This window comes from Flavobacterium sp. LM5 (genome assembly GCF_002017945.1).
GTDB lineage: Bacteria > Bacteroidota > Bacteroidia > Flavobacteriales > Flavobacteriaceae > Flavobacterium > Flavobacterium succinicans.
In genome coordinates, this window is sequence record NZ_MUFX01000003.1 from 230,687 (window position 1) to 288,357 (window position 57,671).

Below are 57,671 nucleotides of genomic sequence, written 5' to 3' on the forward strand. Positions count from 1 at the left end.
AGACTGCGTTTAAAAGACACCGATTTATTAAATCTGTTGATAAACAAAACGGTAACCATAGCTATTGAAAAAGGCATCATCCGCTCTAAGTCTATTATTGTTGATGCCACACATACTTTATCAAGATCCAATCCATTTTCAGCAATCGAAGTATTGAGAGAACGTTCAAAACTGCTTCGAAAAACAGTATACACCTTTGATGACCAATTCAAAGAACGTATGCCTCAAAAAAATACCGACAATGATTTAGGAAAGGAACTGGCTTATTGCAAAGAGTTAGAAAAACGTATAGAAAATGAGCCGTCTATAAGTTCAATACCAGCTGTGAAAGAAAAATTAAACCTGTTAAAAGAAACGGTAGAAGATACTCAAGAAAATTTAACCCTATCAAAAGATACCGACGCAAAAATAGGTCATAAGTCTGCCGAGAGTTCCTTCTTTGGCTATAAGACTCATTTGGCTATGACCGAAGAGCGCATCATTACTGCAGCTGTAGTTACATCTGGAGAAAAAGGTGATGGACCAGAATTGCCTAAACTTTTAGAAATTAGTCAAGAAAACGGAATTGATGTAGACACCATTATTGGCGATGCGGCTTATTCTGGAAAAGAAAACCTTAAAATCACAAGTGAACAAAATATTAAAGTAGTAGCAAGACTAAATCCATCGATAACACAAGGATTTAGAAAAGATGAAGATAAATTTGATTACAATAAAGATGCCGATAGGTTTGTTTGCCCAGCAGGACATTTGGCAATACGAAAAGCACGTCAAGGAACCAAAGATGTTGGAAAAAACCAAACAGACACTTATTATTTTGATGTCGAAAAATGCAAGTCTTGCCCTTTAAAAGAAGGTTGTTATAAAGATGGAGCCAAAACAAAAACGTATTCGGTATCTATAAAATCAAAATTACATCAAGACCAAATAGATTTTCAAGAAACAGAATATTACAAGGAAAAAGCAAAACATCGATACAAGATAGAGGCTAAAAATAGTGAGTTAAAAAATGTACACGGTTATGACAGAGCACTATCGTACGGTATAGACAATATGCAAATGCAGGGTGCAATGGCTATTTTTACAGTCAATTTAAAAAGAATACTGAAATTAATGTAGCAAATCAGGTCTACTTCCAGATTCATCTAAAATGAACTTAGATAAATCGAAATGTAGCCACAATAAAATCTCAAATAAAATTAATCAAAAAGAGAAAACGCTTATAAAAGGAAGGTAAAATTCCAATTATAAGCGTTTTTTTATTGTCTAAAAACAATGCCTATCAAATTCGACGAGGTTTTTCAGTGGCCTCCCATTGCTTGACGAGATTTTTTTAAAAATATAATGTTGTGCTTAAATGATCAACATGGCATCTCCGTAAGAATAGAATTTATATTCTTCTTTGATGGCTTCTTCGTAGGCACGTTTCATTAAATCGTGACCACAAAACGCAGAAATCATCATTAATAATGTTGATTTTGGCGTATGAAAATTGGTAATCATACAAGTGGCAATACTAAAATCGTGTGGAGGAAAAATGAATTTATTTGTCCAGCCGTCAAAAGGGTTTAAGGTACTTTGTGAAGATACAGCACTTTCTACAGCACGCATAGAGGTGGTACCAACGGCGCAAATACGTTTTTTCTTTTCTTTTCCTTCGTTTACAATATCACAGGCTTCTTGGGTGATTTTTAATTCTTCGGAATCCATTTTGTGTTTGGATAAATCTTCTACCTCCACCGGATTGAAGGTTCCTAAACCAACGTGTAGGGTTACCTCAGCGAATTTTACGCCTTTAATTTCTAAACGCTTTAATAGGTGTTTAGAGAAGTGCAGTCCTGCGGTTGGCGCAGCAACAGCCCCTTCTTCTTTGGCATAAATAGTTTGGTAACGTTCCGCATCGTCTTCATTTACCTCTCTATTGATATATTTTGGGATTGGTGTTTCACCAAGTTCGGTTAATTTATTTCTGAACTCTTCATAAGAACCATCATATAAAAAACGTAGTGTTCTACCGCGAGAGGTTGTATTATCAATTACCTCGGCAACTAACGAATCATCATCGCCAAAATACAATTTGTTTCCGATACGAATTTTACGAGCCGGATCAACCAAAACGTCCCATAAACGTTGTTCTGCGTTTAACTCTCTTAACAAAAAAACTTCGATACGAGCTCCAGTTTTTTCCTTGTTGCCGTACAAACGAGCTGGAAAAACCTTGGTATTGTTCAAAATCATGACATCGCCATCATCAAAATAATCAATAACATCCTTGAACATTTTGTGCTCAATGGTTTGTTTTTTTCTATCGATTACCATTAAACGAGATTCGTCTCTGTTTTCTGCAGGATATTCGGCTAGAAGTTCTTTGGGTAAGTTGAAGTTAAAGTGGGATAATTTCATTTGAAAAAATTAGAAGTTAGAAATTCTAAGTTAGAAGCTATTTCACTTTCAACTTAAAACAGTTGCAAATATACGATTCCCAAATAGGGGTTGTCAAGTGTTTTGCGGTTTATTTTGCTTTTCAGCGCAAATTCAAGTACTTAGCACTATGCAATTTCGCTCACAGAGACCCCTAATTGTTTCCAATCGTTCCAAAAATCAGGATATGATTTAGAAACTACCTCAGCATCGTTGATAACAATAGGAACTAACAAAGCCAAAGGAGCAAAAGCCATAGCCATGCGATGGTCGTTGTAGGTATCGATCGCTACATTTTCGGCAATAGTCACCGAGGGATCTAACGTTAAGCTATCATCGGTTACCGAAATGACTGCATCTAACTTGGTCAGCTCGGCTTTGAGAGCTTCTAGCCTATCGGTTTCCTTGATTTTTAGGGTATGTAAACCCGTCAAATGACAGCCAATGCCTAAACCAAAGCAAGTTACTACAATAGTTTGGGCAATATCGGGAGAGGTATTCAAATCGCAAATTAAGGATTGCAGGTTATAGCTTGCTTCTTTACGAAGTATCATACTATCGCCTTCAAAAACGGTAGTCACTCCTAATTCTTTATAGATTTCGACCAATGCCGCATCGCCTTGCAAACTATTTTGTTTATAACTAGACAATCGAATTTCGGTACCTATTTCTGACAAGGCCACCACACTAAAAAAGTATGAAGCGGAACTCCAATCGGATTCGACGGTTAGCGTTTGTGGTTTTGAGTTTATGGCTAATGGTTTGACCGTGATAGAATTTTCTTTGAATTTAGTTTCTACACCAATTTCGTTGAGCAATGCCAAAGTCATTTTGATATAAGGCACTGACGTAATCTCGCCAACCAAGGTCAACTCAAGCCCGTTTTCTAATTGTGGTGCCACTAGCAAAAGAGCTGAAATGTATTGACTACTCACATTGGCTGGAATACTCACTTTTGATTTCGTGATTTTTTGTCCTTTAATGCGGATTGGCGGATACCCCTCTTCTTTCTCGTAAGTAATCTCCGCGCCTAACTGTTGCAAGGCTTCAACTAAAACTTTGATCGGACGCTCGGTCATCCGTTGCGATCCTGTTAATACGACTTCATGTCCTGGACTTACGGCAAAATAAGCCGTTAGAAAACGCATTGCCGTTCCTGCATGATGAATATCGATGATTTGAGCATCCGAGCTTGCCTTTTTTGTGCTTTGCAACGCCTTTAGCATTACTTCGGAATCGTCAGAATTCGAAGTGTTTTTTAAAGAAATACTTGGATATAATGCTTGTAAAAGCAATAATCGATTGGTTTCGCTTTTCGAACCTGTAATTAATATATTCGCTTTCAAGTCGCTTATTGCCGACTGTAATAATAAATTCATAGTTGTACTAATGAGAGTTGAGCGCATGCTATAGTAGAAGCTTTACACTCAACTAATTTTGGGTCGCAATTTAAGATTACTCCCTCACAATTCATAACGCATTAACCTTAATTTATTGTAATTTCTCGTTGTTTTTGTGACGATCTTTATCTCGAACGGATTTTAAATCCATTTTTTTATCAAAAGCCGCTTGTAAATCGATACCCGTTTGGTTAGCCAAACACAATACTACAAAAACTACGTCGGCCAATTCTTCACCTAAATCTTTGTTCTTGTCACTTTCTTTTTCAGATTGTTCACCATAGCGGCGCGCAATGATTCTAGCTACTTCACCTACTTCTTCGGTGAGTTGTGCCATATTGGTCAATTCGTTAAAATAACGAACACCGTGTTCTTGAATCCAATTGTCTACGTCGAGTTGTGCGTTTTTCAAGTTCATATCGAATTATTTTTTTTTGTCAAAGATAGATAAAGTACTCAAGAGTTATGATGGCATCGAGAATAACACCGAATCATTAGGCCTTTTTCAAGACAATTTTCTCGCTTAATTTATCTACTGATTTTTGAAAAAACTCTTTTAACATTTCATAATATTCTGAAGCAACAATAACCTTATTGATTTGATTAGTGACCGCCACTTGCAGTTTATTCCCCTCTAATTTAGCATTATAAGAAAAACTAGCAATTTCATCTTGTGCCGCCATTTTTATAGGAATAGGTAAAAGCTCTACAGAATATCCTTCTGGAATATCAATGCTAATGATAAATTTTTCTTGTTTTGTAGGACCAAAATAAATAGGCATTTTTCGGTCTTGAGATTTAAATGGATTATTCAAACTCTTCAGGAACAATACAGGATTCAGATACATTTTATCTCCAATCACATCAAAAGGGTGTTCTAATTCAAAAGCAAAAGATTCTATTAAAGGCTTTGAAAAATCGGTTTTCAAATTGGTAATATTATACTCCTTTACACTTAAGCCTTTAACCTTATTCTCTAATTTTTCTATTTGATCTTCTGAAGTCAAATCTGCATTATTTTCTCGAAAAGCCAAAGCTTCAAAATCTGTTTTTTGATTTTTGTACATTCCAGTTACTCTTCCATTCGCTTCAATTTTAACGCTTAAACCGACGATACTTTTGGATATTGGACGGTCCATTAGATTAATTTCGGTTGATGTTCCATCGGATTGAATCATTCTTCCGGTCCAATTGATCAAAGACAACGGAAGAATATTTGGGGCCGTAAATTTATGAGCGGCGTCTAACAAAAAGTCTTTGCCATCCACCAGCGCACCAACAATCACATAATTAAAACCACTACGACCTGGAAACGCAGGCACACCATGATCCAATGTACTTACCAATACGGGTTTGGCCTGAATTCCAACTAAGTTAAGCATATTGATCAGAATAAAATTTATCTCGGCTACATTGCCCGTGGAGGTTTGATAGGCTTTCTCTACACCTTGATCTACATACACTCCAAAAGTTTTATCCCAATTCATTTTTTCTTGAACATGCTTAAAAAGGGCTTCCATTTTTTCCGTTTGTGTGGTTTTACCTTCGATTATACTTCGGGTAGCACTGGCAAAATATCTCCCTTTAAGCAATTCGTCTCCAAAATCCTTTTCTTTAAAAATAGTCTTTGCCACACCTTCCCAAGTAACACTATAGTCCTTATCTGGCTGATCGGTGTAGCGTATCCTTTCTAATTCTTGTTGAATTTTTGAAGTGTAATTATCTGTGTTATCTACAAAATCTTCTTCATACAAGGCTGGCAAATCATGAGCTGTATAATTGGTATTGATTTGCTTGTAACTCAAATGAGCGGTTTGCTTTACCTCATTTTCATAGGAAGTGGATCCAAAACTAATTTCACTGCTATTTTTCACTTCATTATATCCCGATAATAAGGTTTTATAAATATATACCTCGGGGATTTGTGTGGTATATTGAAAATTATTAACCGGAATATCATATTGCAAAATCATATCAGGAAACTTAAAGATATTTTCTGATTTGTGCACATATTTGAACTCGATCACAGAACCTACTTTTACATTAGGCAGGGTAATGCTTGTCTTTTTCCAATATCGGTTCACTTTTTCTACAAAATTACCTTCACTAGTAAGTTTTGTCTTAGTGATTTTATCTTGTTCTAAATTGTAAGTGACCGCATCCGAAAATTTGATCACGTCGGGTGTCAATTCTTCGTACCCGATGTAATAAGGCACTGCAAAAGTGGCCCATTTTAGTCCTTCTTTTTTATAGATTTTGATTCTATATTTTATTTCATGATTCGCAATAAATCCAGTTTTGACAGTATAGGTAAAAAAAGTCCTGGCTTTTTTATACAAAACCGCCGCTACCGCAGACGAGTCTTTGGGATGCTTTTTCTCTTGAAGTTCAGCCTCAGTCACCTTTCCCAATTGAAAATCTTGAGCGCTAGAGCTCATTGTCCAACAAAAAAGGAATAGAAATAAAAGTATGTTTTTCATTATTAAGCTTTTTTCAAAACAATTTTTTCATTTTGTTTTTCTATCATTTTTTGATAATAACCTTTGACCATTTCATAGTAATCAGCGGCAATAATTGAACTATTAATTTGCTGTTGTACCAAAATTTGGATCGATTTATCGTTTACTTGGGTCAAAAATTTAAATCCTCCCAAATTATCCTCCATTGCTAATGCAATTGATGCCGGAATAGACTCCACAGTATATCCCTCAGGTATTGCAATATTGATAGTATACTTATCCAAAAATGGATAGCTATAATCTATAGGGTACTCACGAATCTCTTGTTTAAAAGGATTCTCCTTCTGGGTGAAAAACAATAAAGGATTGAGATACATTTTATCTTGAATGACTTCGCATAAATTAGACCCAGAAAACGAAAAAACTTCGGTAACTGGTGCTTGCAAATCCTTTTCATTACTGCGTTTGTACTCTTGCACTTCGATTTTTCCATGCTCATTTTCAAATTTTTCCAAATAAGTATCTTGATTTTCTCCAGAAACTAGTGAACGAAACAACATCCCATTATGATTGGTTAACTGCCTTTGAAACTTACCTTCTATCTTACCAGACGAATCTACTGAACAGTTCATAGCAACCACATCCATAGAAGCTATTTTTGGTGTTAAATCAACTTCTGAAGAAGTACCATCTTTTCGAATTAATCGGCCAAACCAATTCAGATCGCGTACCGGCAAAATATTAGGCAACGAATTAGCATCAGTGGCATCTAACAATAATGGTCCACTTGGAAGATCTACTTCTGTAATAACATAATTGAAAGCGGTGCGAGAAGGAAACAAAGCAATACCATTATCCCGAGTACTTACCAAAACAGGATTGGCTTCTAAACCTGCATAACGCAACATAGCAGTTAACATCAAGTTAATATCTCCAACATTACCTGTTTTATTTTTGAAGGCCGTTCTTACTCCTTGCTCACAATAGTATCCTAGGAATCCATTCCATTTTACATTATTCTTCACATAAGTAAAAATTGCAGCAATCTTTTCTTCTGGAGAATTCAATGGTGCAATCAAGGCTTTGATTTCATCTTCAAAATAGCCAGTTTTATTTAACTCAGGACCAAAATCTTCGTAATCATAAATCGTTTTTACTACCGAATTCCAATTGGTCGCATAGGATTTGATGGGCTCATTGGGGAATTGAATGGTGGATAATTCTTGAACTAAGCTACTTGTGTAATTCTCAATATTATTTACAAAACTCTCGTTCTTCATTGCCGGAAGATGCTCTGTTGTATAGGTCGTTGTGGTTTCCATATACGTATAAGTATCATTAGAAAAATTCGTTCTTGTTGTACTAAAACCAGTACCCTGAGAACGTTCCTTTGATGTTATAGTTATAGATTTACTGTTTTTGACTGCACTTATTTTGGGTATAACAAACCCTTTTGTTGTGGTATTATAAGTATAATACTCCGGAACCAAAGTCTTATACTCACAATAATTAACTGGAATTGTGGTTTGAAAATCCCAATCTCTAGGATGCACTTTATTTGGTGTTCTTATTGAGTATTCATATTCAATCACTGAGCCCTCCTTCACATTAGGCATTGTGATTTTTTTTCTATTCCAGTACTTATTAATTTTTTCAACAAAAATACCGTCGCTTTTTAACTTCGTTTTCTCAATTTTCCCATTGACCAAATTATAAGTTACCGCATCAGAAAAATCGAGTGCCTCTTTAGGCGATGAATCTATTGAGTAGTTAATAGTTTTGTTAGCCCAATCATACCCTTCTTTTTTATAAATCTTAATTCTAACATTCACAACAGTTTGAATCATAAAACCATTTTCTTGGGAATATTCAAATGAAGTCCTTCCTTTTTTAAACAATATGGCCGCTACCGCTGCGGTATCTTTAGGATGTTGCTTTTCTTGAAGTTCATCTATTGAAACTTTTCCTAGCTCAAAATCTTGTGCTATACCATCAAAATGAAGCATCAAAAAAAAGAAAGCAATAACAATTTTAGTTATTTTCATACATTAAAGGGTTTTGGTTAAAATAATTTTAGCATTATCATTTTGACTCACTTGCTCAAGAAACAAGCGGTATTCATCGTATTCTTTATTAGAATATTTTCCAGTATTTACAGTAAAAATCCTTTTATACAATAGCGTATTGTTTTCTTTTTTCTCGCAGGTAAAGGAATAGGTTCCAAACTTGGTTTTGCGTTCAAAGGCTGGAGGCAGAAACTCAAGTGCAAAACCATTTGGTAATTGAATGGTAATTTCGTCTTCGTCTACAAAACCTCGGGCAATTTCAAAAGGAGCCTTGCGATTCCGAATACGCTTCACCCCTCCGCTGTATTGATTATAAGCATTTAGTACGACCATCATTTTATTACCGACAAAAGCCCCATACTTTTGAGCCGCTAGTTTTGCTTTTTCGGTAAAAAGAATATCTTTTTTATTATTTTCAAAAGTTATTTTTTCAAGCTTTAAGTTGTTGATGTTACTCCAATATTCCTTGTAATGTTTTTCTTTTTCGTCAGGCTGCATGTGTTCAATCCTTTCTTTTTGCCCATATTGAGTACCTCTAGAAGCAATTTGAATCTCTCCCAAAAAATCACCATTTGCATCAATTATAAAATGACCTAAACTACGTTGTGAATTTTCGATTGGTTCGTAAATTTTAGTATGAATAATTTCGCCCCCTTCTGGTTTTATGATCAAAACATCTCTATCATCAGTGAAATTGGCCTGAAAACCAAAAGGATCGGTTTGACTGGTGCACTCCAACCATGTATATCTCCCCTCATTAGGGATAGCCAAAATAATGTGATTCCCTTGTTGCGAGACAAAATCTTTTGTAATATCCCTTTTGGTTCTATCTCCAAATACTTTGGTATAATATGAAGTAACTCCAACTGCCGACAAAAGGGCTTGCGTATAATTAGTTAAGGCTTTGCAATCACCATAACCCAAACGGTCGACATCTGAGGCCAACATAGGTTTCCATCCGCCAATACCTTCTTGAATGCTAATGTATCGCACTTTTTGTTGCACAAAATCATATACAAGCTGGGCTTTTTTTAGCGGATCCTTTTCGTTACCCACTATATTTCTGATTTTTTGTTTGGTTTCTTCAGATATTTCAGTTGTTCCTGCTAAAATTTTATCTGCCCACCATTTGCCAAATTCTTCCCATGTTTTCGCACTTCCATCTACACCTTCTAGGTGAAACAATTCGAGTCCCATCATTACATTAGGCACAATTTCTTCAAATGCGGGACTTAGATCTTCATATTTTAAGGGTATCAGCTGGGTAGCTTCATATTGCAATTGGGTTGGCGAGTCCGTTATTTTTACAATATTTTTATGGGGAAAATTGCGCTCTTTTTTCTTAAAACCTAAGTTTTCAGGATAATTCACATGTAATACACTTTTTTCAACCCCCACTTGATATTCCGATAACGGATACCATCTAGGAATAAAAGCAGTGGTAGCGGTCTCTGTTTCAGTTTCAAAAATTAAAGTAAATGGATAACTAATGGGGGTATAATCCAAATATAAAACCCGACTATCTGAATATAATGTACCCCCATCTACTGCGCTATGATCTTTAAAATCTTTTCTTTTGATTTTCTTTATTTCGTTGCCTAAGGCATCCACTACAATTGCTTGGATATTTGAAATAGAGTTAGTAGCATCATAGTGCTGGTAAGCGTCAATAGCACTCATCCCTGCCTGATTAAAAACTGTGATAACACGTTTGATTTTGACAGTCATTTTGCGCTGCGACGCAATGCTAATATCTAATTGCTCTAATCGAATTACAGCATTGGCATTCGCTTTTAAACTATCAGCAATGGAGGCAACTGTAAATTTTACTTCTTGTGCTACTAAGCTTTGTAACAAAAAACAAAATAAAAACAAGGCAACAAACTTAAATTTCATAAAATATATTGGGTTAAATAAAACCAAAAAGCATAAAAAAAAACTCCAGCCGCAATGCGTTGAAGTATCTTAATTTGTTTTTTTAGATTTTATTTGTGGTTCCCCAAATATATTCTAATTCTGACAATAAAAAAATAAATCACTCCCTATTTTTCGAGTCTATTTGAATAGTTACCGGGCCATCATTTAGCAAAAGTACTTTCATATCCGCACCAAAAATACCGGTGGATACTTTTTTTCCTAATTTGCTCTCTAAGGCTTTCACGAAACGCTCATACATAGGAATAGCGATATCAGGTTTTGCGGCTTTGATATACGAAGGGCGATTCCCTTTTTTGGTAGCTGCGTGAAGCGTAAACTGACTAACCACAAGCACATCTCCCCCAACATCTTGAATAGAAAGGTTCATTACCTCATTTTCATCACCAAAAATGCGAAGTTGGGTAATTTTGGATACCAACCAATCCATATCTTCTTGGGTATCGGCGTCTTCGATTCCAACTAAAACCAACAATCCTTTTTGGATTTCGGCTATTATCTTGTCCTCAACAGTTACTGAGGCATGTGCTACTCTTTGGATTACGACTCTCATAAGCCCCCTAACCCCAAAGGGAGAATTATAACGTAAATAAATAAAATCAATCATATCAAAAAAGAATTAAAAAGCATATACAACAACAATTTAAACACACTTTTAGAGTTCCCCCTTCGGGACAATGTCATTAAGTTAAGGGTTAAATGACAAAATGATTGCTGATTTTTGATTAACGATTCTTGATTATTGATGTTTAAGATGCTGAAAATCATATGATTTTTACTCACTTGCTCCAAAAATCTAAAATCAAGAATCGTTAATCTTCAATCTAAAATCTCTTAACTTAATGACATTGCCTTCGGGGGTTAGGGGGCTTTACTCCCTCGTTTTATCACTTGCTTTTCGCTCCTCATCATAGGTATCAGTGCGGTAGTGCTCATCATCACCTTCAAGGATTTTAAGATAACTATTGTAACGCGACCAAGCAATTTCATCCTTATCTAAAGCGGCTTTTATGGCACAATGTGGTTCTTCTTTATGCAAACAATTGTTGAACTTGCATTGTTCTTTCAATCTAAAAAATTCAGGAAAATAATCGCTAATTTCTTGAGGCTCCATATCGACAATTCCAAATCCTTTGATACCTGGTGTATCAATAATACTAGCATCAAAAGACAAGTCATACATCTCTGCAAAAGTGGTGGTATGCTGTCCTTGTTTGCTTTGCTCGGAGATATTCTTGGTTTTCAAATCCAAACTGGGCTCCAAAGCATTAACCAAAGTCGATTTCCCTACACCCGAATGCCCCGAGAACATACTCGTTTTACCAATCATTAATGCTTTCAAATCTTCAACTCCCTTGCCTTCAGCTGCTGAAACACGCAAACATTGATACCCAATTTCCTGATATACATGTTGCATGTACAACTGTTCGTCTAAAGTGACTTCATCTAAAGTATCAATTTTATTAAAAACCAAAATAGTCTCAATACCATAGGCTTCGGCAGTAACCAAAAATCTATCGATAAAACTAAACGTAGTTGGAGGATTATTGATGGTAATCAACAGAAAAACACGGTCAATATTGGCCGCAATAATATGCATTTGATGCGACAAATTCACCGATTTTCGAACAATGTAATTCTTACGGTCGTGAATGTGATGAATCGTACCCGTAACTGTGTCCGAAGTCTCCTCCAATTCATAATCTACTACATCGCCCACTGCAATGGGATTGGTGCTTTTAATTCCTTTCATTCGGAACTTCCCCTTCATCCTGCACTCAATAAAATCGCCTTGCTCGGATTTCACGGTGTACCAACTACCTGTAGATTTATAAACTGTTCCTGTCATTTTCAGATTTTAGATTTAAATGTTTGCAAAGATAAATGATTTATGATTGAAGAGTAACGATTTTATATTTATGATTTTAGAACCCTAGAAAAAAACAAAAAAATCCCAAAACAAAGGTCTTGGGATTTAATAAAATCTAAAGTCAGAAATCTTTACGAATTCAATACTTTATCTTGTTTGTTGATACTTTCTTGGTGAATCGCTTTGAACATTTTTAAGACAAACTCTTCCGAAAGTCCTTTCTTTTCTCCTTCCAAAATCATTTTACCTAAAATCTCATTCCAACGATTGTTTTGTAAAACCGCCACGTTTGCTTCTTTTTTAACCTGACCAATTTCTACAGCCACTTTCATTCTTTTGCTCAAAAGCTCCAATAAATTAGCGTCTAATACATCGATATTCGCTCTTAATTTACTCATTTTAGTCATAAACTCATCCGAAACATCGATTTGTTTTCTAACTCTCAAGTCTTTGAAAATTTGTTTCAAAGCATCCGGCGTTACTTGTTGCGCAGCATCACTCCAAGCGTTATCAGGGTCTGTGTGTGTCTCGATAATCATTCCGTCATAATTCAAATCCAAAGCTTCTTGCGTCACTTCAAGAATCATATCACGATTTCCAGTAATGTGAGAAGGGTCAATAATCAAAGGCAAATCTGGGAATTTGTTTTGCAATTCAATCGCAATTTGCCATTCTGGGATATTTCTGTATTTTGTTTTTTCGTAAGTAGAAAAACCACGGTGAATCACCCCTAATTTTTCTATTCCAGCCATATGCAAACGCTCAACACCACCCAACCACAAAGCTAAATCTGGGTTCACTGGATTTTTAATCAAAACAATTTTGTCTGTCCCTTTCAAGGTATCTGCAATTTCTTGAACCGCAAACGGATTGGCAGTTGTACGTGCCCCAACCCATAAAACATCAATATCATTTTCTAAAGCCAATTTACAGTGAGCAGCAGTAGCTACTTCAGTTCCCATTAACAAACCTGTTTCTGCTTTGGCTTTTTTCAACCATTTCAATCCTATTTCTCCCACACCTTCAAATCCACCTGGACGCGTTCTTGGTTTCCAAATTCCAGCTCTAAACACACTTACATCAGAATCTTTCAATTCGTGTGCGATTTTCAATACTTGCTCTTCTGTTTCGGCGCTACAAGGTCCTGCTATCACCAATGGATGCGTCAAATTGAACGCTTCCAACCAATTTCTCATTTCTTTCTTGTTTTCCATTTTTTTAGTTTTTAATCTTTAAAATTATTCTATAGTTTCTTGTGTTAATTCTTTTCTTTATTACCTATTTTTTGGTATTCATCCCATTCAAAATGGCTTTAATTTTATTCACACTCTGCATTTCATCATAAATAGCCTCGTATTCTTCACTTTTCAATAAGTCTTTGAATTGTGTCAAATTGGCAATGTATTCCTCCAGACTTTTCACTACGTGCTTCTTGTTTTGCTTAAAAATAGGCGTCCACATCGCAGGCGAACTCTTGGCCAAACGCACGGTACTCTCAAAACCAGAACCCGCCATATCAAAAATATCTTGTTCGTCTTTCTCTTTATTAATGACCGTTTTCCCTAACATAAACGAACTAATGTGCGACAAATGCGATACGTACGCAATGTGTTTATCGTGCGACTTCGGGTCCATATATCGAATGCGCATTCCTAATTCTTTGAACAATTCGATGGCTTTTTCTTGCAGCTTAAAAGTCGTTTTCTCCACCTCACAAATGATATTCGTTTTTCCTTGAAACAATCCTCTTATAGCCGCTGATGGTCCCGAAAATTCCGTTCCTGCAATAGGATGCGTGGCAATATAATTTCTTCTTCTAGGATGATTGGCCACCGCTTCACAAATAGGCATTTTCGTAGAACCCACTTCAAAAACAATGGTGTTTTCGCCAATATGGTCCAAAACTTCGGGCAACACTTGTAACGCCACATCCACAGGAACCGAAACAATAACATAATCCGCATCGGCCAAATCCTGCATCGTAGCTGCTTTCTCCACAACCCCAAGCACCATCGCCTCTTGCAAATGGGCTTCATTTTTGTCCATTCCGTAAATAGTCGCTTCTGGGTGTAAGGCCTTTATATCCAACACCATCGAACCTCCAATCAAACCTATTCCTATTACGTGTATATTCATTATAATTTTTATTATTAGCTAATCCTGCTATCCGCTATATCTATTGTGGCGAACCCCGCCACAATAGGATGCCGCTACTATCAGGGCTAGGTATTATCTGCTAAAAACGACGAATCGCTTCTTCAATTTTTTCTTCTTTTACACACAAAGCAAATCGGATATAGCCTTCGCCATTCGAACCAAAAATAGTTCCTGGTGTAATAAAGATATATTTCTCATACAGTATCTTATCAATAAAATCCTCCGCCGATGTAATCCCTGCTGGAAGCTTCGCCCAAACAAACAATCCAACGCCTTCTTTGTACACCTCACAACCCAATTTCTCGGCTAATTCTTCGGTTAAAATTCTGCGTTTTGCGTAAATCGCATTCATTTCGTCGAACCAAGAAGCATCACTTTGCAAAGCTGCAATAGCCCCTTTTTGAATCCCGTAAAACATTCCGCTGTCCATATTACTTTTTACTTTCAATACCGCATCAATACAAGCCGCATTTCCAGAAACCATTCCTACACGCCATCCCGCCATATTGAATGTTTTGGACAACGAATTCAACTCCAATGCAACTTCTTTTGCCCCTTCCACTTGCAACAAACTCATAGGTTGGTCATTCAAAACAAAACTATACGGATTATCATTGACCAATAAAATGTTGTGTTTTTGTGCAAAAGCGACTAATTTTTCAAACAAAGCCAAATTCCCTCTGGCACCTGTAGGCATATGCGGATACCCAATCCACATCAATTTTACTTTAGACAAATCCATTTTTTCCAAAACCTCAAAATCTGGTTCCCAATTGGTGCTTTCTTTCAAATCATAGTACATTGGCACCGCACCTACTAAGTTAGTCACCGAAGTATACGTTGGATACCCTGGATTTGGAATCAAAACGCCATCACCTTCATTCAAAAACGCTAACGAAATGTGCATAATTCCTTCTTTGGAACCCATCAAAGGCAAAACTTCAGTGGTGCTATTTAGGGTTACTTGGTAATTGCGCTCATAAAAATCAGCCATCGCTTGTCTTAATTCAGGCAAACCTTGATAGCTTTGATACTGATGTGCATTTTCGTCTTGCATTGTAGCAGTCATTGCAGCAATAACAGCAGGAGCAGGTTTTAAATCTGGACTACCTATTCCCATATTGATTACAGGTTTTCCTTCGGCGGCCAATTGGCGTACTTCTCTCAACTTTGAGGAGAAGTAATATTCTTCAACTATCGCTAAACGTTGGGCTGTTGTTATCATTTTTTTAGCTTTATTCTAAATTGGAATTTGTTATTTTCTAGTTTGGAGATTCAAGTAATGGCTTTGTATTGGGATATTCTCCTAAAACCTTAAAATAATCTGCCATAATACTCACCAACGATTTGGCTTTGGCATAGTCTTCATACTTTTCAAAAGTCACATCGACGAAAAAAGAATACTTCCAAGGTGTTTCAATTTTTGGAAGCGACTGTATTTTGGTTAAATTCAATTTACAATCACTCATTACATTGAGCACAGCGGCCAAACTTCCTCGTTTATGATTTAACTCAAACTTGAGCGAAGCCCTGTTTATCTTATCTTCAGACGCGAATGAATTCTCTTTTTTGAGCATTACAAATCGAGTCATGTTATTTTTAATCGTCTGAATCGATGGCGCGATGATTTCCAATTCATACATTTCTGCAGCAGCAACACTAGCAATTGCCGCGATACCTTTGATTTGATTTTGATGAATTCTTCTAGCGGTTTCGGCTGTATCTTTATCCTCAACCAATTTGATATTGGGGTATTTTTTCAAAAAATCCATACATTGCAACAACGCCATAGGATGAGAATGTACTTCTTTGATGTCTTCTATCGATTGCCCGGGCAAAGCCATCAAATTTTGAAAAATATCCAGATAATGCTCCCCAATAATGTGCAAATTATTCTTATCAATCAATGCATAATTTGGGATAATTGGCCCAGCAATAGAATTTTCAATAGCCATTACCGCTTGATCACATTTACCACTCAACAAACTATCTACCAACTCCTCGAAAGATAAACATTCATCAACCTCAATATTTTGATAAAAATAATCTTGAGCCACTTGGTGGTGAAATGACCCTTTAATTCCCTGAATTCCAATTTTTGTTCTCATATAGTCAAAAAAAAATCCTGATTTTCATCAGGATTGTATCGTAGTTTTATTTGTATCTTTTTTACTTTCAAATAACCATAGCACAATCCTTACTTCTCAAAGAAGAAATAAAAAGTGTAGCTAAAATAAAAACGGTTGTTTGACATTTTGTTTATTTGTTTTTCTGAATAAATTCTTGACAAAGATAAAAACTTAATCCAAAGAACTAAAGAAAAATTACCGAAATGATTAACAAAAACGGATTTCTTTGTGAAATTAACTTTCAATTAACAATAACAAAAAAAAAGCCTTGCAAAACACCTGCTTTTTAACGATTATCCTAGTCCCCAAAGAGCTTGTTCATTTAATTTTTCATTTTTGGAACACGAGAAGGAGTATCTTTTCCACTGATTATAGTTTGTGAACTGATGGCAATCGACTTAATAATCTCCGTCATATTATTCATATCTAAAGTCCCCACTTCATCACTTAATTTATGATAATTCGGTTCAATATCCATTTTTGAAGTTGAAATAGTATGCGCTGGAACTCCTAAAGCAGCTAATCTTGCATTGTCTGAACGGTAAAACAATTGTTCTTGAGGGTACGGATCTTGATAAAAATTGAATCCTGAACCTACCAAATTCTTTTGCAAAATAGTTCCAAAATCAGAACGCTCGAATCCTGTAATATAAGCTGAGTTTTTACCCCATTTACTATCGGTTCCAATCATTTCGATATTGAACATTGCCACCACTTCGTCTGCATTGATGGAATTAGAGAAAAAAGCAGAACCATAACCACCCGTTTCTTCTCCTGTGAATGCTACAAAAACAAGTGTTCGTTCGTTGTCATTCTTTTGCTTAAAAAAGTCCGCCAAAGTAATTACAGCTGTGATGCCAGAAGCGTCATCATTCGCACCATTATAAATTTTATCATCTCCTGACTCTTTCAATCCTAAATGGTCGTAATGTCCAGAAAAAATAACATATTCATTAGGCTTTGATTTTCCAGGAATAATTCCAATTACATTATTGGCCTTTTTCCCTTTAATCAAAAAATCTTGACTATAAGATGTCAAATCTTTATAATGAGTCAATCCAATTCGTTTGAATTCTCCTTCGATAAAAGCCGATGCCTTTTCGATTCCTGGAGTAAACATCCCTCTTCCTTCCATAGCATCTGACGCCAATTCTGTTTCTATTCGAGTAACCTCGCTTTGCTGAATCCCATTTTGAGCATTAGCTATGAATCCAAAAAGGACCAACAATCCTAAACTAATTTTTTTCATTTTTATTTGTATGATTTGATTTAATTGATTTCATTTTCTCTTAAAAGCCATTTTTTACCTTCAACGATTCGCGTGACCATCATTGCCGAAATCAAATCGCCATTCGCATTGAGCAAAGTAGCAATGGGGTCGACTAGTGTTCCAATAATCATAGCTGCGGGCAAGGCTTGTTCCATTGGAAAACCATAAATGGTAATAGCTAAGATTTCTCCGATATAACCACCGTTTGGAATCCCTCCTTCCACTACTGATACAATAATTGTTATTCCAATAGCTGTTAGAATAGTGAATGGATCTGTGAAATCCTTACCAAAAATAGCAAAAATTACAGCTATTTTTACAATAGACGACATACTAGAACCGTCTTTATGCAAAGGCGCTCCCAAAGGAATTACCAAGTTTCGAATATAAGCAGGGATTTTCATTTGTTGAGCCCCTTCAAGATTGGCTGGAATTGTGGCAATACTACTGCAAGTTCCTATTGCTGTAAAGGAAGGCGTGATATTGTTTTTCCAAAACACTTTCACTCCTAATAGACCTCCCGAAAAAAAAGCATAGATAGTAAAGAATACTATGAAGTAAAAAGTACACATTCCATAATAAACGGCTAGTGGTTTCGCATAGGCACCAAAAAGCTGTGGTCCAAAAATCCCAACTTGATAAGCAAAATAGGCCCCAAGCCCAACAGGAGCTCCTTTCATAATGATTACCAACAACTGTTTCATCACCTCGTTCGCTGAATGCAAAAATCGAGCAAAATCCTTACCCTTTTCGCCAGCATTCAAAGTAGCAAAACCCATTAAAAAAGAAAAAAAGATCAAAGCTAACATGTTTTTACGAGACAAAATTTCATAAAAATCATTTACTGTAAGCAATTGTGTAATAGGTGAGCCCGTAGTGCTTTCATGAGCTGTAGCTAGAGAAGATTTTGCCAAAAAAACAGCCTGATCAAAAGGAAAAATAAAAATCCCAATAATCATTACTATGGCAGAAATTATTACCGTTACTAAAAACACAACCAAAACAACTCCGAAAAGTTTACCAAGCTTGTCGCTTTTTTGCAAATTAGCAATCGAGGAAGCTATAGTAAAAATTACCAATGGAATTATCGCTGTAAAAAGTAAATTAAGAAAAATATCACCCAACGGTTTTATTACCTCAACGTCTTTACCAAAAAGCAATCCAGCCAAACTACCAAGTACAATCCCACCCAAAAGCAATAGGATACTGCTGTAATTTTCTAAAAAAGAATTTGTTTTGTCTTCGCTCATAACTACAAGTTTGTAGTAAATATAGAAATCTTAGCGCATTGGCAGGACAAAAACTGAGATAAATTGATATTCAGCAAAAACAAAATCCCTCAATATTTTTTCATACTATCCAAAGAAACTTCCATAGCTTGGTTTTTCTGTTTACTTTTGCAACAAAATCATTCTTATGTCTATAGAAGTTACAAATTTATCAAAAAGCTATGGTGCTCAAAAAGCATTAGACTCGATTACTTTTTCTGTAAAAAAAGGAGAAATCGTTGGTTTTCTTGGTCCAAATGGCGCTGGAAAATCTACTTTGATGAAAATATTGACCACTTATCTAGCGGCAGATGAAGGCGTAGCGCTAGTAAATGATAAAAATGTTATTTCAGACACCAAAGAAGTACAAAAGATAATTGGTTATCTACCTGAGCACAATCCGTTGTATTTGGATTTGTATGTTAGAGAATATCTGGCTTTTAATGCCGATGTGTACAAAGTACCCTCCTCTCGTATTCAAGAAGTAATTGAATTAACAGGATTAACTCCCGAAAGTCATAAAAAAATAGGACAACTCTCCAAAGGATATCGTCAGCGTGTGGGATTAGCCAATGCCTTATTGCACAATCCAGAAGTACTCATTCTTGACGAGCCTACTACAGGTTTAGACCCGAATCAATTGGTTGAGATTCGAAATGTGATTAAAAACGTAGGGAAAGACAAAACCGTTTTTCTGTCTACTCATATTATGCAAGAAGTAGAAGCGATTTGTGACCGTGTCATTATTATTGATAAAGGGAAAATTGTAGCTGACAAAAAATTAGAAGTTTTGATTGCCGCCGACAAAGAACAAGTCATAGAAGTAGAATTTGATTTAAAAGTAACCGAAGACCAAATCAACTCCATTCCACATTTAAAATCATTCATCAAAAACAGTGATTATCTATGGGAACTGACCTTTTTGTCGAGTCAAGATATGCGTCCAACCGTATTCGATTTCGCTCACGACAATGGTTTAAAAACCTTGCAACTCAACCAGAAAAACAAAAATCTAGAAGCGGTATTTAGGGAAATTACGAAGTAGAGGTTAGTCCCTAGTGATTAGTAATTAGTGAATAGCAAAAAAACTAAGAACTAAGAACTAACTGCTAAGGACTAGTTACTATTCACTAATTATTCCAAGCTATCTTTTATCGCTTGAATCCAATCGTCAATTGTAGTTTCGTTGGTATTGATTGCGACACTTTTTGCACCGTAGGGTGCATATTTATCTGTTTTGGTAACCGAAAACAAACCTACTACTGGTAATTGAGCGGCACTAGCCAAATGCATCATTCCGCTATCAGCGCCCACAAAAACAGCTGTATTTTTAAAGAATGCTGTGATTTCTCTAATGTCTTTGCTGTAATAGGTTGGCGCAGCAAAATGTATTTGCGACACATTTTCTACAGGCAACACTTCCAAAATATTGTAGTCTGGAAATTCTTTTAAGATTCTTTCATAAAAAACGGCCCACCATTCCACCGAATAACATTTGGCTCCCGTGGCAAAAGTGAAAAGACAAATCGTTTTTTTAGTTGCTGGAACAATGGCATCCAAAAGCGCTTTCCCTTTAGCTACTTCTTCAGGACTTAATTGCAAAAGCAAATTAGGAATTGGTTTGCTCGGCACTTTCATTCCTACCGAAGCAAGAAAATGACGCAAATCATACACAGGATACTTTGCAATATGAGTATAGTCAGAAAATTGGCTAGAAAGGTCAGTTGCTTGTTCCCCAAAACATTTGAATTTTGCATTGACAAGCTGTATAGACAAACGACCTGATGAAGAATTTTTATCAGCATTGATGGCCAAATCGTACTTATTTTTCTTCAGTTTCAACCAGCCATTCATATAGTTTCCTAATTCATCAAAATGCTTTTTAGGCAAACGAATAATCTGATTTACATTTGTGAAATTTTCAAAAACAATAGGACCAAGATTCCCTTTTATAAAAACATCAATAGTTGCATTCGGGAAAAGATTTTGTACTTCTTGTACCAAAGGTGTAATTAGCAACAAGTTTCCTAAACGGTGATTGGGTCTCGAAATCAAGACTCTCTTTACTTGTTGGAGATCCATTGTTCCCTTATTGGTATTCGACGATCTTCCAAGATCTTTTATAAGAACTCTCATTAATTTTCGTCTAATTTTATTAATTTGTATTTTTAAGTTCATAAATACTGCTTTAATCTTTAGCTAAATCGCTTTAAATCAAATAAATATACAACTTTAAATCAACAATGTGTAAGAACAACAAAAAACCCACAGCTTTCCCAATTTCACTTTAGATTTATAACAAAAAAAATACCCGACAAGCCAAAAGCTCATCGAGTACTTCCAATTGAAATAATATAATCCTTTTATTAAAAAATCTGACTTGCGATTTGTCTAATGTTCTCTGATTTTCCCATAGAATAGTAATGCAAAACAGGAACTCCTGCAGTTTTTAATTCTATAGATTGTTGAATCGCCCATTCTATTCCAACTTGACGAATTTCGGCATTGTTTTTACATTTTTCTACCGCAGCAATTAAATCTTCTGGCAAATCGATACGGAAAATTTGTGGCAACACTTGCAAATGTCTTTCTACCGCAATAGGTTTTATCCCTGGAATAATCGGAACTGTAATGCCCATTTCTCTGGCTTTGGCTACAAATTCGAAATATTTAGCATTATCAAAAAACATTTGGGTAACGACATAATCCGCTCCTGCATCTACTTTTTCTTTAAGACGTTTCAAATCGGTTTGCAAAGAAGGGGATTCCAAATGCTTCTCAGGATAACCCGCTACACCAATACAAAAATCGGCTTTATTATCAATGTCCATTACTTCGTGCAAATACTTCCCTTGGTTCAATTGATAAATTTGGCTTACTAAATCGGAAGCATATTTATTACCTCCATTGGTTGGCACAAACGATTGTTCGTCTTTCATCGCATCACCACGCAAAGCCATCACATTGTCAATGCCTAAGTAATGACAATCCACCAACAAATATTCTGTTTCTTCTTTCGTAAAACCTCCGCAAAGTACGTGCGGCACCGTGTCAACATTGTATTTATGTTTGATAGAAGCACAAATACCCAAAGTTCCTGGACGCATTCTTGTCAACTTCTTTTCTAATAGCCCATTCCCTTTATTTACGTAGATAAACTCTTCACGAGAAGTGGTCACATCAATAAATGGTGGTTTGAACTCCATCAACGGATCGATGTTGTCATATAATTCCTGAATGCTTTTGCCTTTTTGTGGCGGAATAATTTCAAAAGAAAACAAGGTTTCTCCTTTGGCGTTTTCTATATGTTGTGTTACCTTCATTTTTCTTAGTTTGAAGTTTAAGGTTTAAGGTTTAAGGTTCTTTCGAACAACTTTAAACTTTAAACTTTAAACAAATTTTCAACTTTAAACTATTACTAATCAGCTATATTCGGATTCAACCATTTCATTGCTACATCGGTCGAAACATTTCTTCGTTTTGCGTAATCAATTACTTGGTCTTCTTTGATTTTACCTAGTCCGAAATACTTGCTCTCTGGATTTCCAAAATAGTAACCAGAAACGGATGAAGCTGGCCACATCGCCATACTTTCAGTTAAGGTTACTCCAATTTCTTCTTCAACGTTCAATAATTTCCAAATAGTCGGTTTCTCTAAATGGTCTGGACATGCTGGATATCCTGGTGCTGGACGGATTCCTTTATACGATTCTTCAATCAAGTCTTCTTTGCTTAACACCTCATCAGCAGCATATCCCCAAAATTCTTTACGCACTTTCTCGTGTAAATATTCGGCAAAAGCTTCTGCAAAACGGTCGGCCAACGCCTTCACCATAATCGAATTATAATCGTCTAATGCGGCTTCAAATTCGGCAGCCCATTCGTCTACTCCAAAACCAGTAGTCACACAAAAAGCTCCCATGTAATCCACTTTTCCACTATCTTTTGGCACAATAAAATCAGACAATGCAATGTTTGGCGCTCCTTTGGTTTTTTGAGCTTGCTGACGCAAAGTCAAGAATGTTTGTAATGGATTTCCGTTTTCATCTCTCAATTCGATATCATCATCATTGATTTGATTCGCAGGGAAAATTCCGTAAACGCCTTTTGCGGTTAACTTTTTCTCCTCCAAAATCACTTTCAACATCGCTTGTGCATCTGCAAAAACCGAAGTGGCTTGTTCACCCACAACTTCATCGGTTAAAATTGCAGGATACTTCCCGAATAACTCCCAAGTTCTGAAAAACGGCGTCCAATCGATATAAGGCACCAAAGTTTCTAAATCGACTTCTACGATTTGTTTGCCAATCACTTTAGGTTGTACTGGAGTAAAATTATCCCAATCCAATTGCAATTTATTTTTTCTGGCTTCCTCGATAGACAAGAAATTTTTATCTCGTGAACGATTCAAGAATGTTTCTCTAAAAGCATCGTATTCTGCACGAATATCGCTAGCATAAATTTTTCGGTTATGGTCCAATAAATTACCCGCTACGGTCACCGCTCTCGAAGCATCGTTTACGTGAATTACCGTTTCTCTGTATTGAGGCGCAATTTTAACCGCAGTATGCGCTCGCGAAGTAGTGGCTCCACCAATCATTACAGGGATTTTCATATTGCGTTTGTCCAGCTCTTTCGCCAAATACACCATTTCATCCAATGACGGCGTAATCAATCCGCTCAATCCAATAATATCTACCTCGTGCTCAATAGCTGCAGCAATAATTTTTTCTGGAGGCACCATCACACCCAAATCGACTATCTCATAATTATTACAAGCCAATACTACAGAAACAATATTTTTTCCAATATCGTGAACATCACCTTTTACAGTGGCCATCAATATTTTTCCGTTTCCAGATTTGTCTCCAACTTGCTTGGCCGCTTCAATGTACGGAAGTAGATAAGCCACTGCTTTTTTCATCACACGTGCCGATTTTACCACTTGTGGCAAAAACATTTTTCCAGAACCAAACAAATCTCCAACGACATTCATCCCCGTCATCAAGTTGATTTCGATTACTTCGATGGGCTTTTCGGCGGCCAAACGTGCCTCTTCTACATCAATTTCTATAAACGCATCCACTCCTTTTACCAAAGAGTGCGTGATTCTTTCCTGTACGGTTCCATTACGCCATTCTTGTATTACCGCTTCATTTGTTTTGGAACCGTCTCCTTTTACATTTTCTGCAAAGTCCAACAAACGCTCTGTAGCATCATCGCGTCTGTCCAGAATCACATCTTCAACGTATTCTAATAAATCTTTTGGAATCTCATCGTAAATCGACAACATTTCTGGGTTTACAATTCCCATCGTCATTCCGTTTTGAATCGCGTGGTACAAGAAAACCGAGTGCATCGCCTCTCTCACCACATCATTTCCTCTAAACGAAAACGACACATTACTCACCCCACCACTAATGTGTGCGTGCGGTAAATTTTCGCGAACCCATTTGGTTCCTCTAAAGAAATCCAAAGCATTCAAGCGGTGTTCTTCCATCCCTGTCGCAACGGGAAAAATATTCAAATCGAAGATGATATCTTGTGGAGGGAATCCAATTCCTAACAAAATATCATAGGAACGTTGACAAATTTCGATACGTCTTTCATAATTATCGGCCTGACCTACTTCGTCAAAAGCCATCACAATCACCGCCGCACCATAACGTTTGATTAAGTTTGCGTGATGAATGAATCGCTCCTCGCCTTCTTTCAATGAAATCGAATTCACGACACATTTCCCCTGCACCACTTTCAATCCCGCCTCAATGATTTCCCATTTCGAGCTGTCAATCATAATTGGCACACGCGAAATATCCGGTTCAGCCGCAATCAAATTCAGGAATTTGGTCATAGCATATTCGCCATCCAACATCCCTTCGTCCATATTGATATCGATAATCTGCGCGCCACCTTCTACTTGTTGGCGTGCTATATCCAGCGCCTCATCGTATTTCTCTTCCTTTATCAATCGAAGAAATTTTCGCGAACCCGTCACATTGGTTCGTTCCCCCACATTCACAAATACGCTATCGGGCGTGATGATTAAGGGTTCCAATCCAGATAATACTAGGTTTCTTCTTTTTTCTGCCATTTCTTTCTATTTTCAACGGAATAAATTCCGTCGCTACATTATTTATCGTTTCTTTATCCAACGGATTAAAATCCGTTGCTACAAAATAAGTCGTTCCTATGGAACTTTTTCTGATCGTCTTGCTTGTCATTACAAGGAGTCAAGCAAAATCCTTATTATTTTCTATCCTACATGATTTACAAAATCTTATAGATACTATGCTTAATTCTTTGGGCGTGTCCCAAGGGCCGGGCTATCCGTTCCCGCTTTTTTTCTTGATAAAAAAAATCAAGAAAAAAGAGCTCCACTACTATCCCTCACGCAAAAGTGCTAAACGACCACTTTCTTTTTTTATCAATTTTATTTTCTTCATTACAACAAGGATTTCAACGTTTCCGTATCTGGCAGAATATTTCTATAAGCTTCTGGCAAATCATTATATGTTTTATACGTTACTACTCCCATTGGTTTCGAGGTATCTCGGAATGCAAATTCTACTATTTTATTGTTCTTTTCTTTGCAAAGAATAATTCCAATGGACGGGTTTTCGTGTGGCTGTTTCACCATTTCGTCCAATGCCGAAAGATAGAGATTCATTTTACCAACATATTCCGCTTTAAACTTCCCCTTTTTCAATTCTATAGCTACTAAACTTTGAATTTTTCGGTTAAAAAATAGCAAGTCTATAAAATACTCTTCGTCCTCAATAAGCAATCGGTGCTGATTCCCAATAAAACTAAATTCAGACCCCAAAGCCATTATGAATTTTTTGATATTCTGCACAATGGCATTTTCCAAAACACGTTCGTTTGGTTCTTCATCGGCATCTTCAATATTGATAAAATCCAACAACATTTCATCTTTAAAAGCCATCAATGCTTTTTGCCTAAAAGCATTTTCAGATAAAGTGCTTTGAAAATTATGCGCCAATTTTCCTTGTCTTTGATACAAATCCGACTTTAAATGATGTTTTAAAGTCGTGTTGTTCCAAAATTCAGTGGCTGTTTTTTGGATATAAAACACACGTTCTTCTATGCCCTCGGTATTATTTATTATAGCAATATGATGCGTAAAACCGATTTTTAAAAACATAGTATTAAACTCATTTTGTAATTCGTCAGTTGGCAACTGACGAATTACAAAACTATTATTCAAATCGCCAGTTGCCAACTGACGATTTTGGTTTTTCAATTCGGCAGACGGCAACTGCCGATTTAATTCTTCTTCCGAAAATTGAAATAAAGGTTCTTTTTCGTCTATCAAAAATGGCTGCATAAACTCCCAACCCTCATAAAAAAGACGCATATTCTTTATATTAGTTGCCGAAAAACCTCTCAAACCGTGAAGCTCTTGTTGCAACAAACTCGAAATACTATCAATGGCTCCCTTTCCCCAATTTTTGTTTCGGCTATGAAAAGATACATATTGCCCAATCCCAAAATACAATTTCAATAATTCGGCATTAGCAAGCGCAGCAGCCTCGTAACGACTTCTCAAAATCGCTTTCTTTATTTGCTGTACCTCTATTACATAATTATTTCCTTCTTGCATTTTCATTTATTATCTTCTATTAATCCACAACGGAATAAATTTTGTTTCTGCAATTATGTTTCATTTCTACACCCAACGGATTAAAATCCGTTGCTACAAAATGGGGCGTTCCTATGGAATTTTTATACTGTTTTCAGGAGCAACTTCTTTAAGACTTTGGAGCATTTCTCTTATATTATTTCTTGCCGAATTTTCATTTGCCAATCGCAATCTTTTAGTTCCATATAAAGCATCCGAGAAAGTAGCACTTCCAGATTGACTAATCTTTTTGGTAAAAATCAACTTGCTGTTATCATACAAATTGTACTCTATCACAGTATTAACAGTCAAGTTAAATCCCATTGGCCTACTTACAGAAATCAGATTAACTTCAAGTACCCAATCACCATCGGAAATAGAATCAATTTTTCCAAAGGCATTAGATTCAAGAATCGATTTTTTTAATGCTTCTTCAAAATTATTATTCGTGATATTAGAAACCCACAATGGATTTGTCTTTTTTCCACCCCTGACAGATTTAATAAAAAGCTTATCTCCAGTCTGTTTTTCAACTTTATAATCTTTAACAGTCATACCTTCTATAGTTGCACTGGTAGCACATCTACTCAAAAAAAGAGAAACAATAACTATTAAAACTAAATATTTTAATTTCATTTATTTATCAATAAAAATTATCACATCACCGCCGTTGAAACCCTCGGCTTATACTCCTTAGCGATATCGGCGATTAATTTGATGTGTTCTGGGGTGGTGCCGCAGCAGCCTCCTATGATGTTGATTAAATTGTCTTCTAAATAAGAACGGATTTGCGCTTGCATTTCTTCAGGTGTTTCGTCGTATTCTCCAAAGGCGTTTGGCAAACCTGCATTAGGATGCGCTGAAATATTGAAAGAAGTATTATGCGACAAGGTTTGCAAATAAGGCTTGAGCAAATCGGCACCCAATGCGCAATTGAATCCTACACTCAACAACGGAATATGCGAAACCGAAATCAAGAAAGCCTCAACGGTTTGTCCAGAAAGGGTTCTTCCTGAAGCATCGGTGATGGTTCCAGAAACCATAATAGGCACATCGATGTTGCGTTCTTCTTTGACTTCTTCGATGGCAAAAAGTGCGGCTTTGGCATTCAAGGTATCGAAAATAGTTTCGACCAAAAGAATGTCAGAACCACCATCCAACAAGGCTTCGACTTGTTGTTTGTAAGCGATGCGTAAATCATCAAAAGTTACGGCGCGGTATCCTGGGTCATTCACATCGGGCGACATACTTGCAGTTCTGTTCGTGGGTCCGATGGAACCCGCTACAAAACGCGGTTGGTCTGGATTTTTTGCGGTGAATTCATCGGCTACTTCTCGGGCTAGTTTAGCGGATTCGTAGTTGAGTTCGTATACCAAATCCTCCAAATGATAATCGGCCATTCCGATGGTGGTTCCTGAGAAGGTGTTGGTTTCTACAATATCGGCTCCAGCCTCAAAATAGGCGGCGTGCACGGCTTTGATGGCCTGTGGTTGCGTGAGAGACAATAAATCATTGTTCCCTTTTAACGGATGCGGAAAATCTTTGAATCGTTCGCCACGAAAATCTTCTTCGGAGAAATTGTAGCGTTGCAACATTGTTCCCATCGCTCCGTCGAGCACGAGAATTCTTTTTTTAATTTCTTCTTGTATTGTTGACATACTTTATTTTAGACCGCTAAGGCGCAAGGGCGCAAAGCTTTTTTTAATTTATAGTTTCTATTATTTCTCCTTTTTGAAGAAATACATTGTTTTTTTGTTTCTAAATAAGCCTATTGCCAACTCTTTAGCCCCGATAGCAACGACATCCTTTTATGCTGGTGTTCAGCATAAAAGATATAGTGGATAGCGGGAACGTTGATGCCAAAAAAGCGGCAATGATGCGCTCATTCAATTATTTAAAAATGTATCGGGAAAGGGGTTTGAAAAAATACGAGACTGTATTTTGTTGTTATCTATCCGCGCTATGCTTGGTAGAATGTAGCACCTTCTTTAAAAAAGTAAAGGGTTGCTAAGGTTTCATCGGGTCTTTTCCCTCCGCCTTTCGTGATAACTTTCAATAAAAATAGGAACGGTGCAAAGTAACGACATAACGCTAACAATTGCAAGTGTTTTTTTAGAAGTTTAAAAGTTTAAAAGTTTAAAAAAAGGTTTAAAGTTGTTTAAGATTGTCGTCGTATGGACGCTTCACTCAAACTTTCAAACAATTTAAACCTTTTTAAACTACTTTAATACTTAGGCTTTTTCTTTGTCCCTCTGTAATTAATAATTTCAATTCGTTTTAATCGGGTATTAATTCGGTAAACCAGATAGTTATTTTTATCTATAATTGCTTTGTGTAAAAGTGGGTGGGTTGTAGATTTTGGAAATAATTCAGGGTAAAGAATAATTAAACTTGTAACGTGTTTTATTTTTTCTTCCAATTGCAAAATTTCTTTTGTAGACCAAAATTTGTCTAAATAAACAAGGACGCTTTCTAAACCCTTCTCTGCCTGTGGAGTCCATAGAAGACTTAATGCCATTTTGCAAATTTATCCATAATAGTTGTATGGCTTACTAAATCATTATTTTCGGCTTGGGAAATGCCAATTTCAATTTCTTCTTTTTCTTTTACAGACAAATCACTGTACCAATCCTTTTTACTAGCCTTTACCAACAGTTCCAGTTTTTCCATAAGATCCTCATCTACAGTAGATAGTTCTTGAATGAAATTGTATTTTCTTGTGGCTAAATTCATAAATGAATTAATTATAATTTCTCACAAAGATATAAATAAAAAAGCTCAAACTATAGAACAAGTTTGAGCTTTAGTATTTAAAATCTTAGATTTCTATCTTGATATCATCAATTGGTAAAAAACTTAGTATCTAAGATTAAACGATCGCTTTCACTACTGCTTTTGGCGCTTCTTTACGGGTTCCGTCGAATCCGTCAACACCGGAAACGGTGGTGTATTTCATCACATATTTTTTACCTGGATTGATAATTTGGTAAGCCGCTTGACACATTAACGTGGCTTCGTGGAATCCGCAAAGAATCAATTTTAATTTTCCTGGATAAGTATTTACGTCTCCAATGGCGAAAATCCCAGGAATGTTGGTTTGATAATCTAAAGCATTGTTTACTTTGATGGCGTTTTTTTCGATTTCTAATCCCCAATCGGCAATAGGTCCTAATTTTGGCGTAAGACCGAAAAGTGGAATAAAATAATCGGTAGCGATGGTTTGCTTAGCGCCTTTATCGTCCTCAACTACTACAGATTCGATATGCTCGGCACCATTTAAGCCTACTACTTCGCCTGGTGTTATCAATCTGATTTTTCCAGCAGATTTTAATTCTTGTACTTTTTCTACAGAATCTAATGCGCCGCGGAATTCGTTACGACGGTGAATCAAAGTTACCTCTGATGCTACATTCGACAAGAAAATACTCCAGTCTAAAGCAGAATCTCCACCACCAGCAATCACCACTCTCTTATCACGGAATTTTTCAGGATTTTTGATAAAGTATTTGATTCCTTTGTCTTCATAAAACTCAATGTCTTCAATCAAAGGTTTTCTTGGTTCAAAACTTCCTAAGCCTCCTGCAATAGCAATAACTGGAGCGTGGAATTTTTTCCCTTTATTAGAGGTTACAATAAAGCTACCATCTTCTTGTTTTTCGATGGTTTCTGCACGTTCTCCAAGGGTAAATCCAGGCTCGAATTGCTTGATTTGCTCCATTAAATTATCCACCAAATCTCCAGCTAATACTTCTGGAAATCCTGGAATATCATAAATAGGTTTCTTAGGATACAATTCTGATAATTGTCCGCCTGGCTGTGGCAAGGCATCCAAAATATGACATTTTAATTTTAATAATCCTGCTTCGAAAACGGCGAAAAGCCCTGTTGGTCCTGCTCCTATTATTAATATATCTGTTTTAACCATCTTTTTTTATTTATACTTATTACTTCTTTTTTTTCATTTTGTACGGACAGGTTGGACCTATCCCTACGGTGTTCAAATAAACGATTAATTCATTTGAGGATTCGTGATAAATATCACTTGGGTATTTTTTTTATTGTAATGAAGGACAGGTCGCGACCTGTCCCTACGGTACGCGTATTATTTATTATTTTTTAATGCCTCGGTGATTTCGTTCATTCGCTGCACCTTTTCTTCAAAATTTCCTTTCAACGTTTTGCGATATTCATTCAAGTTTTCTACCATTTTATTCACATCTTCTGGAATAACCTCTTCAAAAAATTCACGCAATCGCTTGGCGGTTGTCGGTGATTTGCCGTTGGTTGAAATGGCGATTTTCACATTGCCTTTGGTCACAATTCCGCCCAAATAATAATCGCATAAATCGGGTGTATCGGCAATATTACAAATCAAATAACGCTTTCTGGATAAATCATACACGCGTTTGTTCACCTTCAAATCATCGGTGCAAGCTATTACTAAATTACGCTTGCGAAGCATCCAACGATTGAATTTCTTTGGCGTCAATTTTACTGAAGGATGTTTTTCAGCCAAAGCTTCCAACTCGGGAAGAAATCGCGGCGCCACCACTTCGACATTCGCATTTGGGCTTGATTTCAACATAAAAGATAACTTTTCTAAACCCACATTTCCGCCACCTACAATCAAAATATTTAATTGATGTAGTTTTAAAAATACGGGATATAATTCGTTTCTTTCCATTGTTTATTTTTTTGGGTCAGATTAAAACCTGACGGTTTTGTTTATTTAGGTCAGGTCACGACCTGACGCTACGATAAATTCTTCGTAAAATCCTTTTAACTTGTTGCTTTCTTTTACCACTTCGCCAATTACAATGATGGCGGGATTGCTCAAATTATGTGCCGCTACAACAGCTTCTATCGTATCAATCGTTCCTACTCCAATTCTTTCTTCAGGAGTCGTTCCGTTTTGAATGATGGCAATCGGCGTTTCACCTTTGCTTTCCTCTTGAAACAGGGCAACAATTTGCGCCAATTTACTCATTCCCATTAAAATCACCACCGTTGCCGTTGATTTGGCTGCTAGCTGAACATCATCTGATAATTTTCTTGCCGATGTTGTGCCAGTAATTACCCAAAAGCTCTCTGAAACACCACGTTTTGTCAACGAAATCCCTTGATAAGCAGGAACTGCAATTGATGATGAAATACCTGGAACGACAAAGGTAGGAATTCCAAAGCTTTCAGCGTGCTCAATTTCTTCACTTCCACGTCCAAAAATAAAAGGGTCACCTCCTTTTAATCGAACAACGTGACCGTAAGTCAAGGCATTATCAACAATTAACTGATTGATTTGCTCCTGTGAATAGGCGTGACTTCCTTTGCGTTTGCCTACAAATATCTTGATTGAAGATTTTGGCGCAAACTCCATTAACTCTTCGTTAGCCAAAGCATCATACAAAACGACATCGGCTTCAGCCAAAGCTTTTACCCCTTTTATAGTCAAAAGGTCTGGGTCACCTGGGCCTGCACCTACTAAAGTAACTTTAGGAGCCCCACCCCGGCCCGGCCCAAAAGGGAGGGAGGAAGAATTGGTACTTGTTATTTTATAGCTCATACGCTTCCGCTTTTATGCTTTTGATAAATCTAGTGCTCTGTATGTTTCAATCGTTTCAAAAAACGCAGTTGCTGTCGCAATGTATTCTTTGGCAAAAGTTTCAGATGGTTCGTTTTCTCTTATTTTATAAACCAATTCTTTAAAAGAAGTGGCTAATTGTATTTTATTCGTTTCAACAAAAACGGTATCAAACAAATCGATGATTCCTGCGTGATGATTTGTTTTTTGGTTTTCGGCTAATAACAAAGCTTTGGCTCCATTTACAAATCCAGCATAAGCTAAATAAATCGCATCCGACCATTTTTTATCCTCGAAAGCTTCTTGTGCAAACGTCAATTTGTCTTTGGCTTCGTACAACAAAGTCGCAACTAAATCAATTACCACTCCCGCACATTCGCCCACTCCAACTGCTTTCACATAATTATCGGCGTTGCCCCAATCTACAAAATCAGCTTCGGTTAAATTGGTCACATCGGCTAAGGGTTTCAAAAATTCATAGAAATATTTCTCGCCTTTAGCATCGTAATAGTTTAAAAATGACTGACCGTTGGCATTGGCTTCAAAATCATTCAAAATCAATCGCAAGGCTTCTGGGCCACGACGACTTGGGATTTTGATTACTTTATCAGAAAAACGTCCTTGTCCGTTTCCTAAATTTCCTCCACCTAACAATACTTGTAAAGCTGGTGCTACCAATTTACCCGCATTGATAGACATTCCTTGGAAACCAATTTCGGCCATATTGTGTTGCCCACAAGCGTTCATACAACCACTAATCTTGATAGTGATTTCGTTTGAATTGGCATAGTGTGGATATTCTGTCGCCAAAACTCTTTCTAATTCTACTGCAATTCCAGTACTACTCGCGATTCCTAAATTACAAGTATCGGTTCCAGGACAAGCGGTAATATCTGCGGTGCTATTGTATCCTAAGGCAACAAAATCTAATTTGGCTAATTCTTGATAGAAGAAAGGCAGCGCTTCTTCTTTTATATGACGAATTAAAATATCTTGACGCAACGTAAAACGCAATTCGTTGGTTGCATAATTTTTGATTAAATCAGCCAATTGTCGGGCTTTGTCAATATAAAAATCGCCAAGAGCTACTTTGATTCCGATAGCGACATAACCCGCTTGTTTCTGCGGAATAACATTGGCTTTTTTCCAAGCTTCGAAGGCAGCAACATCATCAATCACTACTTGTGGAGCATCCAATATTGGCGTTGGAATGGCTTTTTCAAAAGGAGTTGTATCAATTTCAACTACTTGATGTGAAAGGGCTTTTTTCTCTTCTTCGACCAAACGCAAAAATTCTTCTTTTCCGATTTCTTTAACCAAAAACTTCATTCTCGCTTTCAATCGTTTGGCTCTTTCGCCGTGACGGTCAAAAATTCTCAATATTCCTTCTGTGGTTGGAATGATTTGATTGGCAGGAATGAATTCAGACAATAATTCGGCGTGACTAGGTTGTGACCCTAAACCACCTCCAAACAATACTTTAAATCCTTTTTGACCATCGACAATCTTTGGAATAAATCCTAAATCGTGCAAATAGCTTAAAGCGGTATCTTTATCAGAAGAAGAAAAAGACATTTTGAATTTACGTCCCATTTCCTGACACACTGGATTTCTCAAGAAAAATTCAAATAGTGCGTGTGCATATGGAGACACATCGAAAGGTTCGTCTGGGTCGATACCAGCAGTTTCACTTGCTGTAATATTTCTAACAGTATTCCCGCAAGCTTCTCTTAAGGTAACATCATCTTTCTCTAACTCGGCCCAAAGTTGTGGTGTTCTATCTAAACTCACATAGTGAATTTGGATATCCTGACGCGTAGTAATGTGCAAACGTCCCGTAGAATATTCTTCAGAAACTTTACAAATACGATGCAATTGTTCGCTTGTCACTTTACCAAAAGGCAATTTGATACGAATCATTTGCACGCCTTCTTGACGTTGCCCATATACACCTCTTGCTAAACGAAGAGAACGAAAACGTTCGTCATCGATTTTTCCATCGCGGAATAAAGCAATTTTTCTTTCTAAATCGATTATATCCTTTTGGACAATCGGATTCTCTATTTCGGTTCTAAAACTTTGCATTTTTTAAGCTTTTGGCTAATGGCTTTTGGCTATTAGCTATTTATCAATTATTTATTATTGCCAAAGGCTAAAAGCCAATAGCAAAAGCCTATTTTATAAACCCAACGCCTGCTGTTGTGTTGGTTGCAGCATCAATTAAAATGAAAGCTCCATTTGATTTGTTATCTGTATAAGCGTCAAAATAAATGGCTTTGCTCAATTTGATGGTTACTTCTCCAATTTCGTTTATAGCCAATTGAGTTGCTGGTGTTACTCCAGAATAATCGGTTGCTATTACGTTTTTCACACTGTCAATTTTGGCCAAGACTCTATTGGTGTTGTGTTGCACAAAATACTTTGCTCCTGCCACTAATTTTTTGCTATCCATCCAACAAACGGTTGTTGTGATTTCTTTTTCTATTTTTGGCAACTCGCTTGATTTTACAATCATATCACCACGAGTCACATTGATGTCATTTTCCAATTCGATAGTGATGGAGGAACCAGCAATAGCTTCATCGTATTGCTTATCGAAAAAGTGAATGTTGGTTACTTTAGATTCTGTTAAAGAAGGTAAAACAGTTACCGCATCGCCTACTTTAATTGAATTTCCATATAATTTTCCTGCATATCCTCTAAAGTCGTGGTACTCTTCCGTTTTTGGACGAATAACCGTTTGTACAGGAAAACGAGTAATACCATTTTCATAAATATCATTCGGTTCCAAAGACTCCAAATGTTCCAAAACGGTTTGCCCAGAATACCAAGGCATATTTTCTGATTTTTGAGCCACATTCCCACCATTGATAGCACTTAGCGGAATATAACTTACGTTTTGTTCTTTGAAAGCGCTTTTAGCATTTAAGGCTTGAAAATCGGCTTTGATTTTATTGAAAACTTCTTCCGAATAATCCACCAAATCCATCTTGTTGATGGCCACAATCACGTCTTTTACACGCAATAAATTATTGATAAAAAAGTGACGGTAGGTTTGCTCAATTACTCCTTTTCGAGCATCAATCAAAATAATCGATACTTGAGAAGTCGAAGCACCAGTTACCATATTACGAGTATATTCTACGTGACCTGGTGTATCAGCAATGATGTAACTTTTTTTGGCAGTAGAAAAATAAATATGTGCTACGTCTATTGTAATTCCTTGCTCTCTCTCAGCCACCAAACCATCAGTCGCCAAAGAAAAATCTAGGTAATCGTATCCTTTTTGCTTGCTGCTTTTTTCTATTGCTTCAATTTTATCGGTAGTCAAGGATTGCGTATCGTATAATAATCTTCCAATTAACGTACTTTTTCCGTCGTCTACACTTCCTGCTGTTGCTATTTTTAAAACTTCCATTTATTTTTTGTTTAAAGTTTAAGGTTTAAAGTTGTTTAACCTCTTCCTCAAATCTTTTAATTTTTAAATCCTTAAATCTTTCAATTGCTATTCTAAAAGTACCCTTGTTGTTTTCTTTTTTCCATAGCGGCTTCCGAACGTTTGTCATCGATTCTGGCGCCTCTTTCAGAAATGGTAGAAGAACGAATTTCTCCTACTACTTCAGCAATAGTGGCGGCATACGACTCCACTGCGGCGGTACAACTCATATCACCAACGGTTCTGAAGCGAACAATTCGTTCTTCGATTTGTTCGTCTTCTTCTTGGTACACATAAGGAGAATGTGACCAAATTAAACCGTCTCTCAAAAAAACTTTTCTTTTGTGTGAAAAATAAATCGACGGAATCTCGATTTGTTCTTGTTCGATATAACTCCAAACATCCAATTCGGTCCAGTTTGAAATTGGAAAAACACGTACGTTTTGACCATTTTCGATTTTACCATTCAACAAATCAAACAATTCAGGACGTTGATTTTTTTCATCCCATTGACCAAAATCATCACGTACTGAGAAAATACGCTCTTTGGCTCTGGCTTTTTCCTCGTCTCTACGTGCTCCACCGATACAAGCATCGAATTTAAATTCTTCGATGGCATCCAAAAGTGTAGTCGTTTGCAGTGTATTTCTACTTGAATACTTTCCTGTTTCTTCTATTACTTTACCTTCATCAATAGCATCCTGAACATTACGAACGATTAATTCTAATCCTAATTCTGCTACCAATTTATCTCTAAACTCAATGGTTTCTGGAAAATTATGTCCTGTGTCTACGTGCAACAAGGGAAAAGGAATTTTGGCTGGAAAAAAGGCTTTTTGTGCCAAACGCACTAATGTAATCGAATCTTTTCCTCCTGAAAAAAGCAAAACAGGTCGGTCAAATTGAGAAATCACTTCTCTGAATATGTAAATAGCTTCGCTTTCTAAAGCATTTGTTTTTAATACTGAACTCATTATTTTTAGTTTAAGAGTTTAAAGTTTAAAGTGTAAGGTTGTTGTGACCTCGACTAAAATCTTACCACTATTATTGTTTTTTCTATTCTCTTTATTCTATTTTCTAAAATCTGCCTTCTATTTTTGGTGCAGCCCACATTCTTTATGACTGGATTCCCAAGACCATCTTCCAGCTCTGATGTCTTCTCCTTCGACTATGGCTCGTGTACAAGGCGCACAACCTATGCTTATAAACCCTTTCTTGTGCAAGCTGTTTTGTGGCACATTATTGTCATCAATATATTTTTGTACCTCAGCCAAAGTCCATTTGAGTAGAGGATTGAATTTGATGATATCAAAATGGGCATCGTATTCGAAAAGGGCTAAATCATTTCTATTTTCAGATTGCTCTGCTCTCAACCCTGTAATCCAAACTTTATTACCCGCTAATCCTTTTTTCAACGGCACCACTTTTCGAATGAAACAGCACTCTTTTCTGTTTTCTACCGATTCGTAAAAGCTATTGGGTCCTTTTGTATTTAACAATTGCTCTACATGACTCGTTTCTGGATATAAAGTCTGAATATTCACTTTGTATTTCTTTAGCGTCTTATGAAAAACATCGTAAGTTTCTTGAAACAACCTTCCAGTATCGAGGGTAAATATTTTTATCGGCAATTCATTGATTGCAATTAAAGCCGTGATTACTTGGTCTTCTTGTCCGAAAGAAGTCGAAAAAACTACTTTTTCTGGAAATTCATTAGCCAAAAAAGCTAAAGTCTCCTCGATGGAAAGGTTTTCGGTTCTTTTTATTAATTCTTTTGTTACTTCAATACTCATAGTCATTTCATTTTAAAATCTATTACCCTATCGGTTTTGTAGATTACTTGGCAAAAGTAGTATTATTTTCTAAATCACAAAATTTATTTTTAAAAAAAAATGAAGCCTTTGAGCATAAGCACCAAAAAATTGTAGCTATTTTGCTCATTTTAACGAAGAAAACTCAAACAATCTGAGTTTTTATAACAAATGATGAGCCTGTAAACCATCAGATAGAGTAAAGTATACTATCCTGAAAAGCCAACAATCAATAAAGACGAGAAGCCAGCATCAAAATGAACCACTGAAGTACAAGAACACTACTTTACATAATTTTCTAACGCTTAAGGAATTAAACAATTCACAATTCTAAAAGAAATTGAAATTTTTATAAAGTTATTACGTAAATTTGCAAAAAATTTCAATTTACAAAAAGACTATAAATGAGTACAGCAACTACGCCTTATGTGGCTTACAAAGTGAAAGACATTTCCTTAGCGGCTTGGGGAAGAAAAGAAATCGAATTAGCAGAAGCTGAAATGCCAGGTTTAATGGCGCTTCGTGCAGAATACAAAGACGAACAACCTTTGAAAGGCGCTCGTATTGCAGGATGTTTACACATGACGATTCAAACCGCGGTTTTGATCGAAACTTTGATTGCGCTTGGAGCTGAAGTTACTTGGAGTTCTTGTAACATTTTCTCTACTCAAGATCAGGCTGCTGCTGCTATCGCTGCTGCAGGGATTCAAGTGTATGCTTGGAAAGGTCTAAACGAAGAAGATTTTGATTGGTGTATCGAGCAAACTTTATTCTTTGGTGAAGACAAACAACCTTTAAACATGATTTTGGATGACGGTGGAGATTTAACCAACATGGTGATTGATCGTTACCCAGAATTGGTTGCTGGAATCAAAGGATTATCTGAAGAAACTACTACTGGTGTTCACAGATTATACGAAAGAGTAAAAGCAGGAACATTACCAATGCCAGCGATCAACGTAAACGACTCAGTTACTAAATCTAAATTTGACAACAAATACGGTTGTAAAGAATCTGCAGTTGATGCAGTTCGTCGTGCTACCGATATTATGTTGGCTGGAAAAAGAGTAATCGTTTGTGGATACGGAGACGTAGGAAAAGGAACAGCTGCTTCTTTTAGAGGTGCTGGATCTATTGTAACGGTAACTGAAATCGATCCAATTTGTGCTTTACAAGCTGCAATGGACGGTTATGAAGTTAAAAAATTAGATACTGTTGTTGGAAATGCTGACATCATCATCACAACTACTGGTAATAAGGACATCGTTTTAGGATCTCATTTTGAAAAAATGAAAGACAAAACTATCGTTTGTAACATCGGACACTTTGATAACGAAATTGATATGGCTTGGTTGAACAAAAACCACGGTGCTTCAAAAATCGAAATCAAACCACAAGTGGACAAATATACTATAGCTGGAAAAGACATTATCATCTTGGCTGAAGGTCGTTTGGTAAACCTTGGTTGTGCTACAGGTCACCCAAGTTTTGTAATGAGTAACTCATTCACCAACCAAACTTTGGCTCAAATCGAATTATGGAAAAACAGTGCCGCTTACAACAATGAAGTGTACATGTTACCAAAACATTTAGATGAAAAAGTTGCAATGTTGCACTTAGCCAAATTAGGTGTAGAATTAGAGACTTTACGTCCTGATCAAGCAGAATACATTGGAGTAACTGTTGAAGGGCCATTTAAGCCGGAATACTACAGATATTAGTAATTAGTCCATAGTGATTAATGAATAGCTAACAAACCCTTGCAGAAATGTGAGGGTTTGTTATTTTGGGCGTGACCCTCCGTAAAAACTACGGGTCGGGCTATTCGTTCCAATCTTTTATTCCGCTACGCTACATAAAAGGATTTCCACTGCTATCCCTCACGCAAAAAAAACAAACAATACTTTAAAAGAAAAATGAATTTTTACCAATCGCTTTACATAATCAATCGCACCCCACCCAAATCAGCCACTCTATAAGAAAAACGATCTCCAGGCGATCCAATAAACATGAAATTTTTAGGAATTCCCCATTGAACCGATAATTTATCAATAATTTCAGGTCCAAAAACCCCTATAATCTCAACAAATTCAATGTCAATTTCAGGATAAGCTCTATCTAAAACTTCTACATCTTTAATCAACAAATCATTTGACTCTGAGCTGTTTTTTACATTCACGATTTTTAATTTCTTAGTAGATTCATTGTTTTGCACATATTGCATTACTTTATTTAAAATAGCAACATCATCCCCTTTTGTAAAAAACACAAAAGTCTGTGAGTTTACGTTATTATGCATCTGACTCAAATACCGATTACTCAAAACTACAAACTTGCGCAAAGGTTTATAAAAGTATTCCAATGCATCTATACTCACTTTGATCAACATAGAGCGATTAAGCATAATGCTAACCAAAAGTAAAGCTGGTACTAAATAACTTATGAAAGTAAAAAAGGAATTCGTATTCAATTTGATATTCCCAAAAAAAGCAACAACTATAAAACCAACAGCCAAAACCACAGCAATCCCTCTAGCTTTTTCAGGTCTAGGCAGCTTTCTCCTTTTGATTTTCAACATCAAATTCCCAATTCCAAATAAGCCCATTACCGCTAAAAATGAAAAAGTGTACACACCTGCCAAAGATTCTAAATGTCCTTTAGTCACAAATAGAACAGATACACATAAAATCAAAAAACCAATAATGATGCGATAATTTGCACCATTTTTATTCTGTTTTAAAAAATAATTAGGCAAAACACGATCTAAAGTCATTCGATTCAGTAAACCAGAAACGCCAACAAAAGAGGTCAACACCGCTCCACATAAGACTAAAACAGCATCAATAGAAATCAAAAAAGCCAACCAAGTCCCTCCTGTAGTATGACCCAAATAAGCTAATAATGATTCTTTATGCTCACCTACTTCTGCCAAAGGAATAATACAAATCAGCAACAAAGCTAATACTGGATTAAAAAAACTTACAATTCCCCACATATTTCGCAAGGTTTTTCTAAACACACCAGCTTCTTGCTCCTCTACAAAATTAGAAGAACTTTCAAACCCAGAAATCCCCAACATTGCAGCCGAAAACCCTAAAAACAAAGCCGTAAAAAATCCTCCCGCCTGAAGTGGCATTGCCCAATTAATATGAAAAGTATCCAATCCATTCATCAATAAATACCAGACAGAAACCAAAACCAAAAGACTCAACGTAAACAAATGAATAACGAAAATAATAACCGCAACAAAAGCCGATTCGCCAATCCCCATAATAGCAAGTCCTGTAAAAACAAGTAAGACTACCAAAGTTGCTATGGTTACATTAATACTATCCAAAATGCCATGTAAATAATGCATCGCCTCAATAGAGGAAATTACAGCGGTAGCCATATAAGAAAGTACCGTTAAAGTAGCTGCTAATGAGGCTAAGCGTTTGGTTGACGTATTCAATAACACATTATAAGCTCCACCATTTAAAGGAATGGCTCCCACTACTTCGGAATATATTTTTCGAAATAAAAATAAAACAACCGCAACAACTAATAAAGAAATCCAAGCAAATTGACCAGCATACATAATGGTCAATGCAGAAACATACAAACAAGAAGAACTAATATCATTACCACATATAGCAGTGGCTTGTAATTCATTTAATTTTTTATGTATCGCTTTCTTCATTCCTTCATTTTTTAATTAATCATTACGAAATTTAAAAATACGTCCATTTTATTAAAAAAATATGACAAGACACAAACTTTAATATAATTAAAACATTTTTAACTATCTGATTATTATTTTAACAAACTAACAAGGACAAAACATACCAAAAAATAAATCTAGCTTCTAGAACAAGGAAAAATTATAGCTTCAAGGAAAAAGTACAAGACAAACAAAGTATATTTATACCTTAAAGTGTAAATACAAAAATTATGGTTCATACTTCATATCCAAATTACAAGTTTAATGTTCCAAACAAAGCAATTTGCATTATACTGATACTATTTTATTTAGGTCACAACAGCCTAATCCAAGGTCTTTACGCACAAAGCAAGAAACCAAAAATAGCATTAGTACTTAGCGGCGGCGGTGCAAAAGGCATTGCCCATATTCCCTTATTACAAGCACTAGATTCTTTGAACATTGTGCCTGATTTGATTATTGGAACAAGTATGGGAAGTATTGTTGGAGGATTATATGCCATGGGGTATTCAGGAGACAGCATCGCCAAAATAGCTAAAAGCACCAAATGGGACGAATTACTTGGTGGCACCATATCACTTAACAATGTAAGTGTTGAAGAGATGGGAGAATTCAATAAATACCTCATCGATATTGATGTTAAAAACTACAGACCTATTTTAAAATCCTCTTTTATCAATGATCAAAATCTTAGAGAATTTCTATCTATAGTAACGTATCCTGCCTTCAAAATTGATCATTTTGACAAGCTTCCAATTCCTTACAGAGCCATAGCGACAGATATTATTAACGGAAAGCTCATGGTTTTAGACCAAGGATCCATAGGCATCGCCATGCGAGCTAGTATGTCAATACCAGGCGTTTTTAAGCCAGTTCCCTACAAAAACACCCTATTAGTTGACGGCGGACTACTCAATAATTTTCCAACAGACGTTGCTAAAAGCATGGGTGCCGATTTCATCATTGGAAGCGATGTAGGCGACGATAAAGTTACCAAAGAACAATTGGAAAATTTATCTACACTTATTTTTCAATCCACCATGTTGATTAGTAATCTTAAAAACGAAAGCAACAAAAAATTATGTGACATTCTTTTGAGTCATTATCCAAATCTAACCTATTCTACTGCTGATTTCGGCGCAAGCAACACCATTTATGAGGAAGGAAAAGTTGCTACTCATCAAAATTTACCCGCATTAATAGCGCTTGCTAAAAAACTCGAAGCTTATCCTACACAAAAAAAATCTCTCCCAAAAACAGAAGACACATTCCAATTAGACAGCCTTATTTTTAATAATTTCAGTACTGAAAACATACCCTTAGTACAAAAGCGAGCTGCCCTGAAATCAGGCGAAAAGTACACCATCAATGACATAGCCAATGGTATAAAAAAAGCAATAGGAACTAACTTATTTAACAACATTACTTACAATACATACTCAAAAGACAGTACAAGTGTTTTAGAAATGAACGCCTCTGAATTTTATAAAAATCAAATCAAGGCTTCGATACATTTTGACACATTTAGAGGATTTGGAGCCGTCATGAATTATACCGGACGAAACATCTTTGGAACATCGTCACGGTTTTTAATCACCGCTGATATTGCTCAACAACCCCGAATTAGAGCGCAATATCAAAAAATTATTGGAAAAGAAAAAAATTGGTGGTGGCGCTCAGAAGCCTATGCGCACCGCTTGACTCAAAGTGTGTATATTGGCAATAAAGTTGCAGATAACTTACAATTCAATCAGGTAGAACTTTGCAATGACTTCAACCGTAACATTAATTCATTAAAAAGCTATTTTGGCTTTGGGCTCAACTACAAATTTACCCATTTACGCCCAAAAACTGATCCGGGATTTAATACCGTTTTCACATTAAGTAGCTATTATTTGAATCTCATAGAAATGAATGTCCATTACTCCATGAACAATCTTAACAAGTTACATTTTGCCTCCACAGGAAACAAACTTTATGTAGAATTATCTCGCACGCTTCATCTAGATGCTGATATTAATTTTGCCGAAAAAAATCTTGAAAATTATAGTGGCCAATTAAAATCATTCACAAAATTCATGGTTACCTATGAAAACAGAGTTCCATTGAATGAAAAAAATGTAATAGTCATGGAAGGAAGTGCAGGATTCATGTTTGAGGATTCAAAAAAACAAGAATCATCTTCGGAGTTTGGGTATAGTTCTAAATTTTTCTTAGGAGGATATTCGCCTAACACTTTAAAAAACAGTGTAACATTTGCTGGCTTGCAAGAAAATGAACTTAATTTAAGTCAATTCGTAAAAGCTAATTTGAGTTTACAAACCAATTTAGCACCAAAATTATACTTAACACCCCATTTGGATGTAGCAATTGTTGGGTTTAGAGATTTTAAAGAATTCCAAAACAACTTTCTAACCCATCAAGCCAATTGGCAGAACAGGGAGCAAACAGGTCTCATATACTCAAGTGGGGCCACTATTTCATACAACACCTTTCTTGGGCCCATAACATTTGACGCTTCCTATGCAAAAAATAATAACTTCCGATTGTTTTTTAGTATTGGTCTTTTATTCAATCCTTCTTAACAGAACCTATCAAACTACTACTCTAAAATCTTACAAGCAAAAAGTTCCCATTGACTTTCGTTAAAGATGAAAAAAGTGGAAATACTATATTTTATGATAGTCTAGAGATAAGCTATCAAAACTACAAAATAGCAAGACGGTATATATTGCATTTTGTCACAACAAAAAAAACCTATCCGAATGGATAGGTTTTTTTTGATAACATTCTTTGTTAACTATGCTTCGAATGGAAGAATAGAAACGTATGATTTGTTGTCTTTTTTCTTTTGGAACTTCACAACTCCAGCTACTCTTGCGTGTAATGTGTGATCTTTACTGATGTAAACATTTTCACCTGGATTGTGTTTAGAACCTCTTTGTCTTACGATGATGTTCCCAGCAATAGCAGCTTGACCACCAAAAATCTTAACGCCTAAACGTTTTGATTCTGATTCTCTACCATTCTTAGAACTACCGACACCTTTCTTGTGAGCCATGACGTATTGGTTTTAATATTGTTATTATTCTTTTGTATCTTCTTTTTTAGCTTTTGGAGCTTTTTTTACTTTAGGAGCTGGCGCTTCTTCAGTTGTAGCTTCAACAGCTGCTTTCTTTGGAGCTGCTTTTTTAGCTGTTCCACCTGCAGTAATACCTTCAATTACAATTTGAGTAAGATATTGTCTGTGACCATTTCTTTTTTTGTATCCTTTTCTTCTTTTCTTTTTGAAAACGATAACTTTATCTCCTTTTAAGTGTTGTAACACTTTAGCTTCTACTGAAGCACCTTCTATAGCTGGGGCGCCTAAAGTTACATTTCCATTATCATCTAATAAAAGAACTTTGTCAAAAGAAACTTTTGAACCTTCTTCATTAGCCAAACGGTGAACATAAACCTTTAAGTCTTTGCTTACTTTGAATTGTTGCCCTGCTATCTCTACGATTGCATACATACCAAATTGATTTATTGATTTTTAAGGTTGCAAATATACAACTAAAAATCATTCCTGCAATTTAAACATAAAAAAATATTCAAACCAACCCTAAAGCCTGACAAACAAGACTTTTACACAAATACAACAGATGTTAAAATAAGCTAAAAACAAGATATTTTTTACAAGAAATGATTAAAAAAACTACATTTGATGTAACAATTACAATTCAAAACCCACCAATAGAAAAATTAAACTATTACGTAACCTTATGAAAAAAACAATAATGGCATTGAGTAGCGCATTGATGCTTGGCGGCGTAGCCTCGGCACAAAAAGTAGCTTTTGAAGAATACGACTTAGATAATGGTATGCATGTCATTTTGCATCATGATCCGTCTGCTCCAGTAGCAATTACATCGGTAATGTATCATGTTGGATCCAAAGACGAAAAACCAGATCGCACTGGTTTTGCTCATTTCTTTGAACACTTATTATTTGAAGGCACCGAAAACATCAAACGCGGAGAATGGTTCAAGATTGTAACGGCTAACGGAGGTATTAACAACGCCAATACATCAGACGACAGAACCTATTATTACGAAGTTTTCCCTTCTAACAACCTAGAATTAGCCCTTTGGATGGAATCCGAAAGATTATTACACCCAGTAATCAACAAAATTGGCGTGGACACGCAAAACGAAGTGGTGAAAGAGGAAAAAAGAACCCGAATGGACAACCAACCTTATGGCCGATTCCAAGCGGTAGTAAAAGAAAACCTATTCAAAAAACATCCTTACCGTTGGGCAACAATTGGTTCTATGGAACATTTAGATGCGGCCACTTTAGAAGAATTCCAAGCCTTCAACAAAAAATTCTACATTCCTAATAATGCTGTTTTGGTTGTAGCTGGTGATTTCAAAAAAGACCAAGCCAAAAAATGGATTCAACAATATTTCGGTGCTATCCCAAAAGGAGATCCTATCAAAAGAGAACAATTCATCGAAGAGCCTATAACCGAAACTATAAAAGCAAGATTTGAAGACAGTAACATTCAAATTCCAGCGATTGTTGCCGCTTACAGAACGCCGTCCATGAAAACAAGAGATGCACGTGTTTTAGATCTTATCTCTTCTTACTTAAGTGATGGTAAAAGTTCGAAATTGTATAAAAAAATTGTTGACGACAAAAAGATCGCTCTACAAGTTGGCGCATTTAGCAACAGTCAAGAAGATTACGGCATGTATATTTTGTACGGTTTACCCATGGGAAGCAACACCGCAACCGATATTTTAAGAGAAATTGACGAAGAAATTACAAAATTACAAACCGAACTTATCTCTGAAAAAGACTATCAAAAACTGCAAAATAAATTCGACAATAATTTTGTAAGCTCAAATGCTTCAATCGAAGGAATCGCCGAAAACCTAGCCAGCTATTATATGTTGTATGGCGACATCAACCTAATCAATACCGAAATCGAAATGATTCACTCCATTACCAGAGAAGAAATCAGAGACGTTGCCAAAAAGTATTTGAATACCAATCAACGTTTAGTTTTAGATTACGTACCAGCTGCCGAAAAAACCAAATAATCAGACCAATCACTATGAAAAACATAAGTATTCTCTTAATCCTATTTTTTGTCACCGGAATAATGCAAGCGCAAAATAGACCTCAACCCACTCCTGGAGCCGCTCCAATAGTTCAAATCAAGAAACCGCAAAGCTTTGTCCTTAAAAACGGACTTAAAGTAATGATTGTGGAAAACCATAAACTCCCAAGAGTATCTTTCACCTTAACACTTGACAACCCTCCTTTTGCTGAAGGCGCTAAAAAAGGTGTAGACGATCTAACCAGCAGCTTACTGGGTAATGGCAGTCAAAAAACATCCAAAGATGCCTTTAACGAAGAAATTGATTTCTTAGGCGCCAATATTAATTTTTCTTCTCAAGGGGCCTCTGCGAGCGCACTATCAAAATATGCTGGGCGTGTCTTAGAATTGCTAGCCGAAGGCGCGTTATATCCAAAATTCACCCAAGAAGAATTTGATAAAGACAAAGCCAAAATCATCGAAGGATTGAAAGCCAACGAAAAAAGTGCCGAAGCCATTTCTGGTCGCGTTGTCGATGTATTGGCCTTTGGAAAAAATCATCCCGCTGGAGAATTCGTAACCGAAGAAACATTGAAAAACGTAACCCTTGCTGATGTTCAAAGCAATTACGCAACGTACTTTGTACCAGAAAATGCGTATTTGGTAATCATAGGCGATATCAAATTCAAGGAAACCAAAGCTGTAGTCGAAAAACTATTTGGTGCTTGGGAGAAAAAATCCATTACCAAAACAGACTACACAGCCAATCCAAACGTAAATCAACTACAAATCAACTTGATTGATGTACCTAATGCTGTGCAATCAGTAATTTCATTGGTAAATACGGTAACTCTAAAAATGAACGACCCTGATTTTTTTCCAGCAGTAATTGCGAATCAAATTTTAGGAGGCGATTTCAATTCGTATTTGAACATGAATTTGAGAGAAAAGCATGCTTGGACTTACGGCGCACGTTCAGAAATTGGGACCGGAAAATATGTCACCAAATTTGTAGCCACTTCAGCTGTTCGTAATGCAGTTACCGATAGCGCTGTGGTAGAATTCATCAAAGAAATCAAAAAAATCAGAACCGAAAAAGTAGATGCTGAAGTCTTGAAAAACGTTAAAGCAGGGTACATTGGTCGTTTTGTAATGCAAGTTCAAAAACCACAAGCCGTGGCGCGCTATGCCTTAAACATCGAAACAGAGCAACTTCCAGCCGATTTTTATGAAAAATACATCCAAACGATCAACGCGGTAACCGCAGACGACATCCTTCGTGTAGCCAATAAATACTTCCTTATAGACAACAGCCGCATTGTTGTTGTTGGCAAAGCAAGCGAAGTAACACCTGGATTAGAAACACTAAAATTGCCAATGTACTTTTTTGACAAATATGGCAATCCTATTGAAAAGCCAGTCACCAAAAAAGAAATTCCAGCGGGAGTTACTGCCAAAAGCGTTCTAGAAAACTACATCAAAGCTATTGGTGGAAAAGAAGCTTTAAAAAAGGTAAAATCAATCGTTACGACCGCTTCTGGATCAGTTCAAGGCACAACTGTTGAGATGACTTCAAAAATAACATCAGACAAAAAATTGAGTGTAGAAATGAAGGCTGGAGGAGTGACCATGATGAAAAGAGTCTTAGGAGACAAATCAGGATACGCGATTCAACAAGGCCAACGCAAAGACCTCTCCATCGAAGAGTTTAAAGAAAAGAAAGCCGACATGAATCCTTTTGACGAATTACCTTTACTTGACAAAGTCAGCATCAAATTAGCAGGAATAGAATCCATAAACGGTACAGATGCTTACGCTATCAAAGACGGCCAATCTACACTTTATTATGACACTCTAAACTTCTTCAAAATCGCAGAAAGTAAAACTTCGGAAAGAGGAACTCAAACCACCTACTTCAATGATTATAAAGAAGTCAAAGGCATAAAATTTCCACATACAACAATAATGAACATTGGCATAGAGCTTCAACTTACTACCTCTTCAATACAAATCAACGAAGGCGTAACTGATGTCGATTTTCAATAATCACAACATCTTATATATCAAAAAGACTGCTTTCATCAGCAGTCTTTTTTCGTTTATACTATTTTTGGCGTGACCCCATTTACCAAAAGAGGCATATGACTAGCGTGCTATACGCCTCTTTTGGCAACTGCGGTCGGGCTATACGCGTTACTTTGGTAACTAGCTTCTATCCCTCACGCAAACCCACTTAAACAACACCTATTTTCTAGCCGACAAATACACCCCAACCAAAACGATAAAAGCTCCAAAAAGCTGCACAGGTGTTAATAACTCTTGGTCTAACATTCCCCAAAAGAAAGCTACCACTGGAATCAAATACGTAACCGAAGTCGCAAAAACAGGCGACGAAATCTGAATCAGTTTAAAGAAAATAATATTAGCAATACCAGTTCCCAAAACTCCCAAAATCAAAATATACAAAACAGATTCTTGAACTACCGCCCCATAAATCATAGCGAAAAAATCAGTACTGTATAGCACCACTAACGCAGGAAAAAGCAAAACCAAAAAATTACCTGTTGTAATACTCAACGGAGGCAAATCCGATAAATATTTTTTAATCAAATTGACATTTGTAGCATAGCAAATCGAAGCAATCAATACTAAGAAAGCGTAATAATAGTTTTGATTAGGATGATGCACCGCACCATTCCAAATCAACAAAGCACTACCTACTAAACCAATCAAGACTCCAAAAAATTGATTGCGTCTAAAATCCAATCCAAAGAAAAGTGCTCCAATCAACAAAGTATTCAAAGGCGTTAAGGAATTCAGAATAGAACTTATAGAACTATCTATTTGCGTTTGTGCAATAGCAAACAAATACGCTGGAATGAAGGTCCCAAACAAAGAAGTCAAAGCAATATACTTCCATTGATGGTGGGGAATTTTAACCAAACTTCTAAAACCAATCAACAACAAAAACAGCGCAGCAAAAATGATACGCAACGACCCTAACTGAAAAGCCGTTAAGCCGACCAATCCCTTTTTGATCAAGATAAACGAACTGCCCCAAATGAGCGCTAACAAAAACAAGAAACCCCATTTGAATTGTTTAGAAACCATAGTCTGAATTTTAAACCAAAAATGAAACATTTTTTTTGAATCTTCGGTACGTTTTTTGATTAATTTTGTGCCAATCCATTTTATAAAAACAACTTCAAATCAACAACAATGCATATCAACAAAACATTTGCCGCACTTGCCATTGCCAGTATTTTCATGGTAGGCTGTAAAAACGAAACTAAAGTATCCCAATCCGAAGCTACTGTAGTCGAAGCACCAAAAGAGAAAAAACCAATCGAAGCCGCTAACCTACAAACCGCAAACATGGCCATTGAAGGAATGACTTGTGCGATGGGTTGTGCTAAAACGATCGAGAAAAAATTAGCTGAATCAGAAGGTGTAGAAAAAGCCACAGTAGATTTTGACAAAAAGTTAGCCACTATCTCTTTTGACAAGACGGTTCAAAATCAAGAGACGTTAACTAAAATAATAGAAGGTGTTGCCGATGGCAAAACATACAAGGTAGTAAACACCAAGTCATAGTTTACATTATACCTCATAAAAAAAGCATTCGCCATAAACGAATGCTTTTTTTGTATTTTAAATTCTTTCTTATGAAAAACAAAAAGTTGTTTTTAGCCCTGATGGGAGTGGCATCCTTTGCCGCCAGGGTTCAGCGGGAAAGATAGAACGGACAGCAGGAGGAGTCGTTCTTAAAAAAACAATAGTGCTGCTCCTAAAAAACTACTTCCACTTTAGGGTTTCTAACAAACGTTTCATATCGTCACGAACATAACTTGCAGCGGGCATCACAGAATCAAAATTGGGCTTGGCGTAAAAATAGATCGATCCCGTCACGAAATGCTTGGTGCTATCGGTGGCATAAAATTGCGAGTTCGTTGCTGCATTGCCATCGACTTGATAAAACATGCCATACACCTTTTTTTCTGGATTGATAAAAGGCTGCTCCAAGATATCATCGGCTTTGATGACGTGTTCATAGGTTAGCTTTTGTGCATCGCGCAATAACTCTTTTACGTTGTTCCGAACGGGTTTGTAGGTCAAATAAATAGTCGCTTTCATTTTCGGGTAGGTAATGGTGAAACCACAACCGGATTGACCTGCAACTACGGCTGCCTCGTTCATTTCGAACGTAAAAGGACAGGTGTTTTGCACTTGGGCGTAGGTGGCCTCGGGATAGTCTAAGCGCAAATAGCCCGCTGGCTTGGGTAATACCTCGTTTTTACAACCTACAACGCTCAACACTATAATGCTTACTCCTAAAAGTATACTGATTCTATTTTTCATTTTCACTTACCTTGCAACTTTGCTTAAAACGGTAAATCGTTTATGGGCAAACTGCCGTTTGAGGGGTCAAAGTTAGTATTTTTTGGGGATTCTGGAACGGGATTCGTTTTGTTATTCGGATCCTTTTTGGTCGTCAAAAATGTAAATTCGGTGACTTGAATTTCGGTAGTGGATTTGGTCGTGCCATCTTCGGCTTGCCATTGGCGTGATTTGATACGGCCTTCTACATAAATCTTATCGCCTTTGGAAAGGTATTTTTCGCAGATTTCTGCAGCTTTGTTGCGCACTACCAAGTTATGCCATTCGGTTGACGTGATTTTCTCGTTGGTCGTTTTATTAATATAGACTTCGTTAGTAGCCAATTGAAAGCGCCCGATACAATTGCCTCCTTCAAAATAATGCATTTTAATGTCGTCTCCTAGATGTCCTATCAACATCACTTTGTTTAATGTTCCGCTCATAGTTTTAGTGGTATTTCAATCAAAGATACATTATTTTTTAAAGTTATTTTAAAACCTCCTCTTCAATAAAGTTATGGATCACTATAGGAAAGGGAAAGGCTTTTAACTGCTCCGCACCTACTCCATCGACCAAAGTATCAGAAAGCCTTACTTTCCAAAACTTAATATACAAATGCTGATGCGATAATTTATGCACGATACTTATAGGATTTATCTCTTCAATACTAACCACAGAATTCCCAAAAGAAGCGTCGGACTGAATTAAAGGAGCAATGGTTTCGAAACCTACTACTTGTTGGGTTTCGATCAAAGGGAACTCGTATAAATTAAACCAAATTCCTTTGTCTGTGCGCTGTTGCAGTTTCGTTTTCCCACTGCTATCGTTGAGTACTATATAATTAAAGTAACGATGCGTAACTTTTAATTTTTTGGATTTAAATGGTAAAGCACCTATCAAACCTTTCTGCAAGGCGACACAACTACTATTAAAAACACACTCGCTACATGTTGGACTTTTTGGCACACATTGCAGCGCACCAAACTCCATTATAGCTTGATTAAATAGTGCAGGTTGGTCTTTAGGCAGTAACTCAGCAGCCAAAGCGGTAAATTCTTTTTTGGTTTTACCGAGACTGATATCAGAATCAATCCCAAAATACCGAGACAAAACGCGAAACACGTTTCCATCGACTACAGGTACCGCCTCATTGTAAGCAAAAGAAGCAATTGCCGCTGCGGTATATTCGCCCACACCTTTTAATTCCAATAGTCCTTTATACGAATTTGGAAATACTCCTTGTAGCTCCTCAGTAATATGTTTCGCGGCTTGGTGCAAATTTCTAGCTCTTGAATAATACCCTAAGCCCTGCCAAAGTTTAAGCACTTGTTGTTCATCGGCCTGCGCCAAATGTTCAACTGTAGGAAATTGATTAAAAAAAGCGTAAAAATATGGCATTCCTTGCGCTACACGAGTCTGTTGAAGTATTATTTCTGAGAGCCAAATTGGGTATGGATCAGAGGTATTTCGCCAAGGCAAATCGCGTTTATTTTGTAAATACCACTGAATAAGAACATTAGAAAAAGTCATTGTAAAAAATTTGTAAGCAAAAGTAAAAGTTTATGTAATTAAATTTTAACGAATTAGGTTGATTTATTGTTTTTTAAATTCATATATTTGCATCCTCAAAAAAAAACAGTACAACATATTAAATAAGGAAAGAAAATGACGAAAGCAGATATCGTAGCGAAGATTTCAGAAAAACTAGGTCTTGAAAAAGGAGATGTTCAAGCGACAGTTGAAACGTTTATGAATGAAGTTAAAACTTCATTAGAAACTGGAGACAATGTGTATCTAAGAGGTTTTGGAAGCTTTATCGTAAAAACTAGAGCAGAGAAAACAGGAAGAAATATTTCCAAAAACACCACCATCAAAATTCCAGCGCACAACATTCCTGCTTTTAAACCAGCAAAAGTGTTCGTAGAAGGTGTAAAAACAAACAACGAAGCAAAATAGTCAATTAATTAATCATAAAAATTTCAGAATATGCCAAGTGGTAAAAAAAGAAAGAGACATAAGGTAGCAACGCACAAACGTAAAAAAAGAGCGAGAGCTAACCGTCATAAAAAGAAAAAGTAGTTTTAAACTACTTTTTTCTTTTTAAAAGTTCATTGAAATTTGAATTTCAGACATTAGATTTCAGACTTCAGATGGCAGCTTAAACTGCATACTGCTCCCTGAATACTGCCGACTGAAACTTCATCCGGGTCAAACCTGTTAAATATTGTTTAATCCATCCTTACAATTAGCCATTAGCTATTAGCTTATAGCTCTTAGCATTTCATATTTGCTAAAAGCTAAAAAGCCAAAAGCCAAAAGCCAAAAAGTCTGGATAAAAATGTACAGCGTGAATAAAGAATTAATTATTCGTTCTAGTTCTGATGCCGTAGATTTTGCCTTATTAAAAGATGGAAAACTAATTGAATTACACAAAGAACAAGAAACCAGCAATTTTCAAGTGGGCGATATTTTTATTGCCAAAATTAGAAAACCTGTTGCGGGACTGAATGCTGCTTTTGTAAATGTTGGCTACGAAAAAGATGCCTTTTTACATTATCACGACCTAGGTCCAAATCTTGCTTCCCAACTGAAATTCATAAAACTTGTAAGCGCAGGTAAAATAAAAGATTTCTCCCTAAAAAACTTTCAGTTTGAAAAAGAGATTGATAAAGACGGCACCATTACTGATGTTTTGAATGCCAATCAATCTGTTTTAGTACAAGTAGTAAAAGAACCGATATCAACCAAAGGGCCAAGAATTAGTGCAGAACTATCCTTGGCAGGAAGATTTATCGTTTTGGTTCCTTTTTCGGATCGTGTGTCTATTTCTCAAAAAATAGAAAACAAAAAAGAAAAAGATCGCCTCAAAAAACTAGTACAATCCATCAAACCAAAAGGCTTTGGCGTCATTGTTCGCACAGTAGCCGAAGGCAAAAATACAGCCGAATTAGAAAAAGATTTGCAGAACCTGCTTAGCAGATGGACTGCAATGTGTAAGAAATTACCAACTGCTCATCATCCGTCAAAAGTATTAGGCGAGCTCAACAGAGCATCTTCTATACTTCGCGACGTGTTTAATGATACCTTTAGTGGTATTCAAATAGATGACGAAGAGTTGTACCAACAAACAAAGGATTACTTGCAAGAAATTGCACCATCCAAACAATCCATCGTAAAATTTTATCAATCGAAAGACACACCTATTTTCGAGAAATACAACATTGAGAGACAAATCAAAACTTCCTTCGGAAAAACCGTTTCCATGAGTAAAGGAGCTTATTTGATCATTGAACATACCGAAGCACTGCACGTAATAGACGTCAACAGCGGTAACCGATCCAACAAAGCCACCAACCAAGAAGACACAGCCATGGAGGTTAATATGATCGCCGCCGCCGAAATCGCAAGACAATTGCGTTTGAGAGATATGGGCGGAATCATAGTAGTTGATTTTATCGATATGGCCAATCCCGAAAATCGCAAAGTTTTATTCGACTTCCTAAGAGAAGAGATGAGCGATGATAAAGCTAAACACAAGATCTTACCTCCTAGTAAATTTGGACTCGTTCAAATCACTAGACAAAGAGTAAGACCAGAAGTCAACATCAAAACTCGTGAAGAGGATCCCAATAATGAACATGGCGAAATTGAAGCGCCAATTTTAATCATTGACAAAATCACTTCCGATTTAGAACGACTCCTAAAAACCCACAAAAAAGTAGTACTTAATGTACATCCGTTTGTGGCTGCTTACCTCAGCAAAGGTTTTCCATCATTGCGTTCAAAATGGTTTTTTGAACACAAAAAATGGGTGAAAATTATACCACGTGACGCTTACACGTATTTAGAATATCATTTCTACGACAAAAAAGGAAATGTTATTACAGACTAAAACAAACAAAACCGTCTCTTTTTCATTAACGAGACGGTTTTTTTGTATCTAAAAACGTGGCCGTGATTAGTTCAAAACATATTCTAGCCTCACTGTAATTCGAGCAGTTTTATTTTTACTAAAAGTATCATTGTTGCCGCCATAACTATCTTCGGCTGTTGAGCCCTGACCCGTAATTTGAAAAACCCCCATACTTGCACTCTTTAATTTGCCTAAACTACCTTCAGCTGTTTTTACAATTTTGATGGCCCGTTCATTAGCATCCTTAGTGGCTTTTTCAATTAAACTCTGTTTTAAACTTGGCAAATTGGAATATGTATATTGAATAGAATTTGAAGTAAGTTCTATCCCTGAATTAATCAATTCGGAAGTTTTGCTAGAAACATCTTCGATACGTTTCATTAAATCAGGATTCTTTTTAGCTAAAAAAGTAATACTTTGAGTGGCTTCATAACCATCAAAAACTTGTTCAGTATTAATGTATTCGCTATTTGTATTTTGAATTTTCACTTCTCTAAACTTCTTTTGAAAATTTACCGCTCCAAACGAAAACTCCTTCGATTTAAATCCTTTTGCTATAAAAAAATCAGCTACTATTTTTTGATCCGAAATGATTTTATTATAGGCTGTTTTAATATCTGAGCTACTTGCTGTAAAACTTCCAGACCATAAAATTTCGTCTGAAACAAAATCTTTAGCTCCAAGACCAATTACTGAAATTGAATCTAAATTTTCATTTCTATTTTTAAATGATTCTCCTAATATAAAGGCTGTAATCACAATAGAAATACCAATAACAATAGCTGTTTTAATTTTAGTGTCCATCATAAAGTTGAGATTTAAAATTTACCTATTGCTTTTTTGTTTAAATAGCAATTAAGTAAATATAGTAAGAAAAAGAAGGATTTATTTATAAATTTATTTTCTTTTCTCCGCAAAAAACCGCTTCATTAAATCCGCCGCTTCATCTGCCAAAACACCACGAACCACAGTAGTTTTGGGATGCAATTGAGTGCCCATTTTTTCATACCCACGGTGCGTATCACTAGCCCCAAAAACAATTTTAGAGATTTGACTCCAATACAAAGCCCCAGAACACATTTGGCAAGGCTCTAAAGTCACATACAAAGTACAATCTTTTAAATATTTTCCGCCCAAAAAATTGGCCGCAGCGGTTATGGCTTGCATCTCTGCATGAGCCGTTACATCGTTGAGTAGTTCAGTCAAGTTGTGCGTTCGGGCAATGACTTTGTCAGCCACTACAATAACGGCTCCCACAGGAATTTCGCCTTTTTCAAAAGCCATTTCAGCTTCTTGCAAAGCTTTTTTCATAAAATATTCGTCGGTGAAAGGTTGTATCATAGTCTAGACAGCAAATTCGCAAATTAATTTCTTTGTAAAACAACTTTTTTATAGAATGTAAAAATACAATTTCAAATTGTACCTTTGCTTTATGTCAGATAATTTACTTTCAAACATAAATTTCCCCATCGATTTACGCTTACTCAATGAAGCGCAATTACCTCAGCTAGCACAAGAATTACGGGATTATATCATTGCAATTGTGGCCGTAAAAGAAGGGCATCTTGGCGCTAGTCTCGGTGTGGTTGAATTGACCATTGCTTTGCATTATGTGTTTGATACGCCCAATGATTTATTGATTTGGGATGTAGGACATCAAGCGTACGGTCATAAAATTTTAACCGAAAGAAAAAATCGTTTTCATACGAACCGCCAATTGAATGGTATTTCTGGATTTCCAAAAAGAAGTGAGAGTATTTATGATGCCTTTGGCGTAGGTCACTCATCGACCTCTATTTCTGCAGCATTGGGAATGGCGATTGCTTCTAACTTAAAAGGAGATTTTGAAAAACAACATATTGCAGTAATTGGCGATGCCTCAATTGCCTCAGGAATGGCTTTTGAAGGACTCAATCATGCGGGAGTAACCGATGCTAATTTATTAGTCATTTTGAACGACAACGCTATCGGAATCGACCCAAGCGTAGGCGCTCTAAAACAGTATTTGACCGCAGTTAAAGAAGGAAAAAATCATCGGCAAAACAATATGATTAAGTCCCTAAACTTTGATTATTCTGGTCCTATAGATGGCCACGACATACACGCCGTTGTCAAAGAACTAACACGTTTAAAAAAAATAAAAGGACCAAAATTTCTGCATGTTATTACTACCAAAGGTAAAGGACTACAACAAGCCGAAGAAAATCAGGTACAATACCATGCGCCTGGGAAATTTGACGCTGCAACTGGAGATTTACTCCCGAAATCAGAAGCCAACTTGCCTCCAAAATACCAAGATGTTTTTGGTTTAACACTGTTGGATTTAGCCAAAAAGAATGAAAAAATCATAGGAATAACACCCGCAATGCCTTCTGGTAGTTCACTGAAATTTATGATGGATGAGCTCCCAGAACGCGCTTTTGATGTGGGTATTGCTGAACAGCACGCGGTAACCTTAGCCGCTGGAATGGCAACTCAAGGAATGATTGTGTATTGTAATATCTATTCCACTTTCTTGCAAAGAGCTTACGATCAAGTGATTCATGATGTGGCTTTACAAAATTTACCCGTTATTTTTTGTTTGGATAGAGCAGGATTGGTTGGTGAAGACGGAGCTACCCATCATGGTGTATTTGACTTAGCCTATTTGAGATGCATACCAAATCTAGCAATCTATGCTCCGCTGAACGAAATAGAGTTACAAAATATATTATATACTGTACAATTAGGCATCGACCAACCCATAGCTATTCGCTATCCTAGAGGTAGAGGTGAATTTGTTGATTGGAAATCTCCCTACAAAAAAACTCCTTTCGGAAAGGGCAATTGTTTGAAAGAAGGCACTAAAATTGCCATTCTTTCTACTGGCACCATCGGGAATAATGTGATAAAAGCATTAGACCAATTGGAAAACAAAACTGAGTTTGCTCATTATGATTTTGGTTTTGTAAAACCTTTAGACGAAAAACTTCTACATGCTATTTTTAAAAATTTTGAAACCATTTTTACCATCGAGGATGGTGTAATAACTGGTGGATTTGGCAGTGCTATCGCAGAATTTGCAGCCAAGAATAATTATTCAAATACAATAAAAATACTAGGTATACCAGATGAATTTATTGAACAGGGCACCTTACAAGAATTACAATACAA

The 57,671-nt window shown here is 36.4% G+C and carries 49 protein-coding genes and 1 riboswitch (2 of these 50 running past the window's edge); of the genes, 10 read left to right on the forward strand and 39 right to left on the reverse strand.

Annotated features, from left to right (window positions below; translation table 11 throughout):
- Nucleotides 1–1,119, forward strand: partial view of an IS1182 family transposase gene (locus tag BXU11_RS11710; protein ID WP_078212658.1) — the 3' portion only. Its footprint begins 330 nt before the window's first position; only the last 1,119 of its 1,449 coding nucleotides appear in the window; its start codon lies beyond the left edge, outside the window; it ends in the stop codon at nt 1,117–1,119.
- A gap of 234 nt (nt 1,120–1,353) precedes the next feature.
- Here BXU11_RS11710 and queA read toward each other — a convergent pair whose 3' ends face one another.
- The 14 genes from queA to BXU11_RS11780 form a co-directional block, all read right to left on the reverse strand.
- Nucleotides 1,354–2,403 carry a tRNA preQ1(34) S-adenosylmethionine ribosyltransferase-isomerase QueA gene (gene queA, locus BXU11_RS11715; protein ID WP_024981970.1) on the reverse strand — a complete coding sequence of 350 codons (1,050 nt, stop codon included), beginning with the start codon at nt 2,401–2,403 and terminating at the stop codon, nt 1,354–1,356.
- Between the two features lie 146 nt (nt 2,404–2,549).
- Nucleotides 2,550–3,800 carry a 3-phosphoshikimate 1-carboxyvinyltransferase gene (aroA, locus tag BXU11_RS11720; protein WP_078212659.1) on the reverse strand — a complete coding sequence of 417 codons (1,251 nt, stop codon included), beginning with the start codon at nt 3,798–3,800 and terminating at the stop codon, nt 2,550–2,552.
- Nucleotides 3,801–3,912: 112 nt separating this feature from the next.
- A complete protein-coding gene (locus BXU11_RS11725) occupies nt 3,913–4,239 on the reverse strand; it encodes a nucleotide pyrophosphohydrolase (protein ID WP_024981968.1) in 327 nt (108 codons plus the stop codon).
- Between the two features lie 76 nt (nt 4,240–4,315).
- A complete protein-coding gene (locus BXU11_RS11730) occupies nt 4,316–6,301 on the reverse strand; it encodes a DUF3857 domain-containing protein (protein ID WP_078212660.1) in 1,986 nt (661 codons plus the stop codon).
- Nucleotides 6,302–6,303: 2 nt separating this feature from the next.
- Complete coding sequence (locus BXU11_RS11735) at nt 6,304–8,325, reverse strand: transglutaminase domain-containing protein (RefSeq protein WP_078212661.1); 2,022 nt, start codon at nt 8,323–8,325, stop codon at nt 6,304–6,306.
- A 3-nt stretch (nt 8,326–8,328) separates the two neighbouring features.
- Nucleotides 8,329–10,242, reverse strand: coding sequence for a DUF3857 domain-containing protein (locus tag BXU11_RS11740; protein WP_078212662.1), 1,914 nt, complete (start codon nt 10,240–10,242; stop codon nt 8,329–8,331).
- Nucleotides 10,243–10,381: 139 nt separating this feature from the next.
- Nucleotides 10,382–10,834 carry a D-aminoacyl-tRNA deacylase gene (gene dtd / locus BXU11_RS11745; protein WP_024981964.1) on the reverse strand — a complete coding sequence of 151 codons (453 nt, stop codon included), beginning with the start codon at nt 10,832–10,834 and terminating at the stop codon, nt 10,382–10,384.
- Nucleotides 10,835–11,152: 318 nt separating this feature from the next.
- Nucleotides 11,153–12,130, reverse strand: a complete 978-nt coding sequence (rsgA, locus tag BXU11_RS11750; protein WP_078212663.1) for a ribosome small subunit-dependent GTPase A — start codon at nt 12,128–12,130, stop codon at nt 11,153–11,155.
- 152 nt (nt 12,131–12,282) lie between these two features.
- Entirely contained in the window at nt 12,283–13,365 is a 1,083-nt protein-coding gene (locus BXU11_RS11755; RefSeq protein WP_078212664.1) for a bifunctional 3-deoxy-7-phosphoheptulonate synthase/chorismate mutase type II, read from the reverse strand.
- A gap of 64 nt (nt 13,366–13,429) precedes the next feature.
- Entirely contained in the window at nt 13,430–14,287 is an 858-nt protein-coding gene (locus BXU11_RS11760; RefSeq protein WP_078212665.1) for a prephenate dehydrogenase, read from the reverse strand.
- Nucleotides 14,288–14,387: 100 nt separating this feature from the next.
- Nucleotides 14,388–15,533, reverse strand: coding sequence for a pyridoxal phosphate-dependent aminotransferase (locus BXU11_RS11765; RefSeq protein ID WP_078212666.1), 1,146 nt, complete (start codon nt 15,531–15,533; stop codon nt 14,388–14,390).
- 37 nt (nt 15,534–15,570) lie between these two features.
- On the reverse strand, nt 15,571–16,416 hold the full coding sequence (locus BXU11_RS11770) for a prephenate dehydratase (RefSeq protein WP_078212667.1): 846 nt from the start codon (nt 16,414–16,416) through the stop codon (nt 15,571–15,573).
- Between the two features lie 343 nt (nt 16,417–16,759).
- Nucleotides 16,760–17,686 carry a M28 family peptidase gene (locus tag BXU11_RS11775; protein ID WP_078212668.1) on the reverse strand — a complete coding sequence of 309 codons (927 nt, stop codon included), beginning with the start codon at nt 17,684–17,686 and terminating at the stop codon, nt 16,760–16,762.
- 20 nt (nt 17,687–17,706) lie between these two features.
- Nucleotides 17,707–18,957, reverse strand: coding sequence for a dicarboxylate/amino acid:cation symporter (locus tag BXU11_RS11780; protein ID WP_078212669.1), 1,251 nt, complete (start codon nt 18,955–18,957; stop codon nt 17,707–17,709).
- Between the two features lie 166 nt (nt 18,958–19,123).
- Between BXU11_RS11780 and gldA the strand changes: the two genes are divergently transcribed.
- A complete protein-coding gene (gene gldA / locus BXU11_RS11785) occupies nt 19,124–20,020 on the forward strand; it encodes a gliding motility-associated ABC transporter ATP-binding subunit GldA (RefSeq protein WP_024981956.1) in 897 nt (298 codons plus the stop codon).
- Between the two features lie 89 nt (nt 20,021–20,109).
- On the opposite strand, the gene BXU11_RS11790 is transcribed toward gldA, so the two are convergent.
- From BXU11_RS11790 to BXU11_RS11860, 16 genes are all read right to left on the reverse strand, one after another.
- Nucleotides 20,110–21,153, reverse strand: coding sequence for a glycosyltransferase family 9 protein (locus BXU11_RS11790; RefSeq protein WP_078212670.1), 1,044 nt, complete (start codon nt 21,151–21,153; stop codon nt 20,110–20,112).
- 188 nt (nt 21,154–21,341) lie between these two features.
- Nucleotides 21,342–22,298, reverse strand: a complete 957-nt coding sequence (gene metF, locus BXU11_RS11795; RefSeq protein WP_024981954.1) for a methylenetetrahydrofolate reductase [NAD(P)H] — start codon at nt 22,296–22,298, stop codon at nt 21,342–21,344.
- Nucleotides 22,299–22,393: 95 nt separating this feature from the next.
- Nucleotides 22,394–25,069 carry a methionine synthase gene (gene metH, locus BXU11_RS11800; RefSeq protein ID WP_078212671.1) on the reverse strand — a complete coding sequence of 892 codons (2,676 nt, stop codon included), beginning with the start codon at nt 25,067–25,069 and terminating at the stop codon, nt 22,394–22,396.
- Nucleotides 25,005–25,199 (reverse strand): hypothetical protein, encoded by a 195-nt coding sequence (locus BXU11_RS17865; RefSeq protein WP_155959420.1) that lies wholly within the window; start codon nt 25,197–25,199, stop codon nt 25,005–25,007. Before BXU11_RS17865 ends, metH begins: the two co-directional genes overlap by 65 nt.
- A gap of 221 nt (nt 25,200–25,420) precedes the next feature.
- A complete protein-coding gene (locus BXU11_RS11805; RefSeq protein WP_223253729.1) occupies nt 25,421–26,605 on the reverse strand; it encodes a YhcG family protein in 1,185 nt (394 codons plus the stop codon).
- Nucleotides 26,606–26,710: 105 nt separating this feature from the next.
- Entirely contained in the window at nt 26,711–27,253 is a 543-nt protein-coding gene (locus BXU11_RS11810; protein ID WP_078212672.1) for a hypothetical protein, read from the reverse strand.
- 20 nt (nt 27,254–27,273) lie between these two features.
- Nucleotides 27,274–28,275 carry a homocysteine S-methyltransferase family protein gene (locus tag BXU11_RS11815; protein WP_078212673.1) on the reverse strand — a complete coding sequence of 334 codons (1,002 nt, stop codon included), beginning with the start codon at nt 28,273–28,275 and terminating at the stop codon, nt 27,274–27,276.
- A 286-nt stretch (nt 28,276–28,561) separates the two neighbouring features.
- A riboswitch (SAM riboswitch) is annotated at nt 28,562–28,669 on the reverse strand.
- A gap of 172 nt (nt 28,670–28,841) precedes the next feature.
- Nucleotides 28,842–29,135: a plasmid stabilization protein gene (locus BXU11_RS11820; protein WP_078212674.1), complete on the reverse strand. Its 294-nt coding sequence runs from the start codon at nt 29,133–29,135 to the stop codon at nt 28,842–28,844.
- Nucleotides 29,126–29,350: a hypothetical protein gene (locus tag BXU11_RS11825; protein ID WP_078212675.1), complete on the reverse strand. Its 225-nt coding sequence runs from the start codon at nt 29,348–29,350 to the stop codon at nt 29,126–29,128. Before BXU11_RS11825 ends, BXU11_RS11820 begins: the two co-directional genes overlap by 10 nt.
- A gap of 136 nt (nt 29,351–29,486) precedes the next feature.
- Nucleotides 29,487–30,542 (reverse strand): NAD(P)/FAD-dependent oxidoreductase, encoded by a 1,056-nt coding sequence (locus BXU11_RS11830; protein ID WP_078212676.1) that lies wholly within the window; start codon nt 30,540–30,542, stop codon nt 29,487–29,489.
- 177 nt (nt 30,543–30,719) lie between these two features.
- Nucleotides 30,720–31,301 (reverse strand): bifunctional precorrin-2 dehydrogenase/sirohydrochlorin ferrochelatase, encoded by a 582-nt coding sequence (locus tag BXU11_RS11835; RefSeq protein WP_078212677.1) that lies wholly within the window; start codon nt 31,299–31,301, stop codon nt 30,720–30,722.
- Between the two features lie 45 nt (nt 31,302–31,346).
- On the reverse strand, nt 31,347–32,177 hold the full coding sequence (gene cobA, locus BXU11_RS11840; protein WP_078212678.1) for a uroporphyrinogen-III C-methyltransferase: 831 nt from the start codon (nt 32,175–32,177) through the stop codon (nt 31,347–31,349).
- Between the two features lie 12 nt (nt 32,178–32,189).
- The gene (locus tag BXU11_RS11845) at nt 32,190–34,280 is read right to left on the reverse strand and encodes a HEPN domain-containing protein (protein WP_078212679.1); all 2,091 of its coding nucleotides are present in this window, start codon (nt 34,278–34,280) and stop codon (nt 32,190–32,192) included.
- 88 nt (nt 34,281–34,368) lie between these two features.
- Complete coding sequence (locus tag BXU11_RS11850) at nt 34,369–35,613, reverse strand: sulfate adenylyltransferase subunit 1 (RefSeq protein WP_078212680.1); 1,245 nt, start codon at nt 35,611–35,613, stop codon at nt 34,369–34,371.
- A 92-nt stretch (nt 35,614–35,705) separates the two neighbouring features.
- On the reverse strand, nt 35,706–36,605 hold the full coding sequence (gene cysD, locus BXU11_RS11855; RefSeq protein WP_078212681.1) for a sulfate adenylyltransferase subunit CysD: 900 nt from the start codon (nt 36,603–36,605) through the stop codon (nt 35,706–35,708).
- A 117-nt stretch (nt 36,606–36,722) separates the two neighbouring features.
- Nucleotides 36,723–37,430: a phosphoadenylyl-sulfate reductase gene (locus BXU11_RS11860; RefSeq protein ID WP_369803210.1), complete on the reverse strand. Its 708-nt coding sequence runs from the start codon at nt 37,428–37,430 to the stop codon at nt 36,723–36,725.
- Nucleotides 37,431–37,846: 416 nt separating this feature from the next.
- Between BXU11_RS11860 and ahcY the strand changes: the two genes are divergently transcribed.
- Nucleotides 37,847–39,163 (forward strand): adenosylhomocysteinase, encoded by a 1,317-nt coding sequence (gene ahcY, locus BXU11_RS11865; RefSeq protein ID WP_078212682.1) that lies wholly within the window; start codon nt 37,847–37,849, stop codon nt 39,161–39,163.
- Nucleotides 39,164–39,378: 215 nt separating this feature from the next.
- Here ahcY and BXU11_RS11870 read toward each other — a convergent pair whose 3' ends face one another.
- The gene (locus BXU11_RS11870) at nt 39,379–41,121 is read right to left on the reverse strand and encodes an APC family permease (RefSeq protein ID WP_078212683.1); all 1,743 of its coding nucleotides are present in this window, start codon (nt 41,119–41,121) and stop codon (nt 39,379–39,381) included.
- A gap of 251 nt (nt 41,122–41,372) precedes the next feature.
- Between BXU11_RS11870 and BXU11_RS11875 the strand changes: the two genes are divergently transcribed.
- A complete protein-coding gene (locus tag BXU11_RS11875; RefSeq protein ID WP_078212684.1) occupies nt 41,373–43,727 on the forward strand; it encodes a patatin-like phospholipase family protein in 2,355 nt (784 codons plus the stop codon).
- A 215-nt stretch (nt 43,728–43,942) separates the two neighbouring features.
- Here the strand turns inward: BXU11_RS11875 and rpmA are convergent, their stop codons facing one another.
- Together rpmA and rplU are read right to left on the reverse strand one after the other, a co-directional pair.
- Entirely contained in the window at nt 43,943–44,203 is a 261-nt protein-coding gene (gene rpmA, locus BXU11_RS11880; RefSeq protein ID WP_017497241.1) for a 50S ribosomal protein L27, read from the reverse strand.
- A gap of 24 nt (nt 44,204–44,227) precedes the next feature.
- Nucleotides 44,228–44,656: a 50S ribosomal protein L21 gene (gene rplU, locus BXU11_RS11885; protein WP_024981940.1), complete on the reverse strand. Its 429-nt coding sequence runs from the start codon at nt 44,654–44,656 to the stop codon at nt 44,228–44,230.
- Nucleotides 44,657–44,906: 250 nt separating this feature from the next.
- Here rplU and BXU11_RS11890 point away from each other — a divergent pair, with 250 nt between their 5' ends.
- Both BXU11_RS11890 and BXU11_RS11895 read left to right on the forward strand, forming a co-directional pair.
- Nucleotides 44,907–46,229, forward strand: coding sequence for a pitrilysin family protein (locus BXU11_RS11890; protein WP_078212685.1), 1,323 nt, complete (start codon nt 44,907–44,909; stop codon nt 46,227–46,229).
- Nucleotides 46,230–46,243: 14 nt separating this feature from the next.
- Nucleotides 46,244–48,274, forward strand: coding sequence for a pitrilysin family protein (locus BXU11_RS11895; protein WP_189318529.1), 2,031 nt, complete (start codon nt 46,244–46,246; stop codon nt 48,272–48,274).
- Nucleotides 48,275–48,472: 198 nt separating this feature from the next.
- Here BXU11_RS11895 and BXU11_RS11900 read toward each other — a convergent pair whose 3' ends face one another.
- Nucleotides 48,473–49,339, reverse strand: a complete 867-nt coding sequence (locus tag BXU11_RS11900; protein WP_078212687.1) for a DMT family transporter — start codon at nt 49,337–49,339, stop codon at nt 48,473–48,475.
- A 108-nt stretch (nt 49,340–49,447) separates the two neighbouring features.
- On the opposite strand from BXU11_RS11900, the gene BXU11_RS11905 reads away from it, so the two are divergent.
- Nucleotides 49,448–49,822, forward strand: coding sequence for a heavy-metal-associated domain-containing protein (locus tag BXU11_RS11905; protein WP_078212688.1), 375 nt, complete (start codon nt 49,448–49,450; stop codon nt 49,820–49,822).
- Nucleotides 49,823–50,023: 201 nt separating this feature from the next.
- On the opposite strand, the gene gldD is transcribed toward BXU11_RS11905, so the two are convergent.
- Genes gldD through mutY form a run of 3 tightly spaced genes read right to left on the reverse strand, consistent with a single transcriptional unit; the run spans nt 50,024 to nt 52,135 of the window.
- A complete protein-coding gene (gene gldD, locus BXU11_RS11910; RefSeq protein ID WP_078212689.1) occupies nt 50,024–50,587 on the reverse strand; it encodes a gliding motility lipoprotein GldD in 564 nt (187 codons plus the stop codon).
- Between the two features lie 23 nt (nt 50,588–50,610).
- Nucleotides 50,611–51,048, reverse strand: coding sequence for a single-stranded DNA-binding protein (locus tag BXU11_RS11915; protein ID WP_024981934.1), 438 nt, complete (start codon nt 51,046–51,048; stop codon nt 50,611–50,613).
- Between the two features lie 43 nt (nt 51,049–51,091).
- Entirely contained in the window at nt 51,092–52,135 is a 1,044-nt protein-coding gene (mutY, locus tag BXU11_RS11920) for an A/G-specific adenine glycosylase (RefSeq protein ID WP_078212690.1), read from the reverse strand.
- A gap of 135 nt (nt 52,136–52,270) precedes the next feature.
- On the opposite strand from mutY, the gene BXU11_RS11925 reads away from it, so the two are divergent.
- Together BXU11_RS11925 and BXU11_RS11930 are read left to right on the forward strand one after the other, a co-directional pair.
- On the forward strand, nt 52,271–52,561 hold the full coding sequence (locus tag BXU11_RS11925) for an HU family DNA-binding protein (RefSeq protein ID WP_024981932.1): 291 nt from the start codon (nt 52,271–52,273) through the stop codon (nt 52,559–52,561).
- Nucleotides 52,562–52,952: 391 nt separating this feature from the next.
- Complete coding sequence (locus BXU11_RS11930; RefSeq protein ID WP_024981931.1) at nt 52,953–54,497, forward strand: ribonuclease E/G; 1,545 nt, start codon at nt 52,953–52,955, stop codon at nt 54,495–54,497.
- Nucleotides 54,498–54,563: 66 nt separating this feature from the next.
- On the opposite strand, the gene BXU11_RS11935 is transcribed toward BXU11_RS11930, so the two are convergent.
- Nucleotides 54,564–55,325 (reverse strand): SIMPL domain-containing protein, encoded by a 762-nt coding sequence (locus BXU11_RS11935; RefSeq protein WP_078212691.1) that lies wholly within the window; start codon nt 55,323–55,325, stop codon nt 54,564–54,566.
- 90 nt (nt 55,326–55,415) lie between these two features.
- On the reverse strand, nt 55,416–55,859 hold the full coding sequence (locus BXU11_RS11940) for a nucleoside deaminase (protein WP_078212692.1): 444 nt from the start codon (nt 55,857–55,859) through the stop codon (nt 55,416–55,418).
- A 91-nt stretch (nt 55,860–55,950) separates the two neighbouring features.
- On the opposite strand from BXU11_RS11940, the gene BXU11_RS11945 reads away from it, so the two are divergent.
- Nucleotides 55,951–57,671, forward strand: the 5' portion of a protein-coding gene (locus tag BXU11_RS11945) for a 1-deoxy-D-xylulose-5-phosphate synthase (RefSeq protein ID WP_078212693.1). Its footprint extends 58 nt past the window's final position; the window shows 1,721 of its 1,779 coding nt (coding positions 1–1,721); its start codon is at nt 55,951–55,953; its stop codon lies off the right edge, out of view.

What these genes read in the sequence shown, in the direction of transcription:
- cobA (WP_078212678.1), bottom strand. Translation starts at nt 32,177, where the DNA reads ATGAGCTATAAAATAACAAGTACCAATTCTTCCTCCCTCCCTTTTGGG.
- BXU11_RS11860 (WP_369803210.1), bottom strand. Translation starts at nt 37,430, where the DNA reads ATGACTATGAGTATTGAAGTAACAAAAGAATTAATAAAAAGAACCGAA.
- BXU11_RS11820 (WP_078212674.1), bottom strand. Translation starts at nt 29,135, where the DNA reads ATGGCATTAAGTCTTCTATGGACTCCACAGGCAGAGAAGGGTTTAGAA.
- rplU (WP_024981940.1), bottom strand. Translation starts at nt 44,656, where the DNA reads ATGTATGCAATCGTAGAGATAGCAGGGCAACAATTCAAAGTAAGCAAA.
- rpmA (WP_017497241.1), bottom strand. Translation starts at nt 44,203, where the DNA reads ATGGCTCACAAGAAAGGTGTCGGTAGTTCTAAGAATGGTAGAGAATCA.
- gldA (WP_024981956.1), top strand. Translation starts at nt 19,124, where the DNA reads ATGTCTATAGAAGTTACAAATTTATCAAAAAGCTATGGTGCTCAAAAA.
- BXU11_RS11730 (WP_078212660.1), bottom strand. Translation starts at nt 6,301, where the DNA reads ATGAAAAACATACTTTTATTTCTATTCCTTTTTTGTTGGACAATGAGC.
- BXU11_RS11825 (WP_078212675.1), bottom strand. Translation starts at nt 29,350, where the DNA reads ATGAATTTAGCCACAAGAAAATACAATTTCATTCAAGAACTATCTACT.
- BXU11_RS11905 (WP_078212688.1), top strand. Translation starts at nt 49,448, where the DNA reads ATGCATATCAACAAAACATTTGCCGCACTTGCCATTGCCAGTATTTTC.
- BXU11_RS11895 (WP_189318529.1), top strand. Translation starts at nt 46,244, where the DNA reads ATGAAAAACATAAGTATTCTCTTAATCCTATTTTTTGTCACCGGAATA.
- BXU11_RS11770 (WP_078212667.1), bottom strand. Translation starts at nt 16,416, where the DNA reads ATGAGAACAAAAATTGGAATTCAGGGAATTAAAGGGTCATTTCACCAC.
- BXU11_RS11735 (WP_078212661.1), bottom strand. Translation starts at nt 8,325, where the DNA reads ATGAAAATAACTAAAATTGTTATTGCTTTCTTTTTTTTGATGCTTCAT.
- metH (WP_078212671.1), bottom strand. Translation starts at nt 25,069, where the DNA reads ATGGCAGAAAAAAGAAGAAACCTAGTATTATCTGGATTGGAACCCTTA.
- BXU11_RS11935 (WP_078212691.1), bottom strand. Translation starts at nt 55,325, where the DNA reads ATGATGGACACTAAAATTAAAACAGCTATTGTTATTGGTATTTCTATT.
- BXU11_RS11755 (WP_078212664.1), bottom strand. Translation starts at nt 13,365, where the DNA reads ATGGAAAACAAGAAAGAAATGAGAAATTGGTTGGAAGCGTTCAATTTG.
- BXU11_RS11805 (WP_223253729.1), bottom strand. Translation starts at nt 26,605, where the DNA reads ATGAAAATGCAAGAAGGAAATAATTATGTAATAGAGGTACAGCAAATA.
- BXU11_RS11915 (WP_024981934.1), bottom strand. Translation starts at nt 51,048, where the DNA reads ATGAGCGGAACATTAAACAAAGTGATGTTGATAGGACATCTAGGAGAC.
- BXU11_RS11925 (WP_024981932.1), top strand. Translation starts at nt 52,271, where the DNA reads ATGACGAAAGCAGATATCGTAGCGAAGATTTCAGAAAAACTAGGTCTT.
- BXU11_RS11790 (WP_078212670.1), bottom strand. Translation starts at nt 21,153, where the DNA reads ATGAACTTAAAAATACAAATTAATAAAATTAGACGAAAATTAATGAGA.
- BXU11_RS11845 (WP_078212679.1), bottom strand. Translation starts at nt 34,280, where the DNA reads ATGCAAAGTTTTAGAACCGAAATAGAGAATCCGATTGTCCAAAAGGAT.
- BXU11_RS11940 (WP_078212692.1), bottom strand. Translation starts at nt 55,859, where the DNA reads ATGATACAACCTTTCACCGACGAATATTTTATGAAAAAAGCTTTGCAA.
- dtd (WP_024981964.1), bottom strand. Translation starts at nt 10,834, where the DNA reads ATGAGAGTCGTAATCCAAAGAGTAGCACATGCCTCAGTAACTGTTGAG.
- BXU11_RS11835 (WP_078212677.1), bottom strand. Translation starts at nt 31,301, where the DNA reads ATGGAAAGAAACGAATTATATCCCGTATTTTTAAAACTACATCAATTA.
- BXU11_RS11775 (WP_078212668.1), bottom strand. Translation starts at nt 17,686, where the DNA reads ATGAAAAAAATTAGTTTAGGATTGTTGGTCCTTTTTGGATTCATAGCT.
- BXU11_RS11740 (WP_078212662.1), bottom strand. Translation starts at nt 10,242, where the DNA reads ATGAAATTTAAGTTTGTTGCCTTGTTTTTATTTTGTTTTTTGTTACAA.
- ahcY (WP_078212682.1), top strand. Translation starts at nt 37,847, where the DNA reads ATGAGTACAGCAACTACGCCTTATGTGGCTTACAAAGTGAAAGACATT.
- metF (WP_024981954.1), bottom strand. Translation starts at nt 22,298, where the DNA reads ATGAAGGTAACACAACATATAGAAAACGCCAAAGGAGAAACCTTGTTT.
- BXU11_RS11870 (WP_078212683.1), bottom strand. Translation starts at nt 41,121, where the DNA reads ATGAAGAAAGCGATACATAAAAAATTAAATGAATTACAAGCCACTGCT.
- BXU11_RS11780 (WP_078212669.1), bottom strand. Translation starts at nt 18,957, where the DNA reads ATGAGCGAAGACAAAACAAATTCTTTTTTAGAAAATTACAGCAGTATC.
- BXU11_RS11900 (WP_078212687.1), bottom strand. Translation starts at nt 49,339, where the DNA reads ATGGTTTCTAAACAATTCAAATGGGGTTTCTTGTTTTTGTTAGCGCTC.
- BXU11_RS17865 (WP_155959420.1), bottom strand. Translation starts at nt 25,199, where the DNA reads ATGACAAGCAAGACGATCAGAAAAAGTTCCATAGGAACGACTTATTTT.
- BXU11_RS11810 (WP_078212672.1), bottom strand. Translation starts at nt 27,253, where the DNA reads ATGAAATTAAAATATTTAGTTTTAATAGTTATTGTTTCTCTTTTTTTG.
- BXU11_RS11815 (WP_078212673.1), bottom strand. Translation starts at nt 28,275, where the DNA reads ATGTCAACAATACAAGAAGAAATTAAAAAAAGAATTCTCGTGCTCGAC.
- rsgA (WP_078212663.1), bottom strand. Translation starts at nt 12,130, where the DNA reads ATGACAGGAACAGTTTATAAATCTACAGGTAGTTGGTACACCGTGAAA.
- BXU11_RS11850 (WP_078212680.1), bottom strand. Translation starts at nt 35,613, where the DNA reads ATGGAAGTTTTAAAAATAGCAACAGCAGGAAGTGTAGACGACGGAAAA.
- BXU11_RS11890 (WP_078212685.1), top strand. Translation starts at nt 44,907, where the DNA reads ATGAAAAAAACAATAATGGCATTGAGTAGCGCATTGATGCTTGGCGGC.
- BXU11_RS11760 (WP_078212665.1), bottom strand. Translation starts at nt 14,287, where the DNA reads ATGAATATACACGTAATAGGAATAGGTTTGATTGGAGGTTCGATGGTG.
- cysD (WP_078212681.1), bottom strand. Translation starts at nt 36,605, where the DNA reads ATGAGTTCAGTATTAAAAACAAATGCTTTAGAAAGCGAAGCTATTTAC.
- BXU11_RS11725 (WP_024981968.1), bottom strand. Translation starts at nt 4,239, where the DNA reads ATGAACTTGAAAAACGCACAACTCGACGTAGACAATTGGATTCAAGAA.
- BXU11_RS11765 (WP_078212666.1), bottom strand. Translation starts at nt 15,533, where the DNA reads ATGATAACAACAGCCCAACGTTTAGCGATAGTTGAAGAATATTACTTC.
- BXU11_RS11875 (WP_078212684.1), top strand. Translation starts at nt 41,373, where the DNA reads ATGGTTCATACTTCATATCCAAATTACAAGTTTAATGTTCCAAACAAA.
- aroA (WP_078212659.1), bottom strand. Translation starts at nt 3,800, where the DNA reads ATGAATTTATTATTACAGTCGGCAATAAGCGACTTGAAAGCGAATATA.
- queA (WP_024981970.1), bottom strand. Translation starts at nt 2,403, where the DNA reads ATGAAATTATCCCACTTTAACTTCAACTTACCCAAAGAACTTCTAGCC.
- BXU11_RS11830 (WP_078212676.1), bottom strand. Translation starts at nt 30,542, where the DNA reads ATGGTTAAAACAGATATATTAATAATAGGAGCAGGACCAACAGGGCTT.
- gldD (WP_078212689.1), bottom strand. Translation starts at nt 50,587, where the DNA reads ATGAAAAATAGAATCAGTATACTTTTAGGAGTAAGCATTATAGTGTTG.
- mutY (WP_078212690.1), bottom strand. Translation starts at nt 52,135, where the DNA reads ATGACTTTTTCTAATGTTCTTATTCAGTGGTATTTACAAAATAAACGC.